Source organism: Deltaproteobacteria bacterium (genome assembly GCA_016235345.1).
In the GTDB taxonomy this organism is placed as follows: Bacteria; Desulfobacterota; Desulfobacteria; order Desulfobacterales; family Desulfatibacillaceae; genus JACRLG01.
Genome location: JACRLG010000010.1, coordinates 57,307 through 109,083, shown reverse-complemented (window position 1 = coordinate 109,083; position 51,777 = coordinate 57,307). Strand labels below are relative to the sequence as shown.

The window sequence follows — 51,777 nt, the reverse complement described above, 5'->3', positions numbered from 1 at the left end:
TCTGTGGGGCCGCTCGTGGTTGTACTTGTGGAGCCAGGCGTCCAGATCTTCCTGAAGGGCGTCCACGGATTCATAGAATTTGGTCCGGAACGCCATCCTTAAGAACTCGTCCAGAACCGTGCGGTTGAAGCGTTCCACGAAGCCGTTGGTTCTCGGCGTGGCGACTTTCGTGGTCCGGTGTTCGATGTCGTATAATTCCGTAAAAATTTCATATAGATGGATCATGGGGCGGCCCTTGAACTCTGTGCCGTTGTCGGTAAGGACGGCCTGAATCGGCAGGCCATGTTCCTCGTAAAACGGCAAAACCCGGTCGTAGAGCGCGTCCACGGCGGTTTCGGGGCGCTTGCTGGTGTAGAGCTTGCCGAAAGCGTAGCTGCCGTAGGTTTCCACCACGGCCTGCAGATAGACCCTGCCGACGCCCTTTAAACGGCCTACGTAGAAGGTGTCCTGGCAAAGCAGCTGGCCCGGATAATCGCTTTCCACGTGGCGCTCGGCGAACTCCGGGTTGGCTTTTTCGATGAGCCGGACCTGCTTTTCCGTGAGGACGAATCCGGAGGCGGATTTTTCCTCAAGGCGCAACAGGCGTTTGTACTTGGTTTCGATGCCTTCCTTTATCCAAATATTTCGGACTGTTGAAGCGCAAACAGAAACGCCTTCCAAGGCGAGCTGATCCGCGATGCGCTGCTGGCCCGCCGAGGGCTCGGCAAGAGAAAGCTCGACGATGCGCTTTTTCGTTTCATCCGGCACCTCGTTTGGGTGGGAGGCCGGAATCGGGGGCCTGTCCACGAGTCCGCTCAATCCATACACCTGGAAAGCCCGTTTGTACTCGTAAAACTGGCTTCTGGAGACGTTGTGATGGCGGCACGCCTTTGAAACGTTTCCCAGATTCTCAGCCAGTTGTAGCAGGGTAAGGCGCTTTTGTGCTAACTTGTCAGTTGCGGTCATGGTGTTCTCCTTCTCGGGTTGATGTTTTTCGCAAACTCATTTTACCCGAGAGGAAGACCGCGCGCCATCCCCCGGCTTCATCCTACGGGCCTCCTTCTCGGGTTGATGTTTTTCGCAAACTCATTTTACCCGAGAGGAAGACCGCGCGCCATCCCCCGGCTTCATCCTACGGGCCGGGGATGGCGCTTACTGCGGGGTGCTGACTGTCCGGGAAGATCTTAACTTTTTCACATGAAGCGAAACCTGTACCAAGTGACCCAAAGCTACAAGCGTGGCGTATTCGGAAAACCGAAGAACGGAAAGTTTCGTTTCGTGGATGTCCCCGAATTCCTTATGGGCGAACTGAAAGAATACATCCTTCACATCCGTAAGGAAGGTTTGAAAAGTGGTCACGGAGGGGATGTGGACCTTTTGTTTTTTGAAGGTCAGCAAAGTATGCAGGTGCCTTTCACCCAACGAAGGATTCAGGGTCTGATGAAAAAGGTGTGTAAGAGTGGGGGGCTTCGGGAGCGGTCACCGCACCAGCTTCGGCATTCATACGCAACGACTCTGTTAATGGCGCATCAAAGTGTTGCCTACGTTTCCAAGTTGCTTGGACACAGTTCCATAGACACAACGATCCGTTATTACTGTCATTGGATTCCTGGAGAGGGTAGGGGAGGGTTGGATGATGCGCTTTGCCCGAAGCCCAAAACCGAGGGAAGGTTGGTCGAAGGGCTTTGAGATAGTGATGTTGTTTTTGTGAGTTTTTGATGTGATTTGACCGGTCAAAACGGTGCCGATGCAGAACGAAGCAATGCATATATTTGCATATGGAAAGGGGTGACCCCGGTAACTACCCGAAATCACCCCTAATCCATTCAAATGGTGCCGAAGGCCGGACTTGAACCGGCACGGGCGTAGCCCACTACCCCCTCAAGATAGCGTGTCTACCAGGTTCCACCACTTCGGCGAACTATGTAACGACGGTGTTTCTTATATCAGCCTGTCGAAAAAATCAAGCCAAATAAGCCCCAAAAAAGAGGCTATTCATCATTTTGCCACATCCGGGGCCTTGGGGGCCTCGCTTGCCGGTTGGAGGGCAGGAGCCGCCGGTGAAACGGGAGCAGTGGCAGGCACGCTGACCTTGACCGGCTGGGCGCTTGCGCCGCCGGTTGCAGGGATGGTCACCTTGACAGGCCCTGCGCCACCGCTGGCCGGTATCGTGGCCTTGGCGGTGGTTGTAGCCTCCACCTTGACGCCTTCCGGGAGGGATGCGGGAACCGAGCCGGTGTTGGCTGCCGGTTGAGGAGCCTGGACCGGAACTGCGGGAACCCCTGCTCCGGTTGCCGGGAGCGGAATCTTGGGAATTACACCGCTGCCAGCCGCAGGAGGCATGGCGGGAAGGCCGTTCGCGCCGCCGGTCGGCGGGACGGGGGCTTCCTCTTTCACCGGGGCGCTTTTCATGACCGAGCCCTGATGTTTCTGGCTGGACATGTAGGCAAGGGCGAGGGAGGTGCACATGAAGACTATGGCTGCTATCGTGGTGGCCTTGGTGAGGAGGTTCCCGGCGCCGGAGCTTCCGAAAAGGGTCTGGCTCGATCCTCCTCCGAAGGCCGCGCCGATGTCCGCGCCTTTGCCCGTCTGCAACAGGACGATCATGATCAGGGCGAAGCAGACAATAACATGGATGGCCACAACCAGGATTTGCATGACTCTGTTTTACCGGTCCTTTCGACCCCTGATTGCGGGGGCGGATGGGTAATGTCTCATAAACCCAGATGGATGATCTTTCCGAAACTTTCCGGGTCCAGGCTCGCGCCGCCCACAAGCGCACCGTCAATGTCGGGCATGGCCATGAGTTCGGCGATGTTGCCCGGCTTGACGCTTCCGCCGTAAAGAATTCGAAGGGCGGATGCGGCCTCGTGCCCCGCGATCTCCTCCACAAGGGACCGGATGAAAGCGTGGGCCTCCTGGGCCTGCGCGCTGGTGGCGGTGAGGCCCGTACCTATGGCCCACACCGGCTCGTAAGCCACCACCGGCGTTTTTAAAGAAAGACCTTCTAATCCTGTTCTTACCTGCCTGTCAAGCACTTTAAACGTAAGGCCCTCTTCGCGCTCGGTTTTTGTCTCCCCCACACAGATCACCGGAACAAGGCCGTGGATGAGGGCCGCCTTGGCCTTCCGATTGACGGTTTCGTCCGTTTCTCCGAAAAATTGCCTGCGCTCGGAATGGCCGATGATGACGTGGCTGCACCCGGCGGCCTTCAGCATGGGGCCGGACACCTCGCCGGTGAAGGCTCCCTCCGACTCCCAGTGCATGTTCTGGGCCGAGAGATGGACCCCGGACCCCTCAAGCGCCCTGGCCACTTCCGCCAGGCAGACGAAGGAGGGGGCGATCATAACCTCGGCTCCATCGGTTTCCGAGACGGTTTTCGCCACTGCCCCTGCTGCCCGGCCTGCCTCCTCCGGGGTCTTGTACATTTTCCAGTTGCCGGCGATGAGCGGTTTTCTGGTGTTCATGGCGTCCTTTCAACTATTTACAGCAACCGGCGAAAACGGCCCCAAGAGCCTGCCAACCCGTTTAAAAAGAGGCTATAGTGTTTGTCATAAATCCGCGCCGATTGACCTCTTGTCCGAAGCCCCCCCGGCAACGAGAAAGCCTGCGCCACCCACATATTGGCGGCCATCGAATCGGAACGGAACTATGAAAACCACTATAAAAGCCTAAACGCCAAGCCTGATCAAAAACGATGAAATGCAAGGAAGACGAGCCGGGCGGGAAGGAATAGTACTTGTCGTACATGACGACCCGCCCGGCGAAGTCTGACACAGCAGTTCGCGTTTTTGGACAGGCGCTTACAGTTTTCCACCCACCAGGGAGCACATATCCACCAGCCTCATGGAATAGCCCCATTCGTTGTCGTACCAGGAGCAGACCTTCACCATGTCGCCTATTACGTAGGTAAGCTCGGCGTCAACTATGGAAGACAGGTTCGTTCCGGTGAAATCGGTTGAAACCAGGGGCAGCTCGGAAAAACCAAGAATGCCTTTCATGGGGCCTTCGGCGGCGGCCTTGAGGGCGGCGTTGATCGACTCAACGGTCACCGGGGTTTTTTCCACGTTGACCACCAGATCGACTATGGAAACGTCCGGGGTGGGAACCCGTATGGACAGACCGTTGAGCTTGCCCTTCAGGGACGGAAGGACTAGGGCTATGGCCTTGGCCGCGCCGGTGGTGGTGGGAACCATGGAAAGGGCGGCGGCGCGGGCCCGGCGAAGGTCCTTGTGCGGGAAATCAAGGAGTTTCTGGTCACCCGTGTAGGAATGAACCGTTGTCATGAGGCCCTGCTTGATTCCGAAATTTTCCATCAGGACTTTGGCCACGGGCGCAAGGCAGTTGGTGGTGCAGGAAGCGTTGGAAATTATGTGATGTTTGGCCGGGTCGTAATCGTTTTGGTTGACGCCCAAGACCATGGTTATGTCCGGTTCCTTGGCGGGAGCGGAGATGACAACCTTTTTGGCCCCGGCGGCCAGATGCTTTGCAGCCCCGTCGCGGTTGGTGAAAAGGCCGGTGCATTCAGCCACCACGTCTATTTCGAGTTCCTTCCAGGGAAGGGCTGCGGGGTCTTTTTCGGCAAAAATGCGGATGTCCTCGCCGCCAACAGTTATGCTTGTATCGCTTGCATCCACCGTGGGCTTGAACTTGCCGTGGACCGAGTCGTAGGTTAACAGGTGGGCCATTGTCTTGGCGTTTGTGAGGTCGTTTATGGCCACTATTTGGATGTCCGGGTGGTCGAAGGCCGCCCGGAAAGCCAGCCGGCCGATTCTGCCGAATCCGTTTATTGCAAGTTTGATGGCCATGAAAAAACCTCCCTGTGGAATTTGTTTTTAAGGTGGAATGGGGGAAAGCGCCATGCTTGCATGAGGCTTCCCGACGGGTCTATATAACCTCATCCGGCCCGGCCTGCAAGATCAATCATCAAATTTTGAAGGAGAAATTTCCCCTGTTGTTGACTCGCGGGCTATAGAATCCTGGCCATTACCAGGGCGGCCTCGCCCGTGTCGGAATAGTAGCGGGGCCTTTTTCCCGTAAGCTCGAAACTGTGGGCCTCGTAAAACGAAACCGCAGCCCGGTTGGTTTCACGAACCTCCAGAAAGGCCGTGACAGCGCAGCGATTTTTTGCGAGCGCCAGGCCCTTTTCCAGAAGCAGGCTTCCCAGCCCCCCGCGCCTGTGGCCCGCAGCAACGGCAATCCTCATGACTTCGGCCTCGTCCGCAGCCGTCCTTAAAACGATTGAGCCATATAGCTCGCTTTCGGATACGCCGCACAAGGCTATCGTTTCGGGCCGGGCCAGGGCGTTTTCCAGCATGTTATAGGTCCAGGGGTCCGAAAAGACGGCTTTTTCCAGGGCCGACATGGCGTCCGCGTCGAACCTGGCCGCGTTGCGCACCACGATGGAGGATGAAGGGCCGGTGGTCATTGGTCCATGTCGCGGTGTGACAGGGAGACCCTTTCCTGAGTCGGCCTCAAGTGCTCGTAAACGGAGCGGGCGACGGCCACTGACCGGTGGCGTCCGCCCGTGCAGCCTATGGCTATGGTGAGATACGCCTTGCCCTCTACCTCGTAACGGGGAATCAGAAAATCCAAAAGGCCCAGAAATTTTTCCATGAAGGCCCTGGTGTCGGCGGACTCCATGACGAATTTCCGCACGGGCTCGTCTTCGCCCGAAAGGGGCGAAAGGGCGGGCACGAAAAACGGATTTGCAAGAAAACGCACGTCCATTACAAGATCGGCGTTTCTGGGCGGCCCGTGCTTGAAACCGAAGGAGAGAACGGAGACCTGCATCCGTGGCTGCGTGGCCAGGTGCGAAACCGAGTCCTTTACGATTTTTTTAAGCTCGTGGCTTGTGGTGGATGATGTGTCGATAACCCTTGTGGCTATGCGCCGGATATCGGCAAGCTGAGTTTTTTCGAGGCATATTCCTTCAAGGACTCCCGGTCCGTTGTCAAGGGGATGCCTTCTGCGGGTTTCCTGGAAACGCTGCAGTAGGGTCTCTTCGGATGCCTCCAGAAAGATTATCTCCAGCGCGTAGCCCTTTTTTTCCAGGTCGGCGAAAACCTCCTTGTAACCGGAGGCGAAACCCTTTTCCCGAAGGTCCATTACAAAGGCGAAGCGGGTGGCCTCGGAGCCGGTCTGGAAGGGAAGCTCAAGGAACTTGGGCAAAAGGGCAACCGGCAGGTTGTCCACGCAAAAAAAACCCGCATCCTCCAGCGCGGCAAGCGCGGTGCTTTTTCCTGAGCCCGAAAGCCCGGTGAGGATCAGTATTTTCACTTCCCGGTGATTTCCGTGTTATTACGGGGAGCAGGGTTTAGTTCCATTTTTCGAACTCCCAAAAACGGTGGAGGAGGAGGATTGTAGTATTTCTCCCCCCGGCCAGATTCCCTTTAAAAACGGAAAAGAACCATGCTCCGCTTAATAACTGGCCCTTGGAAAAACCGCCAGCCGCACACGGCTGACAGGCTCCCGTCGCGGCGGCTGGCGCACTTGCAATAAACAGTCAGCATCAAAAGACAGCAGCCAGCATTTTAGAGGCGAGTCTACAGGCCAAGCTCCTCCCGCCCGATGATTGCAAGCACCTCCTGGGCCGTGTCGGCTTTGAGAAGCTCGTTCTTCACGGTTTTTTCGGAGAAGAGGCGGGACACCTTGGCCAGAAGGTCCATGCGGTTGGACATGTCGCCCGCAGGAGCCAGAAAGACGAAAAAAAAGTGGGTCGGATTTCCGTCCGCCGATTTGCAGTTGACGCCCTTTTTGGATATCCCGAACCCCACGTAAAACTCGGTGAGCCCCTTAATGGCGGCGTGGGGAACCCCCAGGCCGCCGTTCAAGGCCGTGTTGCTGGCGGTTTCCCGCTCCCAGAGGGCGTCCATGATATCATCGGGCTTTTTTCCGCAGTTCATGGCAAGAAGCACGGAAAGCTCCTCCATGACCTCTTTCCTGCTCGCCCCCATGAGGTTGCAGGATATTGCGGAAGGTTTCAGTTTGTCCATGATTTTCATGGCTTGCTCATTCCGTTGTCGTGGCTTGTCAAAGGCTGTTACGCCTCAGGTTGGATCAGGCCCAGGTCGCCGTCCTTCTTGGCGTAAAGCACGTTCACCTGGCCCGTGCGCGAGTTGGTGAAAACGATGAAGTCGCGGTCGGCAAGGTCGAGCTGCAAGGCCGCCTCTTCAACGTCCATCGGCTTGTATTCTATGGATTCAACCATGATTTCGGATTCGGCTTCCCCGGCGGACGCGCCGGACGCTGACTCCTGGCCCTTGCCGGATTTTGCCGGGCGGCCCGCATTCCTGTGCTCGCGGGTCTTCTGCTTGCCCTTCTTGATCTGCTTTTCCAGCTTGTCCAGCACCTTGTCGATGGAAGAATGGATGTCGCCGGTTTCCTCCTTGCCGATTATGGTCAGCCGGTCCCCGGTTATGGAAATTTCAGCCGTGCAGCGATGCTTCTCCACCGTGAGTATGACGCTGGCCTCGGCGGGGTTGTCCAGAAGCTTGTCGAACCGGTCCAGCTTGTCTTTTGCGTAAGCCTTTGTGCCTTCGGAAGGATCGAGATTTTTGAAAGTAAAGGATGTGTGCATTTATGCAGGCTCCTTTCGCAGGTTGCTGTTAAGTGGTTCCGGCCATTTAATGAAGTTGTGAAAAAAGTTTGAGAAGGTGTCCGTCAAAATCCGGTTACAGGTGATGAAGCAAGGCCCCGGCAACGCCGCCGTTGGCCTGCGATGCGCCCGGGGCGTTCCACGGGCTTGTGGAAATTTCTTCTCAGTTTATGGAGCGCCTCTTGCCGCTTGGCAGTATGCCCAGCATTTCCCTGTACTTGGCCACCGTGCGCCTTGCTATCTGTATGTCGTCCTTTTCCAGAAGCTGCATTATCCGGTCGTCGCTCAAGGGTTTTTTGCTGTCCTCATCCTTCACGAGCCGCTGGATTTTTTCCTTGACCGAGGCCGAGGCTACCGTGCCTCCGTCACTTGTTGAGATGGAACTGTTGAAGAAGTATTTAAGCTCGAAGATGCCCTGGGGGGTGTGGACGTACTTGTTGGTGGTGACGCGGCTTATTGTGGACTCGTGCATGGAAATGTCCTCGGCCACGTCCCTTAAGACCATTGGCCGCAGACAAGAAATCCCGTGGTCCAGAAATTCGCTCTGGTGCTTCACTATGCTTTCCACCACCTTGTAGATGGTCCTCTGGCGCTGGTGGATGCTTCGTATGAGCCATGCCGCGCTTTTCAGCTTGTCTTTTACGTAGGTTTTGGCCTCGCCGGTAAGATCGCTGTTCCTGCCAAGGGCCTTTTTGTAGAAGTTGCTGACGTGGAGCTTGGGCAGGCCGTCGTCGTTGACAACTATCTCGTAGCAGTCGCCCACCTTGTAAACAAATATATCGGGAACAATGTAATGGGATTCTTCATCGGAAAAAGCCCTGCCGGGGCGGGGCTCCAGGTCGGTGATTATCTTTACCGCAGCCCCCACCTCCTCCATGGAAATTTTGAGGGCGCTGGCTATGGCCTTGTAATTCTTGTTTGTGAGGTTGGCCATGTGGCCGGAAATGATTTTTTCGACAACCGTGTCCGAAAGCTTCAGATGCCTTAGCTGAATGAGGAGGCATTCGCCCAGGTCCCTGGCGCAGACCCCGGCTGGATCGAAGGATTGCATTACTGCGAGCACCCTTTCGATCAGGGCCTGGGTTAAGCCGAACTGCCTTGCGATTTCCTCGGTGGAGGACTCCAGGTAGCCGTCGCGGTTGACGTTTCCAACTATGGCCTGGGCCGCCTGCCGGGAGTCCGGGTCATCGAAGCGCAGCATGGCCTGCCATAAGAGGTGGTCGCTAAGGGACTCGCGCCTTGCGATGAAATTCTCATAGCGCGGGGCCTCGTGATCCTCGCCCTCCCATGCCGCCTGCCGCCCGAAGGAATCCTCATCCTCGCCGTACTGGCTCCAGTCCGGCTCATCGGCCACGCGGGTGTCCAGGTCGAGCTCGGTCTCGGAAGGGCCTGCAACCTCGACTTCCTCGCCTTCGGCGGAAACCTTGGACTCGGCGGGCTCCGGGGAATCGTACTGGTTCTGCTGGGCTTCCCTGCTGTCTTCGTAAGGCTCGCCTTCCTCCAGGGCCGCGTTTTGGGTGAGCTCCTCCTGGATCACGTCCAAAAGCTCGAGGTGGTTGAGCTGAAGCAGCTTTATGGCCATCTGCAGCTGCGGAGTCATGATGAGCTGCTGGGAAAGGCGAAGCTGCTGGCGGATTTCCATTGCCATGCTTGTACCGGGCCTTGAAGATTTTGGGCTAAAGCCTTCTGGTAAACTCCAATGATATGATCCTTACACCATTTTGGCCCGGAGATCAAAAAAAGATTTGCAAGGAATGTACCGGTTGGTGAATCTGGAGTTTCAAGGAAGCAGAATATGCTGAAATAACATATAAAATCAGGATACCGGAGAAAAATTGCAGGAAAGATGCTTAACAGAATGATGAAAGACTCGAATTTGGCAGGCTGATGAAAAACGATGAGCAGCAAGGCGTGCGAGCGAGCGGCGAGGGAGCATACCCGCCCAAGAAATCGCATGGTTCTTGGGCTAAATCAGGATGGCTGTAATTGATCGAGCCAGGATGCGACGCGCGAACACTGCCCGTCGCGTTTTTCGACAGCCTGTTACGTCAGGCGAAAATCCTCGCCAAGATAGATGCGCATGGCAAGGGGGCTCGTGGCGATGTGCTGGGGCGTGCCGAACTCTATCACCCTGCCTTCGGCAAGGATGGTGGCCTCGTCGCAGACTTTCAGGGTGTCCTGAACGTTGTGGTCGGAAATGAGAACGCCTATGCCGCGCCCGGCAAGGCTTCTTATGATGCCCTGGATTTCGTCCACGGCCAGGGGATCGATGCCCGCGAAGGGCTCGTCCAGAAGCAGGAACTTGGGCTCGGAGGCCAAGGCCCTTGCGATTTCCAGGCGTCGTCGCTCTCCGCCCGAAAGAACGTCGGCCCGTTCATTCGCAAGGTGGGCTATGGTGAGCTCGGAAAGAAGTTCCATGGCCCTATCCACCCTGGCCCTTGCGCTCATCTGCCGCAACTCCAGTATGACCAGGACGTTCTGGAGGGCGGTGAGCTTGCGGAAGACCGAGCTTTCCTGGGGAAGGTAGCCCACCCCCATGCGGGCGCGCACGTGCATAGGCGCTTCGGTAAGATCGTCCGCATCAACCAGCACCCGGCCCTGGTCGGGCCTTATGAGCCCCACCGCCATGTAAAAGGTGGTGGTCTTGCCCGCGCCGTTGGGGCCCAGAAGCCCGGCGACCCTGCCGCTTTCCACGTTCAGGCTCACGGAATTCACTATGGTCTTTCCGTGGTAGCGCTTCATCAGGTTTTCGAGCACAAGGACGGACATTCGCTTATCCCGTTTGAATCTTTAACAGTTTTCCTTCGGACGGGCGGCTTGAGACGCGCCGGGATTATTTGGGGGAGTCCTTTTTCGGGCCGTCGGATTCGGGAAATATCTTCACCGAGACCTGGGCGGCCCTGCCGGATTCAACGCGGGTTGAGCCCTTTTTGCGGTCAACCACGATCTTGACGCCCTTCACCACGTTCTCGCCCTGGGTGAGGGTGGCCTCACGGCCCGAAAGAACCAGGATTTCGGTGGCGGTTTCATAGACCGCTGCGTCGCTTTTGGCCGTGAACTGGTCGGTTGCGATGTTGACCCTGCCTTCGGCCTTCACCCTGTCCAGGCTCTGGGAGCCTGCCGGGCCTTCGGGCTCCTTCTTGCCTCCCTTTTTGAACCACACTATGACCCGGTCGGCCTTGAGCCTGGTTTTTCCCTGCACGGCCAGCACGTTTCCCGAAAATTCCGCCCGGTTTTCCTCGTGGAACATGACAAGGTCGTCGGACGTGACGGTAAGCGGGCCGTGCCCCAGCTCGAAGCCCGTGAGGGGCTTGGGCGCTTCCTGGGAAAAGACCGTGGAGGCCAGGATGAAAAAAAGCATGACCACGGCCATGACTCTGGCCGCGATGCGCGAGCTTGACGCCGGTTTTTCTTTACGCGTTTCCATTCAGGAAAAACTGCCCCTTCACGTGCCCGCTTATGCGGGTGGTTCTGGTGTTGATGTCGTAAGTCATGGAATCGCCGGAAACCGTGACCTGTTTTCCAGAAAGGCTAACCGATTGATTGGCCGCGATGCTGTGTGCCTGACCGGTGTAGGCCATCCTGGGAGTGCGGAAAACGTAGGGGGCGTCCGTTATGACCACCTCGCCTAATAGCTCCATGTCCCGGCTTCCCGTGGAAATCCTGCCTTCCTGCGCCGTGGCGGTCACCGGCCTTGACCGGTTGCCGTAAAAGACCGCGTTCACCTTCCTTATTCTGGCATCTCCGTCGGTGCGGGAATAGCCCACGGATTCGGCGTCCACGGTCCAGGCCAGGACGCCGTTTCTCATGGCGTTGTGGCGGACCCTGGTGACCATTATGTCGTAGCGCCTGGTTTCGGGCGGGCGCAGAGCCACGGGCTGGTCGGGTTTGCCGAAATAAAGCCAGCCTCCGAAGCCTATGCCCATCAGGAGCATTCCCCCGAAGGCCGCCAGAAAGATGCGGGCCACCGGGCTTCTTCGCCTTTTGGCGGCGCTTTTGGAACCGGCGTTGTTGTTGTCTGTCAAGTCAGCGGCTCCGTTATCAGGCTGTCGAAAAACGCGATCCGGCAGTGTTCTGCGTCAAAGCCAATTCCGTCACGTACGAACATCCAGACTCAGCCCAAGAGCTCTGCGATTTCTTGGGCGGGTACGCTTGACTCATTGGCTTTTCGCACGCCTTGCGGCTCATCGTTTTTCATCAGCCTGCATAATTCGAGTTTTTCAACACACTGTTATTGTGGCAAATTAACAAATGCCGAAACGTTTTTTCAAAATCTGGTCCAAAAGCCCGCGCCCGGCCAGAATGGCCTCGCAGACCTCCCGCACAGCCCCGTGCCCGCCCGGAGCCGCAGTCACGGCGGCTGCTGCCGCGATTGCGGCGGGATGGGCGTCAGATACAGCCACGCCCGCGCCCACCCTCGTCATGACCGGAACATCCGGCAGATCGTCGCCCACGTAGGCGATCTCGGAAACCTTTACCCCAAGCCGGGCGGCTATCTCGTCCAGGCGGTCGGCCTTGTCGGATATGCCGTCCCAGACGTTCTTTATGCCCAGGTTTTCGCACCTGGCCCTAAGGGCGGGGGATGATCTTCCGGTCAGAATGGCGACGGCGATTCCTGCGTCCATCAGAAGCCGCAGGCCCAGGCCGTCCTTCACGGAAAAGACCTTGGTCTCGCCTCCCAGGCTGTCGTAGATGATGGACCCGTCCGTCAGAACCCCGTCCACGTCGAGAACCAGGGCCTTTATTTTGGAAAACATTTTGGGGCTGAGTTTTTTTCCCGCGCTCATGGCTCTACGTCCCTCACTGCCCGCCGAATGGCCGCCAGTTCCTCCAAAACTCCCCGGAATTGGCCCAGGGGCAGGGAGTTGGGTCCGTCGCACAGGGCCTTTTCGGGTTCCGGGTGGACCTCGAAAAACAACGCGTCAACGCCCACCGCCACGGCGGCTCTGGCCAGCACCGGGGCCATGGTGCGGTCGCCCGACGAGCAGGACCCGCCGCCGCCCGGCGACTGCACCGAGTGCGTGGCGTCGAAGACCACGGGAAAGCCAAGGGAGCGCATGGCCGGAATGCTCCTGAAATCCACCACCAGGCTGTTGTAGCCGAAAAAACTGCCCCGCTCGGTGAGAAGAATTTGGCGGTTGCCGGTGGAGGCGATCTTGTCGATAACGTTTTTCATTTCGTAGGGGCTCATGAACTGGCCCTTTTTCACGTTTACCGGCTTTCCCGTGCGCCCTGCGGCCACAAGAAGGTCGGTCTGGCGGCAGAGGAAGGCCGGAATCTGGATCACGTCCAGAACCTTTGCCGCTACCTCCGCCTGGGCCGGGACGTGGATGTCGGAGATCACGGGGACCTTAAGCTTTTCCTTCACAAGGGCGAGCATTTCAAGGCCCTTTTTCATACCAGGCCCCCTGTATGAACTGACGGAGGAGCGGTTGGCCTTGTCGAAGGATGCCTTGAAAACGAAGCCAAACCCAAGCTCTGAGGTGATTTCCGCCAGGGTTTCCGCTATGGAGAGGGTAAGCTGCTCATCCTCCAGTACGCAGGGGCCCGCGATGATCAGAAGTGGTGAGCCGGGGCCCACCCGCAAGCTGTTTATTTTAATTTCTTCCATTGATATTGCACTGTTAAGCCTATCGAGAGGTTGAATGCCGCAAAAAGAGCGCCTAAACCCTGGCACAGCGCGCAGTCACCATGCCATCGATTATTTTATTACCGGGAGTGCAATTTGTTTCCATTTTTCGTTTTCCCGAAAAAGACGTGGGAAGAAGACCCGCGCTTTTCTTCCCTTTGCCGGATTCCTTAAAAAATGGAAAAGAACCATGCTCCGCTTAGGGGCTGTTTCTAAAAAAAATTTGTGGCACCGAGGTTGCGAATTCGCCCCGCCAACAAGGCGCGCGACCGAGGAATACTTAACGTATTTCGCAGGGAGCGCAACAAAGTTGGCGGGGATTAAGGCGCAACCGGATGCAAAAGTTTTTTTGGAAACAGCCCCTAATATCCGGGTTTCGGTCGCCTGGATTTTCAAAGGGGCCGGGTGAACCGGGACATCTTGCCATCGGGCCGTAAAAGGTTTATCCCGCTTCGGGTTTCTTGTCAATCTCACCTTGTTTGGCGGTTGTCCTTGAATCCGGTTTCTTAACCTGATATGCTTACTTCTTGCGAAATGAAAACCCAGGACACAAGGAAGCGCAAGTGAGGAGCGAATCGAATTTCAAGCTCATGGTGATAGGGGCGATGGCGCTGGCACTGGTCGTGGCGGCGGCATGGTTTCTGGGACGCCGCCTGGAAGGCGGCGAGCCTTCGGTCACCATTGAAAGCCCGGTAAAATTCGTGGGGCGCAACTTCGTCATCAAGGGCCGCGCAGTCGAAAAGGGCATGGGACTGAAAAGCCTTAAAGTTTCAATGGTATCCGCAGACGGCAGGTCCAGCGAGCTTCTGTCCGAAACCTGGGCAACGCCCGGCTTCGGCAAAAGGGGGCAGATGGCCGAAAGGAGCTTCGCCGTCGCGGTGACGCCGGTTTCCCTGGGCTTTTCGGAGGGCGCGGCCACCATAACGGTTGTTGCCACCGATCACTCCTACAGGGGCTGGGGCAGCGGCAACAAGGCCGTGGTAACGCTTCCGGTCACCATCGACACCGCTTCCCCCGTGGTTTCCGTTCTCACCAACGCCCATTACGTAAACCAGGGCGGGGTGGGGTTCGTAATCTACAGGGTTTCCGAAAAGGCCAAAGAAAGCGGCGTAAGGGTAGGGGACAATTTTTTCGCAGGCTATCCCGGGCTTTTTGCCCATGACGATAAAATCTACGGATGCTTTTTCGCCCTGGCCTTCAACCAGGGGCCGGACACGACAATGATGCTGGAGGCGATGGACGAGGCCGGTAACAGGTCGGCGGCGGGTTTTCCCTATCGCATACGGCCCAAAAGGTTCCGGTCGGATTCCATGAACATTTCCGAAAAGTTCCTGGCGGGGATTTTTCCCAAGTTTCCCGACGTGAAACCGGGCTCCGGGGTTGAGTCCACGCCCTTGAACCGGTTTCTGGCCATCAACCGGGACCTGAGAAATTCAAATTACCGGGAACTCGCGGCGCTTGGGGCGAAGAGCGCGCCGAAAATACTCTGGGAAGGCGTTTTCGGACGAATGGCCAACGCCGCGCCCATGGCCCAGTTCGCTGACCACAGGGCCTATGTCCTTGACGGGAAGGTGGCCGACGAGCAGGACCACCTTGGGGCCGACCTTGCGTCGCTTTCCATGTCGCCCGTGGCCGCCAGCAATGCTGGAAAGGTGGTGATGGCCAAGGACCTAGGCATCTACGGCCTCACCGTGGCCATAGACCACGGTTTCGGGCTTGTGACCCATTATTCCCATCTTTCGCGTATCGACGTAAAGGTGGGGGATGTTGTAAAAAAGGATCAGATCATCGCGGCTTCGGGCGCGACCGGCCTTGCGGGCGGGGATCATCTTCATTACGGGTTTCTGGTGGGAAACACCTTCGTCAATCCCATCGAATGGTGGGACGCCCACTGGATAAAGGACAACGTCACCTCGAAAATCGCTTCCGTGGCGGCGGCGACAGGCGGTACCGGAGGAAAATAGGATGGCAAGGTACAAGGTCGAAAAGACCTACGAGGAAATCAACGAGAAGATAAGGTCCGGCTCGGTGGTGGTGGTGACCGCCGAGGAGATGATAGGCGTGGTCAAGGAGCACGGAGTCGAAGAGGCGGCCCGCCACGTGGACGTGGTGACCACGGGCACCTTCGCACCCATGTGCTCCTCCGGGGCATTCATCAATTTCGGGCACACCAGCCCCACCACCAAGGCCAGCAAGGTGTGGTTCAACAACGTGCCCGCATACGCCGGCGTCGCAGCAGTGGACTGCTACATCGGGGCCACCGAGCCCTGCGAGGAAGACCCCCTGAACCGGGTGTATCCGGGCGAGTTCAACTACGGCGGCGGCCACGTGATAAGCGATCTGGTGGCGGGCAAGGCGGTGCATCTGAAGGCCACGGCCTACGGCACCCATTGCTATCCGAACCGCGCCATAGACAAGATGGTTACCCTAAACGACCTCCCGAACGCCATCCTGTGCAATCCGCGAAACGGCTACCAGAACTACAACTGCGCGGTGAACCTTGGAAAAAAGATCATCTACACCTACATGGGGGTCTTGAAATCCAAGGCGGCCAATGCCAATTATTCAACGTCAGGCTGCCTTTCGCCTCTTTTCAACGACCCGTATTACAGGACCATAGGGCTTGGGACCAAGATTTTCCTTGGCGGCGGAGAGGGCTGGGTAACGTGGCACGGCACCCAGCACAACCCCTCGGTTCCGCGCACAGAGGGCGGAATTCCCTTAAAGCCCTCAGGGACGCTGTGGGTGATGGGGGACATGAAGCAGATGGAGGCCCGTTGGCTGACCGGCGTGAGCATCCTGGGTTACGGCTGCTCGCTTTCGGTGGGCCTTGGGATTCCCATCCCCATACTGAACGAGGACATGGCGAAGTTCACCTCGGTTTCGGACGAGGAGATTTTTGCGCCCATAATCGACTATGGCGAGGAGTATTCCACCGGCAAGGCCAAGCCGCTTGGACTGGTGAGCTACGCCGAGCTAAAGAGCGGCTCCATAAATTTCAACGGGCAAAGCGTGCCCACCGTGCCCCTTTCAAGCATGGTGAGAGCCCGTGAAATAGCGGACATTCTGAAAAACTGGATACAGTCGGGGCGGTTTACCCTGACCATACCCCAGATGGAACTTCCCCGTTGAAAGCCTGTATAAAAACGCGAACTGCTGTGTCAGGCATCGCCGGAAAATCGGTCACGTACAAAAGAGTACGCTCCCTCATTTCCGGCTCGCCTTCCTTGCATTTCATCGTTTTTATATAGGCTTCGCATCGAGACTTTTCAACAGGCTGTTCTACCCATAAATGCGTCCCCCGGCCAATGGGCTAACGGGACGCCCTGCCTTCGGAGATGATGGATCACGTGGAAAACCCAATCGAATCAATCAGCGAAAAAAGCCCCGCCGCACCGACCGTTGAAGTGGCCAGAACAAAAAGCCGCCTTCGTGAAAACGTCGAGGCCCTTTTAATAGCCATAGTCCTGGCCCTTTTCATAAGGTCCTTCATCGTTCAGCCGTTTAAGATTCCTTCGGGCTCCATGATCCCCACGCTCCTTATCGGGGACCAGATATTCGTAAGCAAGTTTTCCTACGGCATCAGGATGCCCTTTACCAACACGGTCCTCATTCCCACCGGAAAGCCAAAGAGGGGCGACATCGCGGTATTCAGGTTTCCCCAGAACAAGTCCGTGGATTACATCAAACGCGTGGTGGCCGTTGAAAACGACATAGTCCAGATGAGGGACCGGAAAATCTACATCAACGGTGTGGAAGTCCCCGATCCTCACGCCCATTACACCCAGGAGGCCGCCTTTGCCCGGTTCGAGTACGGCAAGACGGATTTTCCGGCCACCAGGGTTCCGCCGGGCAAGTATTTCATGATGGGCGACAACAGGGACAACTCCAACGACAGCCGTTTCTGGGGCTTTGTGGATTTTTCCGAATTCAGGGGCCGGGCGAAGCTGGTTTACTGGTCCTGGGACTGGGAGAAATGGCGTGTTCGCTGGGGGCGGATAGCCAAAATCCTGCGCTGAGAATTTCCCGCTTTCGGAAAAGCGGCTGAAGCAGCGGTTCCCCGGATCAATATTTAGAGGCGCAGGCGGGAATTTTCCATGGCCATCGTCATAAGAAACGCCAGGATCGTTTGCCCACTTTCCGGCCTGGACGGGCCGGGCGACATCGTGGTGGACGGCGGTTGCATAGCCAGGGTGACGCCCCCTAAAAGCGCGGACATAGGCGGCTTCGACACAGTAATCGACGCCAGGGGCATGGTGGCCGCTCCAGGCTTCACGGACATCCACGTTCATTTGCGGGAGCCCGGAGGCGAGCACAAGGAAACCATAGAAACGGGAACTGCGGCTGCGGCCAGGGGCGGGTTCACCACCGTCTGCGCCATGCCCAACACCAGCCCGGTCAACGATTCGGCCCGGACCACGGCCTTTATATGCAAGAGGGCGGCCCTCACCGCCAAGGTGAGGGTTTTACCAATAGCCGCCGTCACCACCGGGCTTCTTGGACTTTTCCTGACCGATTTTGCGGCCCTTAAAAGGGCGGGGGCCGTGGCCCTTTCCGACGACGGACGCCCGGTCAACGATGCGGCCCTCATGCGGAGCGCCATGGAAAAGGCGAAGGAGACGGGCCTTGTGATCGCCTCCCACAGCGAGGAACCCGGCCTTTCCGCCAGCGGCGCGGTGAACGAGGGGCCGGTGAGCGTCATCCTCAGGGTCGGCGGCATTCCCTGGGCCGCCGAGACGGTGGCGGTGGCCCGCGACGTCGCCCTTTGCGAGCTGACCGGGGCGAGGCTCCACGTCTGCCACGTGAGCCGGGAGCAGACGGTGGAGGTGATCCGCCTGGCCAAGTCTCGCGGGGTTCCGGTCACAGCCGAGACGGCCCCTCATTATTTCAGTCTCACCGACAGGGCCGTGCTTGAAAAGGGGGCTTTGGCCAAGATGAATCCGCCCCTTGGAACCGAAAGGGACAGGCAGGCCATTGTAAGGGGCCTTGCCGACGGAACCCTGGACACCATCGCCACCGATCATGCCCCCCACGCCAAGTCGGACAAGGACTGCGGCGTGGATAACGCGGCCTTCGGAATAGTGGGCCTTGAAACTGCGCTTCCCCTTGGCCTTTCCCTGGTGAGGGAAGGTGCGCTGACCCTGACGCAGCTTTTGGCCAAACTTACGGTAAACCCGTCTTTGGCCTTCAATCTGCCTCATGCGGGAATAGCGCCGGGCGCGCCCGCCGATATCGTGCTGTTCGACCCGGATGCCGACTTTATAGTAAACGCCGAAAACTTTGCTTCCAAGGGGCGCAACACGCCTTTTGACGGGCTTTCATTAAAAGGCGTGGTTCGCTTTACCCTGTTTTCCGGGCGCGTCGTTTTCGGAACGCTTCCCGAAGGAAGTTCCAATGGCCGGTGAAAAACAGATACTCGTGGTGGATGACGAGCGCGGTATGCGCGATCTTTTAGAGATCATGCTGACCCGCGAGGGCTACGGGGTGACAGTGGCGGATTCCGGGAAAAAGGCCCTGGCCCTTCTGGCCGCTAAGTCCTTTGACCTTGTGCTGTGCGACATCCGGCTGGGCGACCTTTCGGGCCTGGACGTTCTGCATGTGGCCAGGAAGCTCGATCCGCCGCCGGTGGTGGTGATGATTTCCGCCTACGCCACAACGGAAACAGCCGTGGAGGCCATGAACCATGGCGCCTTCGATTACATACCCAAGCCCTTCGACAACGAGGAACTGAAGGCCACCGTAAAAAACGCCCTTCTGCGCAAGACCATCGAGCAGGACAAGAAGGAACTGGACAGCGAGCTTGCCCGGACCGTCCAGTTTGGGCGCATCGTAGGCTCAAGCCCGGCCATGAACAAGGTTTTCGAGGTCATCAGGCAGGCCGCCCCCACCCGCACCAACATTCTTATCACGGGGGAATCAGGCACCGGGAAGGAGCTCATAGCCAGGGCCATTCACGACCAGAGCCCCCGGAAATTGAAGCCCTTCGTGGTCATCCACTGCGGCGGCATTCCCGAAAGCCTCCTGGAAAGCGAGCTGTTCGGGCATCTAAAGGGCTCCTTCACCGGAGCCAACCAGGACAAGAAGGGGCTTTTCGAGGCCGGAAGCGGGGGTACGATTTTTCTGGACGAGGTGGGGGAACTGAACCTTTCCATCCAGGTTAAACTTTTGCGGGTGATCCAGGAGCGAATGGTGAAGCCCGTGGGGGGCACCCAAGACATTTCGGTGGACATCCGCCTGGTGTCCGCCACCAACAAGATTCTGGAGGACGAGGTGATAGCCGGGCGTTTCCGGGAAGACCTCTTTTACCGCTTGAACGTCATCGAGATAAAGGTGCCGCCCTTAAGGGAGCGCCGGGAGGACCTCAAACTTCTGGCCCAGCATTTTCTCGATAAGTACTCTGCGGAAATGGGCAAGAAGATAACCAAGATGTCCTCTTACGCCATAGATATGCTGAACCGCTACGATTTTCCCGGAAACGTCCGGGAGCTCGAAAACATGATAGAAAGGTCGGTGGCCCTTTCCACCACCAACATAATTCTGCCGGAAAGCCTAGCCCTCTCCACCCACAGGCGAAGCAAGCTGGCGGGCGACATGCGGGGCTGGGAGCGCGGCATAGAGCTTCCGTTCAACGGCATGGACTTGGACGGCTTCATGGCCGAGGTTGAAAAAATCTGCATAGAAAAGGCCCTTTCCCAGGCTGGCGGCGTCAAGCACAAGGCGGCCAAGCTCCTGGGAATAAGCATGGATTCTTTCAGATACCGTTTCGACAAGCACAACCCGGACAGCGGCCCGCATGAAAAATGAAATCCCCCCGCGCGCCTGTTCCATAACAGCCCGTTGAAAAAGGCTGGTAGCAGGGTTTCCAGCCGGGCGTAAGATACTGTTTGTTGAAGGCATGAAAATAGTTTTATCATTCGATTTCACGTAAAAGGAGAACAGGCATGAGCGATCGTCCGGCAATGTACCGGAGTCCCGAAAGCATGGTGGAAGACATCATAGCGCGTGTCGGGAAAAGGGTGATACTGGGCCTTCCTTTGGGGCTTGGAAAGCCCAATCACCTTGTGAACGAATTTTTCCGCCGCGCAAGTAAGGATAAGAGCATCAGCCTGACCATCGCCACCGCCCTTTCCCTGGAAAAGCCCGCCTGGACCAGCGACCTGGAGCGCCGTTTCCTGGAGCCCTTCGTGGAGCGCATGTTCGGCGGCTACCCGGACCTCGAATACCTCAAGGCCATCAGGGCGAACTCGGTGCCGGAAAACATCGACATAATCGAGTTCTATTTCAAGCCCGGAGCCTTCGTGGGAGTGGCCTCGGCCCAGCAGAACTACATCAGCACCAATTACACCCACGCCTCCCGCGACATCCTGGACCGGGGCATCAACGTGGCGGCCCAGCTCATACGCGAGGGATCGGTTGACGGCCAGAAAAAGTACAGCCTTTCCTGCAACCCGGAGGTTTCCCTGGAGCTTGTTCCCCACATGAGGGCCGCCGAGGCCGCCGGACGCCCCACAGCCATCGTAGGGCAGGTGAACTCGACCCTTCCCTTCATGTACGGAGACGCGGTGGTCGATCCGGGCGAATTCGACGCGGTGCTGGATGACCCGGCCTACGACTTCCGCCTTTTCGGCGCGCCCAAGATGGCCGTCACCACCCCGGATTTTCTTATCGGCATGTATGTTTCCTCCCTCATCAAAGACGGAGGAACCTTACAGATAGGAATAGGAAGCCTGGGCGACGCCCTGGTTTACGGGCTTTTGCTGCGCCACAAAAACAACTCCGAATACGAGGGGCTCCTGTCGGACGCCAAGGCCTGGGACAAGTTCGGGGACACCATGAGGAAAATCGGCGGCTCCGGCGTTTTCGACGAGGGCCTCACCGGTTCCACCGAAATGCTGGTGGACGGCTACATCCATCTTTACAAGGCCGGGGTGGTCAAGCGCAAAACCTGGTACAACGTTCATATCCAGAAACTGGTCAACGAAAAGAGGATCAGCGAAGCAGTAACGCCCGCCACCCTTTCCGCCCTTCTGGAAGAAAAGGCAATAAGGCCGCTTCTTTCCGAAGAGGACGTGGCCTTTATGGTGGAATTCGGGATTCTGAAGCAGGGCGTCAGCTTGGAAAACGGCGAGCTGGCCCTTGGCGGAACCCGTGTTCCGGCGGACCTGTCGGTTCCCGCCAACCGGTCTTTGATTGAGAAGGAATTCCTGGGCGACCGCCTGAAAAAGGGCATCGTCATACACGGCGGATTCTTTCTGGGCCCGGAGAGCTTTTACAGGGACTTGAACGAGCTTTCCGAGGACCAGCGCAAGGAAATCTTCATGACCACGGTTTCCAACGTGAACCAGCTTTACGGAAACCAGGAGATCAAGATGCTCCAGCGCCAGCATGGCCGGTTCGCCAACGCCGGGCTCATGGCCACGCTTCTGGGTGCCATCGTGTCCGACGGCCTGGAAAACGGCCAGGTGGTGAGCGGGGTAGGCGGCCAGTACAACTTCGTCTCCCAGGCCCACGCACTTCCGGGCGCGCGCTCCATCATCATGATAAGGGCGCTTCGGTCCAAGGGAAAGGACATCAAGAGCAACATCGTCTTCAATTACGGCCACACCACCATTCCCCGGCACCTGCGCGACATCGTGGTCACCGAATACGGCATAGCCGAGCTTAGGGGCAGGACCGATTCCGAGGTGATAGCGGCCCTTTTGAACATAGCCGATTCCCGTTTTCAGGATGAGCTTCTTGCCGAGGCCAAGGCCGCGCGCAAGATCAGGGCCGATTACGTGATCCCGGACCGCTATCGGAACAACTATCCCGAAGCCAACGAGGAGGTTCTCGCGCCCTACAAGAAGCAGGGCCTTTTCGGCCCGTTCCCCTTCGGCACCGACTTCACCAAGGAGGAGCTGATGATAGGCAAGTCCCTGAAAAGCCTCAAGGAGAAGATGAGCGGCTCCGGAATCCCGGTTCCGAGCCTGGCCGAAGCGAAGAAGATGATATCCGTGCCGGACGGCGCGCTGCCTTACCTCAAAAGGATGCAGCTGGACAAGCCCGCCTCGGCCAGGGAAAAGATGTTGCAGCGCCTGGTGGTGTACGCCCTGGCGGCCCAGGGGGTGATCTGATGGTTTTTCCGCAGCCTTGCGCCTTGCGCGGGTTGCGGAATCATCGACTTTAACGGCCGGTTGAAAAAGGCCGGAGTCAAGCCTGAAAAATATCGATGAGCGCCGGACGGCGTCCTCGTTTTCACCATCAGGCTGGCCACGGCCTCATCCCTTGGGAATAAGGGCCTTATTACGCGGGAGGCTTCAACATGAGCACCTTGAAGGACAAAAACGGAGTAACCGGGCTGGAAAACATAGGAAGAAGGCACCTGCGCAGGATTCACCGCAACCTTCCCACCGCCTTGCTGTACCAGGAGATTCTTGCCAATCGTGAAGGGCAGATCGCCCACCTTGGCCCCATAGTCACCCGGACGGGGCATTTTGCCGAGCTTCCGGACCGCCACCGCTACATTGTGGCCAACGAGGCCGGGCGTAAAAACGTCCTCTGGACCGACGCCACACAGAGCATGACGCCGCAGCAGTTCGGGGTCATGTTTTCCCGCCTGGTTTCCTACATGCAGAACAAGGAGGCCTACGTCCAGACCGTCTGGGTCAGCGCCCATCCGAAGCACAGGGTGGGCTTGCGCATAATCACGGAAACCGGGTGGCACAGCCTTTTTATCCGCAATCTTTACCGGCCCATCCACGAGCCGGGCGAGGGAAGCGACTACTCGCCGGATTTCACCATAGCCCACGCCCCCGGCTTCATTTCCATACCGGATTCGGACGGAACCAGTACAACGTCTTTTCTGGTCCTGAACATGGGCGAGAAGGCCCTGTTCATAGGGGGAACCAGCTACGCGGGCGAGATCAGCCAGGCCATTTTCACGGTTGCCGGCACCATCCTCAATCAAAAAGGGGTGTTTTCCCTGCGCTGCGCCTCCAACGTGGGTAAAAATGGCGACGTGGCGCTTTTTCTGGGCCGCAGGGGAACGGGTAAGACCTCCCTTGCAACCGACCCGGACCGGGCCTTCATGGGCGATCACGGTCACGGATGGGACGACGACGGGGTGTTCGCCTTTGAAAAGGGCTGCTACGCCAAGGTTTCCGGAATATCAGCCGAAGACCAGCCTGAGCTTTACGCCTGCACCCAAAGCTTCGGGACCATCCTGGAAAACGTCACCATCGACCCGGACACCACAAAAATAGACCTCTCCGACCGGTCCCTCACCGAAAACACCCGCGCAGCCTATCCCGCCACGCACCTACCGGGGCACGTGGAAGACGGCATGGCGGGGCACCCCAAAAACGTCTTCATGCTCACCAAGGACGCCTTCGGCGTGCTTCCGCCCCTTGCCCGGCTTTCGCCGGAACAGGCTGTTTACGCTTTCCTGTCGTCCTACACGTCCCTTTTCACCGAGGCCAAGGCAGGCCCCTCCGATCCTCAGCCGCAGTTCTCGGCGTGTTTCGGAACCTGCCCCATAGCGATGGCCCCCCATGAGTATGCGTTAAGCTTCATGGAGAAGATAAAGAGGCACGAGGTGACCTGCTGGCTCATGAACACCGGCTGGATAGGGGAGCCCTACGGCGAAAGCGAGAGGGTGAGCATCGCCCTTTCCAGGGCCCTGGTAAACGCCGTCACAAGCGGGGCCCTGGAAAACGTGGAGTATGAAACCGACCCGGTTTTTGGCTACGAGATACCCGTCTCGTGCCCGGACGTGCCGTCCCAGATGCTCAATCCGCGCAACATGGCCAGGGACTCCGGGGAGTTCGAAGTGAGGGCGAACCGGCTCGCCGAGGAATTCATGAAGGATTTCGACAAGTTCGGCGATGACATGCCGGAAGAGGTGCGCTCGCGCCTCTCAAGGGTGATGAGCCTGGAGAATATGCTGGATGTTGTGGACTTAGACTTTTCAATGTAGGGAAGAGAAGGATTTCCGATCCGGCCTGGGTGCGGTGCGCGTCCAGGCCGGTTTTATTGCTTATTTTGCTGGATGAAGCAGTGCTTTAAGGTTTCAAAATTTGTGCAATCATTCCGGGCCTCACTTTGCCTGGGCCTTCCGAAACAAGGGCCTTGGAATCGAATTGTTTGACCTCCGCCACCACGGCCCGGTAAAGGGTTTCCCCGTCCTCGTTTTGAATGGCTACATCCATTCCCGGCTCCACGTTGCAGTCCCTGCCAAGGGAAAAGTTGACGAAAACCCCTTCCGGCTTTCTTTCCACCAGAAATATGTCGGCCTTGCCATCCTGCCTGTACTGTTCGGTGATTTTTCTCGACAGCAGATAGCCCCCTCCGCCGGTAAGCAACGCGGCGATGAAAAGCAGCCAGGCGGCCATGAAGGGGCGCAGGCCCGAAAGGCGCATGGTAAAGGACGCGTCATGCCTGCGAAGCTCCCTTGTGTCGGAATGAACCCTTATGGTGAAGCGCGACATGGGGTTTGGCGGCTCTTTGCCGGGCCCGCGCACGACAAGGGGATAAGCTCCGGCGGGAGCCTGGGGCGACACCGTGACAAGGCCCTTCCACATGAGCCCGCCGAACCAGAAGCCCTTGTAGACCTTTTCAGGCTTGAAGCGCCAAGTCTGGCCGGATGCGCCATGAACCCTCAGGTCCGAAAGGTTTGCCGCTCCCTTGGGCATGGGGCCGTTTACGGAAAACGATTGGCCCACAACAGTTGAAATGGTGTTGAAAGGCGTCCGCCAGGAGGCGGTGAGGCCGTCCAATATGCACAAAAGGCAGACAGCAAGGAGGGCCCCTGAAATCCTTCCGATCATGCGGCGTTTTCGGATAAGCCTTTGGGTTTCTTCGTTCATTCCTGCGCCGTTTGTCTCTGAAGATAAGCCCCTATGCGCCTTTTTGCGATCCAGAAAATGCCCAGTGTGGGCAACAGAAGGGAAAAGAACGTTTTGCAAAAAAGGCTGGTAAGGTTCGCCGGATCATGGGAGGCAACATACATTCCGAGGAACAGTTCCGCAATGACAAAGAAATCGAGGATTATGACCAGGAGTTTCTGCTCGACGGGCATTCCTTGTTCGATGTTGTCTTCCATTCTGTGACCTCCCGAATGTGCTGCTGTTTGGGGCGTCCGGATCGGACGCGGGCAGTTGGTTCACCGCCTCACGCCCGCCGGAAGTCCGTCCGAAGTTTTTTCAGATACCGCCGGATGCAGCACCGGGGCTGCATCCGGCATCAATGCATGGTTCTCATTCTTCCGCCAAAAGCCTACTTCTTGAAGATGTCGGTTTTGGATACGTTCATCAGGCGCTGGGCCACGCCTTCCTGGTGATAGTAAACCCTTATCTCGTCACCGGCCTCCCAGGTGTAAGGTTCGCGGGCGAAATCCTCGTCAGGCACCTTGAAGGTGGCCAGTACCTTCTGGCGGCCCGAAAAGACCGTGATGGTCTTCTTCACGGGGTCGATCACCGGGAACTTCTTGGCCTTTTTGGCGGCCTTGTCGAAAACCTCCGGGTCATCCTTGGCCACCTCCTTGCGGATGCTGACCGGGGTGAACACGATGGTTTTGAAGGTGTTGGTTAAAACGTCGTAGATGTGGATTTCGTTTTTGTCCACATCGAGCTTCATGCGAAGGCCCACCTTGGGCTCCGGCCCCATTTCGTGCCTGTCCGCCGGAATCTTGTACACGAAGGGGGGAAGTATGGTGTAATCCGGGTGCTGGGCGTCGTTGGCCTTGTCCCGGATCAAGGTGACTTCGCCTTTTTCCTTGTCAAAGGCGATGGCCCGGCCCTGATCGACCTTCCCGTATTCCGAGCATCCCCAGATAAGGCCAAGCGGCACAATGAGCGCCATGAGTATCATCAAGCGTTTGTTCGCCATTTTTTTACTCCTTTTTCGGTGATACGCGCGGAGAATCTGCGCTGTGAAAGGCGGTCCTAAGCGCCTTTGGCCTTTTTCATGGCCAGTTCGTTTTGGACTCCCTGAACCATCTTCACGAAGATGTATACCGACATGCTGCCCACAAGGCCCAGTATGAGGACCGTGGCGCCGGCGTCCAGCGCCTTTTTCAGATGAGGCACCCAGGGCTGTATAAGTTTCATGAAGATGGAAGTGGCGCATCCGATAACCGCAAGCCCGAAGGCGATGCGTATACCGTAACCCTTGATGTACTTGGTGGCGACAGCGCCGACCTGGGCGCCGACTGCGGCTCCGCACAGCATGATGAGGGCGGCCACAAGCTCGGTGCGGCCCTTGAAGGTGTAGGTGCCAGCGCCGTAAAGGCCGGAAATCATGACCTCGAAAAGGTCGGTGCCCACCGCGACGTGGGTGGGGCAGCCGATGAGGTAAATCAGGGCGGGCATACGGATGAGACCGCCGCCGATGCCAAGGATGCCTGCAAGCCAGCCGGTGAAGAAGCTCACTGCGATGGGGAGCCACGCGGTGCAGTAGATACCGGCTACATCCAGGTGGATCATGGGGGGAATCTTGATCTTGTGCAGGGTCTTGTGCCACTCGATGCCTGTTGACAGGGCGTCGACTTCGCCGCCTGCTTCAATGGCGGCCCTGTCCTTGGCCCTTTTCTTGGCGACATCGTGGAACACCATCCAGGCGATGAGGGCCAAAAGCGCCATGTATATCCAGCGCACAACCACTTCCACGTTACCTGCGCGCTCGAGCCACATGACCATGCGGGCGCCGATTTCAAAGCCTCCCACGGTGCCGACGAGCATGATCATGCCGAGCTTGTAGTCAACATTGCCGAATTTGCCGTGCCTCATGGTTGAAATGAGGGATTTGCCCGCCATGTGGGCGATGTCGGTTCCGATGGCGAAGGCCATGGGGAAGCCGAGTATGTTCAGGCCGGGCGTAACCATCCACGCTCCGCCCATGCCGAAAAAACCGCCGATGATTCCGACGCCGACGCCCAGGATTATGAGACCGGGCCAGAAAATTTTCACGCCTGCTATGGGCATGAGGATATACAACCATTCCATGAGATGTTCCTCCTTTGCTCAAAGGCCCGGTATCAATGCTCCGCAAGGTCGCGGTGTGTCAGGTCGATTCCGATCATGTTCATCACGATGTCTGCGATAACGCCGAAAATCACGCCGACCAACGGAATGAGGATGATGGTAAGAATCGTGAACTGAAGGTGGCTTTCATTATAGAGATTGGCCCACCAGGCAAGAATGCCGGAAAGTTTCCTTGTGTCGGCCACTATGACGACCGGCGCGGCTTTCGCGCCTGCGGCCAGGGCCGCTGCGGGCAGACCCATCAGGACAAGGGTCGCAAGAAGGTAATATTTGCCAATGATCGCTTTCATCAATTTTCCTCCTATGCAATAAACGGGTTACCGGACAACGAGCACCGAGCAGGGCGCATGGGCCACAACCTTTGATGCCACGGAGCCGATGAGAAAACGGTCCAGACCCTTCTTGGTGCGCCTGCCAAGGACGATGAGGTCGGCCTTTGCCGTTTCAGCCGCCTTGACGATGACGTCAGCCGGTGAAACGCCGGATTCGACCATCACCTTGACGGAGACGCCCAGGGCTTCCGCAGCCTTGCGGTATTTTTCCCCGGCCTCCCTGGCGCTTGTTATGAGTTTCTGGTTCACTTCTCCGGGATCGAAAACATCCCCGATGTCGCTAAAGTTTTCCGCCACCAACAGGATGCTGAGTTGGGCGTCCTGCTGCCTGGCCATGTCAACCGCCTTTTCCAGAACAGTCTGACCAGAGGTGGTTTGATCGAGAGCCGCCAGAATTTTCATTGCAAAACCTCCTTTTCATTAGGGTGCAACGGGCATGACCACCCGAAACGCGCCAATATGTTTAGCAATCCTCGTGCCAGATAATGGAACTTGACAGAATCATTGGGAATCTGATAATTACGCAAAAAACGTTTGGCGTGAAAATGTCACGCGTTGCGTATCTTGCGGAATAATTGCGCAAAGATTTTCATCTTTACGGGGGCCTTGTTCCATGCGTTTTCCCATCCCATCATCCTGGAACGGTATTTTCGGAAGCGATCTCCCCAACTGGAGCATCCGAAAGAGGCTTTTTTACACGCTGATTCCGCCCATCGTGTTCATATTGGCTGCAACCGGCTACGTCACTTACCGCACCTCCTGCCATTATCTGAACCTGGCCCTGTCGCGCAATTCCGGCCTAATGGCCATGGCCCAGGCCAGGGAGATCGAAAACGCCCTGAACACCGCGAAAGAGGAACTGCTTCTGCTGGCAGCGGTGCCGGTCACTCCTGAGTCCCTGAGGCATTTCATGTCTTCCAGGGTCGCCTTGCGAAAGGGGCTATACAGGGAAATCGCTTTTCGGGGGGAAACGCCAGAACAATCCCTGGTCCTGGTGGCGACAACGGATGGAATCTCCGAAGTGTCAGCCCTTAAAGCCGCCTCCATGCCGTCAGGTCCCCTTTCCAACGGCCCTGCCGGTGGCTCGCGGCCCGGCTCCGTTGAAATTTCGCCCGTTACAGGCGTTATCTATCCCAGCCTGGAAACCGGGCAGATTTCCAGAAGCCTGTCTTTTACGGTAATCCGGCTTTCAACTCCGAGCCTTGCGCCCAACGGGGTGCTGACGCTTTCTGTTGATGTCGCACATCTGAGAAACATCCTCTCCCTCTACAATTCCTCCAAATCTCCGCTGTACGCTTTCCCGAGGACTGCGGAAAAACGGTACAGTTATTTTTTCGATACCTACGGATGGATTCTTTTTCAGTCCGAGGGGGTGGAGGAAACCGAGAGAAAGCTCGATACCGATATCGCCCGGTCCGGGATAACGGGCGACCTTGGAAAGCCCGGGCTTGAAGCCGCATTTCGCCCCGACTCCCGCCTTGAGCGCTTCTGGACAATGGTGGTGGACGTTCAGCAGGGAAAGAACGGGCTTATTCCAGTGGGGGAAACCCTGGACTCCAAAAGATCGGTTTCCCGCCCGCGATTTTTGGGTTATGCGCCGGTAAGGTTCCAGCCGGACGAAAAATCCCCGGCCCAGGTTTTTGGTGGCGTCGCCTTTTGGGATACCAGCCTTCTTACCATGATCGCCTCATTCAGGCAGTTTGACGTGCTTTTCATAATAACCGTAATCACCATTGCCTTCATTTCAGCCTTGATATTCTTCTTGTCCCTGGCCATTACCAGGCCCATCCTGCTTCTGTCGGATGAGGTGGCCAAGATGCAGGCGAAAGGGCGCCTCCACCCCATCGACGTGCCCGCCGTTGACCAGGAGACCACGGCTCTCCGGGATTCCATCAACGCCATGATCCAGTCTCTGCTGGTTCAGGGCAGGCAATTGAGGGAGAAGGAGGAGCACATTGAGGTTGCGAGGCAAAACCAGAGGGTCCGAATGGAGGAACTCGCCGGGCCGGATTTGGGGGAGGGGCGGGGGCTGGGCATCGTGGGGACGAGCCAGGCGGTCGGCAACATGCTTTCCCTTGTAAAAAAGGCCGCGTCGGTTGACGCTGATGTTCTGATTATCGGCGAAACAGGTACAGGAAAAGAGCTTGCAGCCGAGGCCGTCCATAAATTGAGCGACCGGGCAGGAGGCCCGTTCATTTCGATAAATTGCGGGGCATTGGACGAGAATCTGCTTCTGGACGCCCTTTTCGGGCACGTGAAGGGCGCGTTTTCCGAGGCCAGATCGGACCGCAAGGGAGCCTTTCCCGCCGCCTACGGCGGAACCCTGCATCTGGACGAGATAGGAAACGCCTCGCCGAAGGTTCAGCAGTCGCTCTTGCGGGCCCTTGCCGTGCGAAGGATACGGCCCCTGGGCAGCGACGAGGAGGTTCCCTTTGATTGCCGCATCATTGCGGCAACCAACGCAGATCTTCTGGAGCACGTGAAGAACGGCTCCTTCCGGGAGGACCTTTATTACAGGCTGAAAGTCATCAACATTCCGACGCCTCCCCTGCGGGAGCACAGGGAGGACATCCCCCGCCTTGCTGCATATTTTCTGCAGGATGCCGCCAAGGTCCTCAAAAAAGACCATGTGGACCTTTCCCGTGGAGCTCTTGACCGCCTGATGGAGCATTCGTGGCCGGGCAATATCCGCGAGCTGAAGCACTGCATAACAAGGGCCGTGGCAATGGCCGAATCCGACTTGATTTTCCCCGAGGACTTAAAGTTTGACGAGTCGATAATGTTTTCTTACAACGAGCCGGATTCTTCCATAGCGGCAGGAAGGGCAGGCAGGCCGCTTGCGCCGCCAAAGGCTGAAACCGCCTCTGCCGGGCAGGCTGATTCCGAAGAAATCAGCCACCGCCTGAACGCCCGGCAGCAGAAGGCCTGGACCCTCATGCTTTCCAGGGAATCCATAGTAAGGGCCGAATACCAGCAACTGGTCGGGGGCGACATTCCTGATCGCACGGCCCAGCACGACCTTTCGGACATGGTTCAAAAAGGCCTGTTGAAAAAGGTTGGAAAAGGACCCGCAACGCAGTATTATCCTGTTCGTAAAGATATTGCGCAATAATTGCGCAAAGATTGTTGCGTGATATAATTGCGCAACCAGTCGTCAAGCTGGCGGAAATCATCATGCCGAAATTTGAAAGCGAAATTTTAACCAACCTGAAACTCTTGTATTACCGCCTTGCGGGCAGGACGCCGGCGCTCGACACCGACAGCCTTGCGGTTTCGTTCAGGGAAAAATACGCTCATTTCAAGATGTTCCTGGAATCCAATTCCGAGCTTCTGAAAATAATTACCGATATTGAGGAAAAGCTCGCCGGAAAGGAGATTTTCGGGCTGGCCCTTATACGGAGCCTTTCAAGCAGGGCGGTGTTTCACTCGCTCAGGCTCATTTCCTCCTTTGAGGCGCTTTCGGGAAAACCGCTTCCGGCGGCTTCTGCTCTGGCGGCATTTATTCAAAGGGAGATCAGCTCCCTAATTGATACCCAGCGGGCCGGGGTTCCGGCGGAACTTACGCTTTCACACGCCAAAATCACCAAGGAGATGGTGGATCTGGTTGGCGGCAAGAACGCCAACCTGGGCGAGGTGCGCAGCAGGGTGGGGCTTCCGGTGCCCGCCGGTTTCGCCATAACCACCGAGGCGTTTGCGGCGTTTTTCGATTCCGCAGACCTGTGGGATGAAATCTCCAAGGTCAAGCTGGGCATGAACCCCGACGATACCGAAAACATCCAGGCCGCCGGAGAGGCCATCCAGCGCCTGATTCTTACCGCAAAGGTGCCGGACGACGTTGCCGACGCCATTTTGAGGGCCCACGCGGAACTTGCCGCTGAAATCGGTGCTGACCCGGAGAGCCTGAACGTGGCCATGCGCTCCTCGGCCATAGGCGAGGATTCGGCCCTGTCCTACGCGGGGCAGTATCTAACCCTGCTCAACGTGCCCGCCTCGCGCCTCATGGAAACCTACAAGATAATCGTGGCCTCGCTTTACACTCCAAGGGCCATAAGCTACCGCATGTTGAAGGGCGTGGCAGGCGAAAACACCGCCATGAGCGTGGCGGTCCTGTGCATGGTTCCGGCCAGGTCTTCGGGGGTGATGTACACCCGGCACCCATTTGATCCCGCCGATGAAAACGTGGTGATCAATTCCGTCTGGGGGCTTGGGCTTTCGGTTGTGGACGGAACCGCAAACCCTGACGTTTTCACCGTTTCCCGCGACGGCGAAGGGACCATACTGTCCCGCACGATAACGCACAAGGGCGCGGAACTCGTGATGGGGCAGGGCGGTGGAATCTCCGAAAAGGACGTTCCGCCGGAACGCGCCGAATCGCCAAGCCTGACCGATGAGGCCATACGGACCCTTACCCGCTACGGCCTGGCCCTGGAGCGCCACTACGGCTCGCCCCAGGACGTGGAATGGGCCATTGACCGCAGCGGTCGGACGTTCATTCTCCAGGCCCGGCCCCTGGGTTTCAGGCCGGAGGCGGACGAGGCGCGAAAAGCGCCACCGGTGGAGGGGTACGGGCTGCTTGTTTCCGGCGGCTCGCCCGCCGCGCCCGGAGTCGGTTCAGGCCCGGCCTTTCTGGTCAAAAACGACGATGATCTGGCCATGTTTCCCGCAGGCGCGGTCCTGGTGGCCCCCCATTCGTCGCCCCAGTTCATGGTGGTGATGAAAAAGGCGGCGGCCATAGTGACCGATTTCGGAAGTGTGGCCGGGCACATGGCGAGCCTCGCGCGGGAGTTTTCCGTGCCCACCGTGCTTGCCGCAAAAAACGCCACAAGGGTTATCAAGCCTGGTACGATGGTCACCGTGGACGCTTATTCGGGCCGTGTCTACGAGGGCAGGGTGGAGCGCCTGCTGGCCCTTGCCCGCCCCGATGAAGAGCCAATAATGAAGGGGACGCCGGTTCACGAAATTTTGAAAAAGGTCGCGGCCTATATTGTCCCCTTGAACCTCGTCGATCCCAAATCGCCCGATTTCAGGATTCAGAACTGCAAGACCCTTCACGACATGATGCGTTTTCTGCACGAACGCTCATACGTCGAGATGTTCGCACTTGCGGACAGGGCGTCGGGAAAGGGCGGAGCCTGCCGCCTTTCGGCCAACCTGGGCCTTGACCTGTTCATAATAGACGTGGGCGGGGGGCTTGTTAAAAGCGCCTCCGGGCGTTCGGAGGTTCGTATCGAAGACGTCACCTCGCGTCCCCTGCGGGCGCTTTTATCCGGGCTGGCCCTGCCCAAAAGCGGCGGCGCAATGGTGAAGACCATAAACCTGGGCGGATTTTTGTCGGTTTTGTCCGAGCAGATGACGGCCAATCCAAAGGCGGGCGGGGAAAGGTTCGGGGACAGAAGCTACGCGGTGATAAGCGACTCTTATCTCAATTTCAGTTCAAGGGTGGGCTACCACTACGGGGTCCTTGACAGTTTTTGCGGCGGGAGCGTGAACACCAACTACATCACCTTTTCATTCAAGGGCGGTGCGGCGGACGACGTAAGGCGCAACAGGCGGGCCAGGGCCATTGCCCTCATACTTGAGCGGTCGGGCTTCACCGTTGACGTGACCGGCGACAGGGTGGACGCAAGGTTTCAGAAATACGAGGCCGAAGAGATCGAGGAACACCTTGTGATGGCGGGCAGGCTCTTGCAGGTGACCCGCCAGATGGACATGCTGATGGAAAGCGAGGCTGCGGTTACTGCCTTTGCCGAGAGCTTCCTTTCCGGGGCTTACGAGCGCCGCCCGAAGGAATCAAGGAAGTGACCCTACTTTAGGGCTCAGCCCTTCTTGCCTTTTTCCGTTCATAGGCCCAGCCTATCTTGTCCAGCAGAACCTCGGTGGGGCAGGGTTTTAAAAGGTACTCGCAACCGCCCTCCCGAATGGCGCATGCCGCCGCGTCCACAGACGCGTGGCCCGTAAGCATAATCACCTCGACGCCGGGCGCGGTTCTCCTTATGAGGGGAAGCGCCTCGGTACCCTTCATCCCCGGCATTTTTTCATCAAGAATCACAACGTCGAAGGGCGAGCGGGAAAGCTCATCAAGGGCTTTTGCGGCATCTGGCGCGGTTTTCACGTCAAGGCCCCGGACCGTCAAAATGCGGCTCATGGTGGCGAGAAAGCGCTCCTCGTCGTCCACCAGAAGAACCCTTATGCTTTCCGGGGAACTTGCGTACGAGCCTGCAAGGTAATTGTCCACGGCTTTTTTGAAGCTGCGCTCCAGTTCATCAACGCTTCCGGCCTCGTAGCAGACGGTTTCGGGAATTTCGAGAATCCGCCCGTGCAGGATTTTTTTTGCGCCGTCGATTTCGATGGAGCCCTTGTGGCCCTGGTAATTAAAAATGTTTCCCATGACAATCTTTCCCGGATGCGAATTTTTGAGCTTTCCAATGATAATCGAAATACGGTTCCAGTCAAGTTTTTAAGCCTGCCTTACAGCCTTTGCGTTTCAGCCCAGCCACAGCCAGCCCGCAGCAAGGGCAAGGGTCAGGATGGTGACCGGCACCCCCACCACCGCGTGGGAGAGCCAGGTTATGCGGACTCCCATTACGGCGGCCCATTCGGCCACGATGAGGTTGGCTATGCTTCCGGTTAAAATCAGGTTTCCGGCAAGGGTGCTGGAAAGGGCCAGCACGAGCCCCGATTCCGGTGTTTGGCACTGGGGAAGAAGAAGCATCACGGCGGGCACATTGGACACGATGTTGGACAAAACCGCAGTGAGCCCGAAAAGCACGGGCCACCGGTCAAGGTCGAGGCCCGTGATGGAGAGTGCGTGAAAAGCCCATTCGGTGATTCCCGCCTTTGAAAGGCTGTCGTTTACAACGAAAAGCCCGAAAAAGAGCAGAAGAAGAGGCCAGTCGATGAGGCCGAATATGCTGCGGGAGGCAAGCCTTCTGCTTAGGAGCAGCACCCCGGCCCCGGCCAGGGCCGCCGCCTCCCTGGGAATGCCCCCCCAGAGGAACACCGCAATCAATACTGCCAGCACAAAAAAGCCCTTTCCCGTCTGCCACCGGTCGTAGGGGGGCGATTCCGCCGGGGGTGCGTCCATGCTTCTTTCCCACCTTCCCCGGAACATTAAGGCAATAACGAGCCAAACCGCAAAAAGCCCGGCAACCGCAACAGGAAGGGCGTCCGCCAGATAGCCGCCGAAGGACAGGCCCAGAACCTGGCCTATCAGCATGTTCTGGGGGTTTCCTATGAGGGTCGCCGCGCTTCCCACGTTGGCGGCGCAGGCAAGGCCCAGAAGGTGGGGAACAGGGTCCAGCTTCCGTTTTACGCAGCCTTCGATGAGAACCGGCGTCATGGCGAGGCACACGATGTCGTTGGCCAAAAGTGCGGACAAGACAGCCGAGGAGCCTATCACAAGCCCAAGCAGAAGCCCCGGAGGGCCATCCAGGGATGCGATTCTGCGGGAAAGCAGGGTGTAGAAGCCGCCAAGCCGGAACTGGGCCGAAACCACCATGAGCCCGAAAAGAAGGCCGATGGTGGATACGTCCACTGAGGCCCAGGCCGATTCGGCTGTGACCGCTCCACCGGCCAGAAGGGCTATCGCGCCCAGAAGGGCCACCCCGCTGCGGTCTATGGCAAGGCCCGGAACCCCGCCTGCGGCCATTCCAAGGTAAACGAAAAGAAAAACCGCGATTACAAGTAGTTCCACCCGGATCAACTCCATTGAGGTAATTCCAGCCTGCCAGCGCGGATTTCTGTACCCCAATTCGCGTTGAAATGGAACCGCGCTTTATTACTTGTGAGGCAAAAGCCCTTGACTTTACTCTCAGTCAATTCCATAAAACTTGCTAGGAAAAGGAGTGGGCATGACAGGGATTGACCCGGACGATATTCTATCAGGCGACAGGGCGCACGTCTGGCACCCCTACACCAGCGCAACGGAGCCTCTTCCGGTCTACCCGGTGGAATCGGCGCATGGTGTGCGGATCCGCCTTGCGGATGGCCGGGAACTGGTTGACGGGATGAGTTCCTGGTGGGCGGCCATTCACGGTTACAACCACCCGGCCTTAAACGCGGCCATCACCCGCCAGCTTTCCAAAATGAGCCACGTGATGTTCGGGGGCCTCACCCATCGTCCGGCGGTGGAGCTTGCCGAACGCCTTTCGGCCCTTACCGGAGGCCGGCTTCCCCGCGTGTTTTTTTCCGACTCAGGCTCGGTTTCCGTGGAAGTCGCCCTCAAAATGGCCTGGCAGTACTGGCACGCCCTGGGCCGCCCGGAAAAAAAGCGCATCATCACCATTAAAGGCGGCTACCACGGCGACACCTTCGGGGCCATGGGCGTATGCGACCCTGAAACCGGGATGCACGGAATCTTTTCCGGCCTGCTTCAAAAAAACATCTTCGCTCCGGCTCCGCGCCTTGGGTTTCATGATCCGTGGGATGAGGCCGACGTCTCCGAGCTTGCGCATTTGATTTCCGCCCACAAAAACGAATCCGCAGCGGTGATTTTGGAGCCTGTCGTCCAGGGCGCGGGGGGGATGCGCTTTTACTCGCCCCGTTACGTGGCCCGCGTGCGGGAGCTTTGCGACGAGCACGGGCTTTTGTTCATAGCCGATGAAATAGCCACGGGTTTCGGGCGCACTGGAAAAATGCTCGCCTGCCAGCACGCTGGGGTCTGGCCGGACATAATGTGCCTGGGAAAGGCCCTTACGGGCGGCATGATGACCCTTGCCGCAACCCTTTGCACCGAAGCCGTGGCCCTCGCCATATCAGAAGGCCCGCCCCGCGTTTTCATGCACGGGCCGACCTTCATGGCCAACCCCCTGGCCTGTGCCACGGCCCTTGCAAGCCTGGACCTTCTGGAGTCAACTCCCTGGCGGGAGCGGGTTTGCGCCATCGAGGCCATTTTTTCAAAAGAGCTTTCCCCGATGGCTTATCTTCACGGCGTGGCGGACGTCCGGGTGTTGGGGGCCATAGGGGTGGTGGAGACGGAAAGGCCCGTCAATGTGGCATCCATCCAGAGGCGTTTCGTTGAAAAGGGCGTGTGGATAAGGCCCTTCGGGAAGCTGGTTTACCTCATGCCGCCCTACATCGCAGGCGAAAGCGACCTTTACAAGCTCTGCGGCGCGGTTTCCGAGGCCGTTTTCGAGGAGATGGAAGAATGAGGGACGGAATCGAGCCCCGCGACAGGTATTCCTTCATTGACGACGAGCTAAAAAGGCGCGAATCCGCCTGCCAGTTCAGAAGGCTTAAGCCCCTTGTTCCAACGGGCGGGGTTACGGTGGATGCCGATGGAAGGGAAATGGTGAATTTCTCATCCAACGATTACCTGGGCCTTTCCAGGCATCCGCTCCTGGTGGAGCGGGCCGCCGAGTACCTTCATAAATACGGCGTGGGCGCCACCGCAAGCCGCCTTGTGTGCGGCTCTTACGACTGCTTTCACCGGGTGGAGGAAAAACTCGCGGCATTCAAGGGGACGGAGAGGGCGCTTGTTCTGAACTCCGGGTTCCAGGCCAACGTGAGCCTCATCCCGGCCCTGGCTAACAAGAACACCCTCATAATTTCGGACTCGCTCAATCATGCAAGCATCATCCAGGGTGTGCTTTCATCCAGGTGCAGGGTGGTGAAGGCTCCCCACAACGACATTACCGCCATGCGAAAAATTCTGGAGGAAAACCGGGGAGCCGACCATTCGGGAATTCTCATCGTCACGGAATCGGTTTTCAGCATGGACGGCGATATCGCTAACATCAAGGCACTGTCGGCGCTGGCCAGCGAGTTCGACTCCCTTCTAATGGTTGACGAGGCCCATGCAACGGGGGTTTTCGGCCCCAAAGGCGCGGGCCTGTGCCACGGGCTTCCCGTTGACCTCGTCATGGGCACCTTCGGCAAGGCCCTGGGCTCCTTCGGGGCCTACGCGGCCTGCTCCGAGAGAATGTACCATTATCTGGTAAACCGTTGCGGCGGCTTCATCTACTCCACGGCTCTTCCTCCTTCGGTTGTCGGCGCGGTGGACGCGGCCCTGGACCTGGTACCGGAAATGGACGCCGAACGGAAAAACCTTGCCGACAACTCTTTGTTTTTGCGGGAATCCTTGAACGCCATAGGCTTTTCCACCGGGGCCTCCCAAAGCCAGATAGTGCCGGTGATAATCGGCGGCGAGGCCGAGACCTTAAGCCTTTCCACCCATCTTTCGGATAACGGCGTTCTGGCCGTGGCCATCCGCCCGCCCACCGTGGAAAGGGGCAAAAGCCGGATCAGGCTTTCACTTTCTGCCCTTCACAGCCGCGAAATGGTGAAAAACCTCGTTTCGGTCTTCGCCTCATGGAAGCGGCCATGAAATTCCCGAGGGCTTTTTTCGTAACCGGAACAGATACGGGCGTGGGCAAGACCTTCGTTTCGGCGGTGCTGATGACAGGGCTCGCGAACGCCCGCTACTGGAAGCCGGTTCAGAGCGGTACCGTCGATGGCTGCGACACATCATGGATAAGGGCCGCCACAGGCCTTCCGGCGGACCGCTTTTTCCCGGAGACTTACCGCTTAAAGGCCCCGGTCTCGCCACATCTGGCGGCCTCCATGGAGGGCGTCTCCATCAGCCTGGACGACTTCGCCCTTCCCCCGGTTCCCGAAAACGGGCATCTTATCGTGGAGGGCGCGGGCGGCATCATGGTTCCCTTGAACGACCGCGACCTTGTGGCCGATCTCGTGAAAAGGCTCGGCCTTCCTGTGATCGTCGTTTCGCGGAGCGGGCTTGGAACCATAAATCATACGCTTCTGACCCTTTCGGAACTCGGAAGACGGGAAATCGAAATTCTTGGCGTGGTCATGAACGGGCCTGAAAACCCCGAAAACAAAAAGGCCGTCGAATACTACGGACGGGTAAAAGTGCTGGCCCGGATACCGAAAGTTACGGAAGTCGGTTTTTCAACACTTCAAAGGCTTTATCTTGATGGCTTTGACGCCTCCTGAAACCCCGCCGTTTTTCATTTCAAGGATAATCAAATGAACTCCAGGGACATTTTCAACCTTGCCCACGGCATAGCCGCCGGGGAAACGCCTGACTTGAGCGCCCTTGTGGCCCTGGCGGAAACGCCGGAAGGCGACGCCCTGCGCCTGGCCGCCGGGGCCGACATCATAAGGGAGAGGCATTTCGGTAAAAGCGTGCATCTTTGCACCATAGTCAACGCCAAGAGCGGAAACTGCTCCGAGGACTGCGCCTTCTGCTCCCAGTCGGCGATGGCTTCCGCCGACATTTCCCGCTACGGCCTCATGGACAAAGATACGATAAGGCAGGGGGCCGCCTATGCGGGCGGTTCCGGCATCAACCGGTATTCGGTGGTGACCAGCGGCAGGAGGCTTCCCAGGGCCGAGGTGGCAAGGGTGGCCGGGGCTTTTTCGGAAACGGAGGCAGGCGGGCTTGGGCTGTGCGCTTCCCTTGGAATCCTTGACGCAGAGGACTTTGCCCTTCTTAAGGCTGCGGGCATGAGCCGGTATCATCACAACCTGGAAACCGCGAAAAGCCATTTTAACAACATCTGCACCACCCACAGCTTCGAGGAGAGGTTGGAAACCCTCAGGGCCGCCAGGGCGGCGGGGCTTTCCACCTGTTCGGGAGGGATTTTCGGGCTTGGCGAATCGGACGCCCAGGTTCTTGAAATGGCTCTTACCTTGAGGGAGCTTGACGTTGACGCGGTGCCGGTTAATTTTTTGATCCCCATAAAGGGAACCAGAATGGAAGGGGCGGGGCGTATTACGCCTCTGCGGTGCATCAAGATAATCGCTCTTTTGCGCTATGTTCTGCCTCAAAAGGATATTCTGGTGTGCGGCGGCAGGGAGGCCAACATGAAGGAACTGGCCCCCCTGGTTTTTTTTGCGGGAGCAAGCGGAATAATGACCGGAAACTACCTCACCCAGGCCGGGCGGGCCGTGGAGGATGACCTTTCGCTCATCGCCCGGTTGGGTTTTTCGGTGAGGGAATCCTGAGCCGGTTTTTCATCTGGCAGTTTTCGGCCTGACCGTTTTTTTGGCCCGTGGTGGCTTGGGGGCCTTGGGCGGCAGGGACATCACGTGGGCGTGGGCGCGGCTGATCCAAAGGTCCAGAAGGGCCGGGTCGCCGTAGATGGTTTCGGGAAGCGCCGCGTAATCCTTCATCAGGCGTCCCTCCATGGGTTCGAAGGGAAGGGCCTTGTCGCATTCAAGAAAAAGACGGGCAAGATCGACGTCCGAAAGCCTCAGGATCACGGTGTCTTGGTGAGCGCCCGCGAACATGTAGCCGTTGGTGAAAAAAACCGGGCACCCGAACATGGTTTTTTTTAGGGCGCTGTAAGGCCGCACCGCCTCTTCCAGAAGCTCGGCCAGTTCCTGGGAAACCTTTTTCCAGGCCATGTCATCCTCCGGGCAACGGATCCGGCGCTCCCCAAAACGTTTCTTTTATTCTTTTTCCTTTACTGGCACCAGAAGAACGGGGATGCCGGATTTTTTGAGCACGTGATTCACCGCCGAGGTGAGCCGGCCAAGCTCGAAAAAACCGCGCTCATAGTGGCCCATTACGATCAGGTCGCAATTGTTCTTCCCGGCTGCGTCAACTATCACGTCCCCCACGTTGCCTTCGGCAATCACGATCTCGGCTATTCCGAACCTGCATTCCTTGCGGGCCGCTTTCTCGTCGTCGCACATTGCGTGAAGGGCGTCGTGGATCATCCGTCCGTCGCGGGATTTGCCGATAAGGGCGTCCTTGGCCGCCTCCCGGTTCTTCTCCTTGATGGCCGCCACGGTGTCTTCGGTGACGATGTTCCGAAGCCGCGACTCCACGACGCTGCTTGTTCCTTCCAGCACGTGAAGCAGCACGATCTGTGCGCCAAGGCCGTCGGCAAGGGAGACGGTGTATTCAAAAACCCGGCGGGCTTCCGTGGAAAGATTGGTGGCGAACAGGATGGTCCTTACACCGGCGAACATACGTTTCTCCTTGGTTGCGTTTTAGGTGATCATAAATCGAATCAGCAGGCCATAGCCGCCCCTGGTTTGGAGGTTCTGGACCTTACGAAATCGGTGCGGATGGCAGGAACCAGGTCGGGCGACGGCCTGGCGAACAGGAAGCCCTGCCCGAATGGCACGTTGAGGCTTTTCAGCATCTCGTATTCGCCCACGGTTTCGATTCCCTCCACGATGATCTGGCTGCCTATGCTCTGGCTCAGGCTCACCATGGCCTTCACTATCTGCTGCTTCATGTAGCTTTTGTCAACACCGCGCACGAAGGAAATGTCCACCTTCAAGAATCCCGGATTGAGTTCCATGACCCTTTCAAGATCGGAATAGCCCGTGCCCATGTCGTCCCCGGCGTGGACTATGCCCACGTCGGTATAGTGCTGCATGGCGTCGCGGAAAAGCTCGTAGTTGTCTATGGCGAGCTTTTCGCTGATCTCGAACACCACGTTTTCGGGCTTGATTTCAAGGTCCGCCAGGAGTTCCTGAAGATAAAGGCCCCGAAACTCAGGGTCGTGGATGGTCATGGAAAGCGTGTTGATGAAGATTTTGAGGGGCGTTTTGAGGCACTTCACGCACTCAAGGGCCTTTCTGCGGCATACCCGGTCCAGCTCGAAGGAAAGGCCGCATTCCGAGGCCAGGAGGAAAAGCAGGGTGGGGCTGGTGAACTCGGTGTTTTCAGGCCCTCTCGAAAGGGCCTCGTAGCCGATCACTTCAAGGCTGGAAAGGTCCACAATGGGCTGGAACACTGTGCGCACGTCGCGCTCGATTATGAGGCGCTGGAGCCCGTACCTGCTCATGTAGCTGCGCTTGGAGGCCATGAACTCGCCCATCTTCTTGGAATTGCGCACAAGCTGGCGGATGAGCCTCATGTTGGAAACCATGGGGTTTTTGATTTCCAGGGCGTAGCCTATGTTGGGCCTCACGTATTCCTTGAGGTATGGATAAAGAAGGTGGAAAATTTCGCTCTCCAGCCCGACCCTTATGCGTTCCGAAATGGATTCCAGGTGAAGCACCAACTGGGTCTTGTTCTCGCGCGGGGGGGACAGGAAAATCACGAAGGTGTCGGTGTCGTAAAGGTCCACCACGAAAATGTCACGGCCCCGGAACTCTTTTTCCTTGATGTTTGAAAGAATTTGGGCGATTCGCAAAAGAAGATGGTTGTAGGAGTTGGAGCCGTAAAGATATTCTATCCTGGACAACTGCTCTATCTGAACCGTGATGCAGGCCATGTACTGGAGGTCGTCCAGGATTTTCTCAACCGCCTCGTATTCCTTGATGACGGTGGGGAGCTTTAGTACCTTGTCGTAGTAAAAGCCCTCGTGGATGGAAACGGAGACATGATCTTTGCCCGGTTTGTCATAAGTCATGGCAGTCACCATTAAAATGGATGAGGTCGAAAAAAAGCCCTGAAAGACTGCATAAAGACGGATCGCACGGTCCCGGACAAAGGCTCACGATCATGCCGGTGTCCGCCAAGCCGGGGCTTTTTGCAGCAACAGCCTGTAGGCGCTTTTTTTTGATGCAAGGAGAGGAAGGGTCCCCCCGGAACCTTCTTCGATGAGTTGGCACAGAGCCTGGCAAGTTTTTCAAAACCAATGGATGATGATGTTGCAAGAACCATCAACCACAACATACGGTGCTTCAATCGGGCCAACAAGGAACTTTTTTCAGGTTCGCCGCTGAAACTCAGCATACCATACCCCAATGAAAAAAAATGTGCAATACTTCACACGCACATTATGCCCGTTTTCAAAGAAGCGGACATCCGTGAAGGAACCAGGGTACGCAGCCTATCGATCTTAAAAAGGACCATGCAGGAATGAAGAGACCCTTCACCAAAAAGATTGTCATGGTCACCGGCGCGGGAGCAGGCATAGGGCGGGCCCTTTGCCTCGATCTCGCCTCGCGCGGAGCCTTTGTGGTGGCCACGGGACGAAGCCCGGAAAACGTTGAGGAAACCGCCCTTCTCATACGCAGGTCAGGGGGAAGCTCAATGTCGAGCGTTCTCGACGTGAGCGATGAAAAGGCCGTGGATCAGGCGATAACGGACGTGGCGCGCCGCTTCGGACGGCTCGATTACATGGTGAACAACGCCGGGATAAGCATTGCCGGAGAGAGCCTCGACCTTACCGCCTCACAGTTTAAGGAGGTTTTTTCCGTCAATTTTTTCGGCGTGCTGTACGGCACCCTTTCCGCCTACAGGCTCATGGCGGCCCAGGGCCACGGCCACATCGTGAACGTCTCCTCCCTTGCCGGACTTCTGCCCTTTCCGGTCAAGGCGCCCTACGCTGCATCTAAACACGCGGTGGTGGGGCTTTCCACCACCATAAGGGCCGAGGGGGCCAGGCTGGGCGTAAAGGTTAGCGTGGCCTGCCCCGGCCTCGTGGACACCGAAATCTGGCAGAAAACCCCCATCATGAAGGCCGAAATCGACGACATCCTCTCCATGATCCCTGTTCCCATGCTGGGAGTTGAAAAGGCTGCGCGCATCATTTTGGACGGCGTTGCGGCCAACCGGAGCATAATCACCTTTCCGTTCAACGCCCGCTTCCTGTGGTGGCTCTACAGGGTCCATCCGGGCCTCCTGGACCTCATGGGATGGAAAATGATGAAGGATTTCAGAAAACTGAAAAAGGACGCCCCATAAAGGGGCCTGCGCCGGGCCGGAAAAAACCCGCGATTCCGGCGGTTATCCGGCATTTGAAGGCGTTTTGAGAATTCATCAAAAGGAGCATGGTACCGAAAAATGACATCCCCAGACCGGAAAAGGGCCGTCCTGGAAGACCTTATACTTTACTGGATGCGCGGTTCGCACGATTCGGACATACGCTGCGTGATTGACTTCGATGGCCGCCTGGACTTCGAGCGCCTCTTAAAGGCCGCCCGGCTGTGCCTTGCCGCCGAGCCGGTTCTGGGCTCGCGATTCGTTCCCAGGAGTTTCGGAGCGGAGTGGGAGAGGATTGGTGCACCCGCCGACGGGGAAATAGCCGCTCTTTTTGAAACCTCAGAATACGACGCCGATTTCGGGCGCTTCATGGTGGACTGCCCGGCCACCGACCTTTTTTCCGGCCCGCAGGTAAGGCTCGCGGTTCTGCGCTCGGTCACGGATACCCTGGTGGTGCGCATAAACCACGTGGCCGGAGACGGCGGGGGCCTGAAGGACTACGTGGCGCTTCTGTCCTCCACCTACCGGAAACTTAAAGACAACCCGCGCTACGTCCCGGATGTGAACCGTGCGAGCCGCAGCCTTTCACAGATTTTTTCGAAGTTCGGGCAAGGCGACGCTTTAAAAATAGTAAGGCGGGGGTTTCGGGACGCGGCTGAATTCATGCGGCCCGCCAGGTTTCTGGCCAATCACATCGAAACCGGCGGTCAGAGCCTTCCGACCCTCATAGTCAGGAGAATCGCTGCGGAGCGCTTCAAAAGGGTGAGGGACTACGGCAAGACCCACGGGGCCACTGTGAATGACGTGATGGTGGCCGCGCATCTGCGGGCCTTTTTCAAAACGCTCAATCCCGGAGGCTGGCCAAGGCTCGTGATCACTGCGGATTTGAGGCGATATCTCCCACACGAGCAGGCCCAGGCCATCTGCAATCTTTCCGGGTTTTTCTACCTCGACCTGGGCCGCGAAATCGGCGCGTCCTTTGACGGCACCCTTTTTGCCGCGCGTGACCGCATAAACGATTTGAAGGCGGATTATCTCGCCCTGGGGAATTTTCCCATCACGACCCTGGCCTTCAAGGCCCTTCCCCTTAGCGCGTCATTGGGATTTCACGACTTTTTGGGGGGCCTCCAGAAAAAGCAGGCCAAGACCACTGGGAGGGTCGCGCCCCTTTTCACCAACACCGGGGCTTTCGGGGATTTCCGGGCGGACTTCGCCGACGCCGCCGCAACCAACGCCTACATAACCACCACGGTGGCCTATCCCCCTGTGGTGTCGGTCTGCCTTTCGGGATTCAAGGGAGGCCTCACCCTCACTTCCGGCTTCTGCGAGGGCTTCATAGGCCGCCCCCTGGTGGAAAACTTCCTGGACACCCTCCTGGCCGAGCTTCCAGCGTGAAATTTATCGGAACAGGGCGGATGTAAAACTTTTGTCACACCGCGTTTATGGCCTTTACCGGGTCCAGGCGGGCGGCGAGCCAGGCCGGGTAGAGGGAGGCCAGGACCGATATGAGGGACATGGAGACCACCGGGAAGAGGGTGGTCTTGAGGGTGATCTTGGCCCGCCAGTGGGTGTCCACGGCGATGCCCGAAAGGGAGTAGCCGTCGGAAAAGGCAGATGTGTCGATGCCCTTAACGGTAAGATACCAAGACAGTGTCAGGCCGATGACCATGCCCACCGAGGCCGCGATGGAGGCCAGAACCAGGGCCTCGGCGGCAACGTCGCCCACTATGCGGAGCCGGGTTGCCCCAAGGGCCTTTAGGATGCCGAATTCGCGGGTGCGCTCGAAGGTGGCCATGAGCATGGTGTTCATCACCCCAAGGCCGCCCGCCAGGATGAACACCAGCCCGAAGATCACCATTGCGGCGTCGAAAATGGCGGTTATGTCCGAAAGGGCCGGAACCAGAACCCGCCAGGAGGCGGTCTCCATGCCCGGAGCGGCCGTGATGGCCAGTTGCACAGTTTCCTCCAGGGTCTTGCCGCCGCGCGAGTTGACGGCTATCTCGTGCGCGCCTTCGGGCAAAACGAAGAGTTCTGCGAAATCTGAGCGGTGAATTATGGCCGCGTCCCGGTCTATGGAATCCCCTGCGGATTTCAGAATTCCCGTCACGGTGTAGAGGTCGTTGCCCATTGATCCGTCGGCGGCCTGCACCACCACCACTATTTCGCTTCCCACCCTTGCTTTCAGGCTCTTGGCCAGCTTTTTCCCCAGCACCACCCCACGCATCGGCGTTTGATCGAGGTATTTCCCGGTTTCCAGAAACCTGCAAAGATCGAAGGCGGAAATTTCATCCTTTGGGTTCACGCCCCAGAACATGGCCCCTGAGCTTTTGGAGCCGCAGGCGGCAAGGCCGTAGCCGTAGGTGCGGGCCGCCGCGTGGACCCCCCTGGCCTTTATCCTGTCCATGATGGTTTCGGGCCTGTCTATGAGCTGGTGCAGCTCGCGCCTGAACCTGTAGTCCGGCGCGTGAACCTGTACCTCGCCCATGACGAGGTTGGTGGCGTTCTGCACCGCGTGGACTATCATCCCCTGCATGAGGCTGTAGCTGGCGATGAGGATGGCCGTGGTGAACATGACCGCCGCAAGTGTTATCATGGTTCGGCGGCTGTTGCGCCAGAGGTTGCGCCAGGCGTGACGGAAGACGGGCATATGGTTCCTTAGACAGACAGTTTCAAGGGGCAACGAACAAAGCCTGGAAAAAAACGATGAAATGCTAAGGTTGGCGAGCCCAAAAGGAGGGAGCGTACTCTTTTGTACGTGACCGACTTTTTGGTGATGCCTGACACAGCAGTTCGCGTTTTTAGACAGGCGCTTATTTCTCCAAGGTTCGCAGGGAGAACAGATCATCCGCAAGTTTCACGTCGTAACGGATGTCGTCGTAGCGCACCACGGTCATTTCCTTGGGCTTGTCCTGGGGGGTTATTGTGAGAACCTTGGGGATCATCCGGTCGCCGGTCTTGCCCAGTTCGGAAAAGGCCATGGTGCGGGCGAGCTTGCCGTCCTCGTCGTAATAAAGGCTTCGCAGGGGAATGTAGTCGCTGATCCTGGCGTAAACCACAACCTTGCCCCAGACCACAGCCGCGTCCGGCTTGGGGATGCAGGTGATCTCGGCTACGGGGGCTCCGCCCTCGGTGCTGCGGCCCGTGATTTTAAAGGTGAAGTCGTCCGTAAAGCGGCTTTCCTTCACCAGATCGTCGTTGGTGAAATGCGAGCCCATCCAGGATGCGCTCATCATGGAGGACGGCAGTTTTATGGTGCGCTTGACCTTGGGGAGGTAGTTGTACATGTCGTTTCCCACACGCAAGGTTGCGGTGCCCTTTTCCTTGGCGGGGGCCGTTATGCGCATCAGGGAGTTTTCCTTGCCCTTGGCCCAGAACTCGATGGAAAGGCTTCTTTTCCACTGGGCCGTCACTATTGTCATGGTCATCCTGCCCTGGGAGGATTTTCCCCGGTAAAGGTCGTCCACGTAATCCAGTATTTCCTGGGCGGAAAGCTCTTTGGCGGGGGCCTTTGGAATGACTATGAAAATCGTGAGCGCCATGGCCAGCGAAAAAAAGGCCAATACAGCAAGATGACGTGTGCGCATGTTCTCTCCCGTGCGGTTTTTCACTCTATTTCGACGCTTACCGGGCAATGGTCCGAACCCATGACGTCGCTTAAAATGGAAGCGGACTTTACCCTCGACCTGCTTTTTCCATCCACGCAGAAATAGTCGATTCTCCATCCTATGTTCTTTTCGCGGGCCTTGAACCGGTAGCTCCACCAGGTGTATTGGCCCGGCCTGTCGTCGAACAAGCGGAAGGTGTCCACCCATCCGCTGCTTATGAATCTGTCCATCCAGGCCCTCTCCCTGGGCGAATAGCCGGGGTTGCCCTCGTTCTGCCTGGGGTTGGCGAGATCAATGGGCTTGTGGGCCACGTTGAAATCACCCGTTACGACCACGGTCTTTTTTGCCGCAAGCTCCGAAACATGGGCGAGAAGCCTTTCGTTGAAGGCGATCTTGTAATCGATCCGGGTTAGCTTGTCCTGCGCATTGGGAAAGTAGCAGTTCACGAAAAAAAAATCGTCATATTCAAGGGTCAGCACTCGGCCCTCGTTGTCGAAATCGGGCTCTTGAAGGCCGGTTGTGACGCTTATGGGATTTTCTTTGACGTAAACAGCCACCCCGGAGTAACCCCGGCGCACGGCGCTTGCGAAAAAGGAAGTATAGCCGGTTATGTTTTTCAGCTCGTCCGTTAGCTGGTCAGGCTGGGCCTTGGTTTCCTGGAGCGCGTAGATGTCGGCCCCCGATCCGGCGATCATGGCGGCCAGTCCCTTTTTCTCCACGGCCCTTATGCCGTTCACGTTCCATGAGATGAACTTTTTCAAAAAAAATTCCTTCGGGCTGAGGATGGTAGTTTGTTGTTTCAATTTATACGGAAAAGCTGTAAAAGAGCAACATCAAAGCCCGGTTGGTACGCAAGTCGGAAAGATCGCGCCTGATGCCGCGAGTGAGTCAATTTTATGCTTGCAATTAGAGGCAAGTGCGAATACAGCTTAGGTTTATGGTACGGTACGAATCCGCAGCCCAATACTGCGGCCCTGGCCAATAACGACACAAGGAGGTGGGCACATAGAGAAGCGGGTCAACATCAACAAGATGATCAAGGCGAGGGAAGTCCGCCTTATCGACGCCGAGGGAGGGCAATTGGGAGTTCTGCCCATCCATCAGGCCCAGGCCATTGCGGACGCAGCAGGGCTCGATCTGGTGGAGGTGTCGCCCACGGCCAAGCCTCCGGTCTGCAAGATCATGGACTACGGGAAGTACAAGTACCAGCAGACCAAGAAGCTCCAGGAGGCCAAGAAGAAGGCGGCCACTTTCACCGTCAAGGAGATCAAGGTCCGGCCCAAGACCGGCGACCACGACCTGGAAACCAAGATCACGCACATCAAGCGGTTCCTCACCGAGGACCGCGACAAGGTCAAGGTTACCGTCATGTTCCGGGGCCGCGAGATCGCCTTCTCCGAAAGGGGAATGCAGATGCTCCTGAAGGTCCAGAAGGCCATCGAGGAAATGGCCGTCATCGAGCAGGCCCCGCGATTCGAGGGCCGCACCCTGGTGATGATCCTGGCTCCCAAGTGATCCGCGTAAAGCCACCTTTGCCGTAGGCAGGGGGTAGGACTAAACGAGTGGCGTGAAAAAACGAAACGGCTCTTGCCGGTTTTTTCGTCGCCCGCAAGGCTATGTCTTGCGGGTTTCAGTGTCTGTATGCCATTGAAGGCATGAGATTATCGGTTAAAAAGCCTTTTTACATATGCCCCAAGCCGGAAGAGGGATATTCACAAGGTCCGTTTTCCGGCTAAATCAAAACCATGCATGGGCGGGTATCAATTGCGCCTGGGAGAAAAGAAATGCCGAAATTAAAGTCCAACCGGTCCGCAGCCAAGCGTTTCAAGAAGACCGGCACGGGAAAAGTCCTCTATTCCAAGGCCTTCGGAGGACACATCCTGGTCACCAAGACCCGTAAGAGGAAGCGCAGCCTTCGTAAGCTGAACGTGATCGACAAAACCAACATGAAGGCAATACGCCGCCTTCTGCCCTATATGTAACAGGCCGTCGAAAAACGCGAACTGCTTTGTCGCGCGTCAAAGCCAATTCCGCCACGTACATTTAGTACGCTTGCTCATTGGTTTTTGGTTCCGTGTTCATCGTTTTTCGTCAGCCTTCACTTGCAGCCTTTTCGTAAAGTTGCCAAAGGAGTGTTCAATGCGCATCAAACGTGGTTTCAAGGCGCTTCATCGCCGCAAGAAGGTACTCAAGCTGGCCAAGGGCTTCCATCTTGGCCGTGGACGCCTCATCCGCACGGCTTCCGACGCCGTTGACAAGGCCCTTTCCTACGCGTACCGCGACCGCCGCCTGAAGAAGCGCGATTTCCGTACGCTGTGGATAGCCCGCATCAACGCGGCGGTCCGCATGAACGGCCTTTCCTACAGCCGCTTCATCAATGGGCTCAAAAACGCCGACGTGGAACTGGACCGCAAGGTTCTGGCCGAGCTCGCCATAAGCGATCCCGCAGGATTCGCCAAAATCGCGGCCCTGGCCACTCCCTCGGCCTGACAAATTCGGGTCCTGGCCGGAATCCGGTTCCGGCATGTCGAAAAACCCTTTGGCCCCCTTCATCTGAACATGGCGCTCCGGCGCCGGCAAATGAAGGGGGCCGGGATTTTTTTACCGGTTCAAATTTGACGATCCCGTAAAAGGTCCCGCAAGGTCTTCAAATCGCCTTGATGCCTGTTATGGAACATTCCGGGCAGCTCCGCCGGGGTTCGCCGGGTTTTTTCAAGACCGTCAAATTTAAGCCTTAAAAGCCTTCCTTTCGGACACGCACGTGAAATCCAGAATAGAAGAAATCGAAAAAGCCGCCCGCGCGGCGCTTGCGGAGGCTTCGGGCGTAAAGGCCCTAAAGGAGCTTTCGGTGGAGTACCTTGGCCGGAAGGGCAAGGTTACCGCCCTTCTGCGCGGCTTGGGATCGCTTCCGCCCGAAGAGCGGCGCGACGCCGGACAGATGGTGAACGCCCTTTCGGATTCACTCACGAAGGAATTCGACGAGGCTGAAAAGCGCCTTCTTACGCTTGAGCAGGAAAACCCCGAAGACGCCCTCGACGTTACCCTGCCCGGCGCGGCCTTTCCGGTCGGGCGTATGCACCCATTGACCCAGGTCCTGGATGAAATCTGCGACGCCTTTATCCGCATGGGTTTCGGCGTGGCCAAGGGGCCGGAGGTGGAGCTTGACTGGTACAATTTCGAGGCTCTCAATTTCCCGCCCGACCACCCGGCACGGGACATGCAGGACACCTTCTTCATCTCCGAAAAGGTGGTCCTTCGCACCCATACCTCGCCCCTGCAGGTGCGCACCATGGAAAAGACCGCCCCGCCCGTGCGGGTAATCGCGCCGGGCAAGGTCTACAGGTGCGACTCCGACAACACCCACACCCCCATGTTCCACCAGGTGGAGGGGCTCGTGGTGGACAAGGGCATAGGGTTCTCCGATCTCAAGGGCTGCCTTTCGGCCTTCATCAAGCAGATGTTCGGCCCAAAGGTTCCCCTTCGCTTCCGGCCCAGCTTTTTCCCCTTCACCGAGCCTTCGGCTGAGGTGGACATGGGCTGCGTCATGTGCGGCGGCAAGGGATGCAGGGTGTGCAAGGACACCGGCTGGCTGGAGATTCTGGGAAGCGGCATGGTCCACCCGGCTGTCTTCGAGAACGTGGGCTACGACACAAGCGTTTACACGGGATTTGCCTTCGGAATGGGCGTCGAGCGCATGGCCATGCTGAAATACGGCATTGACGACCTGCGCCGGTTTTTCGAAAACGACGTGAGGTTTCTGGCCCAATTCTGATGCCTGGTTTTATTGCACGGCTCTTTTGTGTGGAATCAAATTCATAATTCGATCAGGGTTTTAAATGAAAGCAAGTCTAAGCTGGCTCTCACAATACGTCGATCTCACACTTTCCGCTTCGGAACTGGCCCACGGCCTCACCATGGCGGGGTTGGAAGTGGAAAAGGTGGAGGACCGCTTTGCTTCTCTTTCCACGGTGCTTGCCGCCCGCGTTATTGAGGCCGCCCCTCATCCCACGGCCCCCGGAATTTCCGTGTGCAAGGTGTCCGTCGGCGAGACAGAAGTTACTGTCGTCTGCGGCGCTTCCAACGTTAGGGCCGGCATGATCTCCGCCCTTGCCCTTCCCGGAACCGTTCTTGCCGACGGAACAGAGGTGGAGGCCGGAAACGTTCACGGAATTGCGTCCCAGGCCATGCTCTGCTCCGCCGCCGAACTCGGCGTTGGGGCTGACGCGTCCGGCGTCATGGAGCTTCCGGCGGACACGGCCGTCGGAACGCCCCTCAACAAAGTGCTTGGCCTTTCCGACTGGGTTTTCGAGATCAACGTCACCCCCAACCGGCCCGACTGCCTGTCCATGATAGGAATCGCCCGTGAGGCCGCCGTCCTGTGCAAGACCGCTCTCAAGAGGCCGAAAGCCGAGCTGATGCCGGAATCCATAAAGGTTTCCGAGCGAACCTCGGTCACGATTCTTTCGCCGGAACTCTGCCCAAGGTACGTGGCCCGTCTCCTCTACAACGTCAAAATCGGCCCCTCGCCCTTCTGGCTTGCAGACCGCCTTCGCTCGGTGGGCCTTCGTCCCATCAACAATATCGTTGACGTCACCAACTTCGTGATGATGGAAACCGGCCAGCCCCTTCACGCCTTCGACTTCTACACCCTTGCCGAACACCGCATAGTGGTTCGCACCGGGTCTGACGGGGAGGACTTCACCACCCTGGACGGAAAAACGGTGAAGCTTACGGGCGAAAACCTCATGATCTGCGACGGCGAAAAGCCGGTGGCCCTCGCGGGCGTGATGGGCGGGCTTTATTCGGAAATTTCGGCTGACACCAAAAACGTGCTCATCGAGTCCGCCCACTTCAACCCCATGAGCATAAGAAAGACCGCCAAGCGCCTTGGCTACCACACCGACGCCTCGCACCGCTTCGAGCGCGGCACCGACCCGGACGTGGCTCCCTTCGCCTGCGCAAGGGCGGCTGTCTTGATGCTGG

At 57.7% G+C, this 51,777-nt stretch carries 50 protein-coding genes and 1 tRNA gene (1 of these 51 only partly in view); 22 read left to right on the top strand and 29 right to left on the bottom strand.

All coding sequences use genetic code 11. From position 1 onward, the window contains the following. Positions 1-945, bottom strand: a 945-nt coding sequence (locus tag HZB23_05320; GenBank protein MBI5844076.1) for an IS481 family transposase, incomplete at its 3' end; no start/stop codon positions are given. Positions 946-1,176: 231 nt separating this feature from the next. On the opposite strand from HZB23_05320, the gene HZB23_05315 reads away from it, so the two are divergent. Then, entirely contained in the window at positions 1,177-1,668 is a 492-nt protein-coding gene (locus HZB23_05315; GenBank protein MBI5844075.1) for a tyrosine-type recombinase/integrase, read from the top strand. Positions 1,669-1,810: 142 nt separating this feature from the next. On the opposite strand, the gene HZB23_05310 is transcribed toward HZB23_05315, so the two are convergent. The 14 genes from HZB23_05310 to kdsA form a co-directional block, all read right to left on the bottom strand. Further along, positions 1,811-1,897: transfer RNA gene (locus HZB23_05310), tRNA-Leu, on the bottom strand. Between the two features lie 80 nt (positions 1,898-1,977). Next, positions 1,978-2,637: a preprotein translocase subunit SecG gene (gene secG / locus HZB23_05305; protein MBI5844074.1), complete on the bottom strand. Its 660-nt coding sequence runs from the start codon at positions 2,635-2,637 to the stop codon at positions 1,978-1,980. 56 nt (positions 2,638-2,693) lie between these two features. Next, positions 2,694-3,446: a triose-phosphate isomerase gene (locus tag HZB23_05300; protein ID MBI5844073.1), complete on the bottom strand. Its 753-nt coding sequence runs from the start codon at positions 3,444-3,446 to the stop codon at positions 2,694-2,696. A gap of 336 nt (positions 3,447-3,782) precedes the next feature. After that, positions 3,783-4,787, bottom strand: a complete 1,005-nt coding sequence (gene gap, locus HZB23_05295; protein MBI5844072.1) for a type I glyceraldehyde-3-phosphate dehydrogenase — start codon at positions 4,785-4,787, stop codon at positions 3,783-3,785. Positions 4,788-4,948: 161 nt separating this feature from the next. Beyond that, on the bottom strand, positions 4,949-5,407 hold the full coding sequence (gene rimI, locus HZB23_05290) for a ribosomal protein S18-alanine N-acetyltransferase (GenBank protein ID MBI5844071.1): 459 nt from the start codon (positions 5,405-5,407) through the stop codon (positions 4,949-4,951). Beyond that, entirely contained in the window at positions 5,404-6,258 is an 855-nt protein-coding gene (gene rapZ / locus HZB23_05285; GenBank protein ID MBI5844070.1) for an RNase adapter RapZ, read from the bottom strand. Before rapZ ends, rimI begins: the two co-directional genes overlap by 4 nt. Positions 6,259-6,524: 266 nt before the next feature. Continuing rightward, positions 6,525-6,983, bottom strand: coding sequence for a PTS sugar transporter subunit IIA (locus HZB23_05280; protein ID MBI5844069.1), 459 nt, complete (start codon positions 6,981-6,983; stop codon positions 6,525-6,527). A 38-nt stretch (positions 6,984-7,021) separates the two neighbouring features. Further along, complete coding sequence (gene raiA / locus HZB23_05275) at positions 7,022-7,558, bottom strand: ribosome-associated translation inhibitor RaiA (GenBank protein ID MBI5844068.1); 537 nt, start codon at positions 7,556-7,558, stop codon at positions 7,022-7,024. Between the two features lie 181 nt (positions 7,559-7,739). Beyond that, positions 7,740-9,224 carry an RNA polymerase factor sigma-54 gene (gene rpoN, locus HZB23_05270; GenBank protein ID MBI5844067.1) on the bottom strand — a complete coding sequence of 495 codons (1,485 nt, stop codon included), beginning with the start codon at positions 9,222-9,224 and terminating at the stop codon, positions 7,740-7,742. Between the two features lie 395 nt (positions 9,225-9,619). Further along, positions 9,620-10,345, bottom strand: a complete 726-nt coding sequence (gene lptB / locus HZB23_05265) for an LPS export ABC transporter ATP-binding protein (GenBank protein ID MBI5844066.1) — start codon at positions 10,343-10,345, stop codon at positions 9,620-9,622. A gap of 64 nt (positions 10,346-10,409) precedes the next feature. Next, positions 10,410-11,003: an LptA/OstA family protein gene (locus HZB23_05260; GenBank protein MBI5844065.1), complete on the bottom strand. Its 594-nt coding sequence runs from the start codon at positions 11,001-11,003 to the stop codon at positions 10,410-10,412. Further along, on the bottom strand, positions 10,990-11,601 hold the full coding sequence (gene lptC, locus HZB23_05255; GenBank protein MBI5844064.1) for an LPS export ABC transporter periplasmic protein LptC: 612 nt from the start codon (positions 11,599-11,601) through the stop codon (positions 10,990-10,992). The genes HZB23_05260 and lptC overlap by 14 nt, the downstream gene beginning before the upstream one ends. A 219-nt stretch (positions 11,602-11,820) precedes the next feature. Beyond that, a complete protein-coding gene (locus HZB23_05250) occupies positions 11,821-12,363 on the bottom strand; it encodes an HAD-IIIA family hydrolase (GenBank protein MBI5844063.1) in 543 nt (180 codons plus the stop codon). Continuing rightward, complete coding sequence (gene kdsA, locus HZB23_05245) at positions 12,360-13,187, bottom strand: 3-deoxy-8-phosphooctulonate synthase (GenBank protein MBI5844062.1); 828 nt, start codon at positions 13,185-13,187, stop codon at positions 12,360-12,362. Before kdsA ends, HZB23_05250 begins: the two co-directional genes overlap by 4 nt. A 34-nt stretch (positions 13,188-13,221) precedes the next feature. Here kdsA and HZB23_05240 point away from each other — a divergent pair, with 34 nt between their 5' ends. The 8 genes from HZB23_05240 to HZB23_05205 all read left to right on the top strand — a co-directional run bounded on the left by HZB23_05240 (position 13,222) and on the right by HZB23_05205 (position 24,159). Beyond that, a complete protein-coding gene (locus HZB23_05240) occupies positions 13,222-13,614 on the top strand; it encodes a hypothetical protein (protein ID MBI5844061.1) in 393 nt (130 codons plus the stop codon). A gap of 154 nt (positions 13,615-13,768) precedes the next feature. Beyond that, a complete protein-coding gene (locus HZB23_05235) occupies positions 13,769-15,169 on the top strand; it encodes a M23 family metallopeptidase (protein MBI5844060.1) in 1,401 nt (466 codons plus the stop codon). A 1-nt stretch (position 15,170) separates the two neighbouring features. Then, positions 15,171-16,337, top strand: coding sequence for a homocysteine biosynthesis protein (locus tag HZB23_05230; protein ID MBI5844059.1), 1,167 nt, complete (start codon positions 15,171-15,173; stop codon positions 16,335-16,337). Positions 16,338-16,546: 209 nt separating this feature from the next. Then, positions 16,547-17,224: a signal peptidase I gene (lepB, locus tag HZB23_05225; protein MBI5844058.1), complete on the top strand. Its 678-nt coding sequence runs from the start codon at positions 16,547-16,549 to the stop codon at positions 17,222-17,224. A gap of 78 nt (positions 17,225-17,302) precedes the next feature. After that, positions 17,303-18,610 (top strand): dihydroorotase, encoded by a 1,308-nt coding sequence (locus tag HZB23_05220; protein MBI5844057.1) that lies wholly within the window; start codon positions 17,303-17,305, stop codon positions 18,608-18,610. Continuing rightward, positions 18,600-20,009, top strand: a complete 1,410-nt coding sequence (locus HZB23_05215) for a sigma-54-dependent Fis family transcriptional regulator (GenBank protein MBI5844056.1) — start codon at positions 18,600-18,602, stop codon at positions 20,007-20,009. Before HZB23_05220 ends, HZB23_05215 begins: the two co-directional genes overlap by 11 nt. A gap of 137 nt (positions 20,010-20,146) precedes the next feature. Continuing rightward, positions 20,147-22,318, top strand: a complete 2,172-nt coding sequence (locus HZB23_05210) for a hypothetical protein (GenBank protein MBI5844055.1) — start codon at positions 20,147-20,149, stop codon at positions 22,316-22,318. Positions 22,319-22,506: 188 nt separating this feature from the next. Beyond that, positions 22,507-24,159, top strand: coding sequence for a phosphoenolpyruvate carboxykinase (ATP) (locus HZB23_05205; GenBank protein MBI5844054.1), 1,653 nt, complete (start codon positions 22,507-22,509; stop codon positions 24,157-24,159). A gap of 85 nt (positions 24,160-24,244) precedes the next feature. On the opposite strand, the gene HZB23_05200 is transcribed toward HZB23_05205, so the two are convergent. The 6 genes from HZB23_05200 to HZB23_05175 all read right to left on the bottom strand — a co-directional run bounded on the left by HZB23_05200 (position 24,245) and on the right by HZB23_05175 (position 27,957). Beyond that, positions 24,245-25,048: a hypothetical protein gene (locus HZB23_05200; protein MBI5844053.1), complete on the bottom strand. Its 804-nt coding sequence runs from the start codon at positions 25,046-25,048 to the stop codon at positions 24,245-24,247. After that, positions 25,045-25,284 (bottom strand): hypothetical protein, encoded by a 240-nt coding sequence (locus HZB23_05195; GenBank protein MBI5844052.1) that lies wholly within the window; start codon positions 25,282-25,284, stop codon positions 25,045-25,047. The genes HZB23_05200 and HZB23_05195 overlap by 4 nt, the downstream gene beginning before the upstream one ends. Positions 25,285-25,457: 173 nt before the next feature. Next, positions 25,458-26,069, bottom strand: a complete 612-nt coding sequence (locus HZB23_05190) for a DUF4881 domain-containing protein (GenBank protein MBI5844051.1) — start codon at positions 26,067-26,069, stop codon at positions 25,458-25,460. 56 nt (positions 26,070-26,125) lie between these two features. Next, a complete protein-coding gene (locus tag HZB23_05185) occupies positions 26,126-27,184 on the bottom strand; it encodes a sulfite exporter TauE/SafE family protein (GenBank protein MBI5844050.1) in 1,059 nt (352 codons plus the stop codon). 32 nt (positions 27,185-27,216) lie between these two features. After that, positions 27,217-27,513: a hypothetical protein gene (locus HZB23_05180; GenBank protein MBI5844049.1), complete on the bottom strand. Its 297-nt coding sequence runs from the start codon at positions 27,511-27,513 to the stop codon at positions 27,217-27,219. 27 nt (positions 27,514-27,540) lie between these two features. Further along, positions 27,541-27,957: a universal stress protein gene (locus tag HZB23_05175; protein ID MBI5844048.1), complete on the bottom strand. Its 417-nt coding sequence runs from the start codon at positions 27,955-27,957 to the stop codon at positions 27,541-27,543. A 211-nt stretch (positions 27,958-28,168) separates the two neighbouring features. Here HZB23_05175 and HZB23_05170 point away from each other — a divergent pair, with 211 nt between their 5' ends. Together HZB23_05170 and HZB23_05165 are read left to right on the top strand one after the other, a co-directional pair. Further along, positions 28,169-30,667 (top strand): sigma 54-interacting transcriptional regulator, encoded by a 2,499-nt coding sequence (locus HZB23_05170; GenBank protein ID MBI5844047.1) that lies wholly within the window; start codon positions 28,169-28,171, stop codon positions 30,665-30,667. Between the two features lie 62 nt (positions 30,668-30,729). After that, entirely contained in the window at positions 30,730-33,357 is a 2,628-nt protein-coding gene (locus HZB23_05165) for a hypothetical protein (GenBank protein ID MBI5844046.1), read from the top strand. Positions 33,358-33,364: 7 nt separating this feature from the next. Here the strand turns inward: HZB23_05165 and HZB23_05160 are convergent, their stop codons facing one another. Together HZB23_05160 and HZB23_05155 are read right to left on the bottom strand one after the other, a co-directional pair. Further along, complete coding sequence (locus HZB23_05160) at positions 33,365-33,943, bottom strand: response regulator (GenBank protein ID MBI5844045.1); 579 nt, start codon at positions 33,941-33,943, stop codon at positions 33,365-33,367. 96 nt (positions 33,944-34,039) lie between these two features. Next, on the bottom strand, positions 34,040-35,248 hold the full coding sequence (locus tag HZB23_05155) for an anion transporter (protein MBI5844044.1): 1,209 nt from the start codon (positions 35,246-35,248) through the stop codon (positions 34,040-34,042). Positions 35,249-35,414: 166 nt separating this feature from the next. Between HZB23_05155 and bioA the strand changes: the two genes are divergently transcribed. Genes bioA through bioB form a run of 4 tightly spaced genes read left to right on the top strand, consistent with a single transcriptional unit; the run spans position 35,415 to position 39,522 of the window. Next, positions 35,415-36,704, top strand: a complete 1,290-nt coding sequence (gene bioA, locus HZB23_05150) for an adenosylmethionine--8-amino-7-oxononanoate transaminase (protein MBI5844043.1) — start codon at positions 35,415-35,417, stop codon at positions 36,702-36,704. Then, positions 36,701-37,879, top strand: a complete 1,179-nt coding sequence (gene bioF / locus HZB23_05145; GenBank protein MBI5844042.1) for an 8-amino-7-oxononanoate synthase — start codon at positions 36,701-36,703, stop codon at positions 37,877-37,879. Before bioA ends, bioF begins: the two co-directional genes overlap by 4 nt. After that, entirely contained in the window at positions 37,876-38,508 is a 633-nt protein-coding gene (gene bioD / locus HZB23_05140; protein MBI5844041.1) for a dethiobiotin synthase, read from the top strand. The genes bioF and bioD overlap by 4 nt, the downstream gene beginning before the upstream one ends. Before the next feature lie 33 nt (positions 38,509-38,541). Further along, positions 38,542-39,522: a biotin synthase BioB gene (gene bioB, locus HZB23_05135; GenBank protein ID MBI5844040.1), complete on the top strand. Its 981-nt coding sequence runs from the start codon at positions 38,542-38,544 to the stop codon at positions 39,520-39,522. Between the two features lie 9 nt (positions 39,523-39,531). Here the strand turns inward: bioB and HZB23_05130 are convergent, their stop codons facing one another. The 3 genes from HZB23_05130 to HZB23_05120 are packed head-to-tail and all read right to left on the bottom strand — an operon-like array spanning position 39,532 to position 41,891. Beyond that, positions 39,532-39,924, bottom strand: a complete 393-nt coding sequence (locus HZB23_05130; protein MBI5844039.1) for a TfoX/Sxy family protein — start codon at positions 39,922-39,924, stop codon at positions 39,532-39,534. A gap of 45 nt (positions 39,925-39,969) precedes the next feature. Then, a complete protein-coding gene (locus tag HZB23_05125; GenBank protein MBI5844038.1) occupies positions 39,970-40,494 on the bottom strand; it encodes a universal stress protein in 525 nt (174 codons plus the stop codon). A 41-nt stretch (positions 40,495-40,535) separates the two neighbouring features. After that, on the bottom strand, positions 40,536-41,891 hold the full coding sequence (locus HZB23_05120) for an EAL domain-containing protein (GenBank protein MBI5844037.1): 1,356 nt from the start codon (positions 41,889-41,891) through the stop codon (positions 40,536-40,538). A gap of 452 nt (positions 41,892-42,343) precedes the next feature. Between HZB23_05120 and HZB23_05115 the strand changes: the two genes are divergently transcribed. Together HZB23_05115 and HZB23_05110 are read left to right on the top strand one after the other, a co-directional pair. Then, complete coding sequence (locus tag HZB23_05115) at positions 42,344-43,171, top strand: SDR family oxidoreductase (GenBank protein MBI5844036.1); 828 nt, start codon at positions 42,344-42,346, stop codon at positions 43,169-43,171. 99 nt (positions 43,172-43,270) lie between these two features. Further along, on the top strand, positions 43,271-44,584 hold the full coding sequence (locus tag HZB23_05110; GenBank protein ID MBI5844035.1) for a hypothetical protein: 1,314 nt from the start codon (positions 43,271-43,273) through the stop codon (positions 44,582-44,584). 34 nt (positions 44,585-44,618) lie between these two features. Here HZB23_05110 and HZB23_05105 read toward each other — a convergent pair whose 3' ends face one another. The 3 genes from HZB23_05105 to xth form a co-directional block, all read right to left on the bottom strand. Then, positions 44,619-45,836: an ABC transporter permease gene (locus HZB23_05105; protein MBI5844034.1), complete on the bottom strand. Its 1,218-nt coding sequence runs from the start codon at positions 45,834-45,836 to the stop codon at positions 44,619-44,621. Between the two features lie 163 nt (positions 45,837-45,999). Continuing rightward, positions 46,000-46,773, bottom strand: coding sequence for an outer membrane lipoprotein-sorting protein (locus HZB23_05100; protein MBI5844033.1), 774 nt, complete (start codon positions 46,771-46,773; stop codon positions 46,000-46,002). Between the two features lie 20 nt (positions 46,774-46,793). Further along, positions 46,794-47,555: an exodeoxyribonuclease III gene (xth, locus tag HZB23_05095; GenBank protein ID MBI5844032.1), complete on the bottom strand. Its 762-nt coding sequence runs from the start codon at positions 47,553-47,555 to the stop codon at positions 46,794-46,796. Positions 47,556-47,826: 271 nt separating this feature from the next. Between xth and HZB23_05090 the strand changes: the two genes are divergently transcribed. From HZB23_05090 to HZB23_05070, 5 genes are all read left to right on the top strand, one after another. Next, positions 47,827-48,309, top strand: coding sequence for a translation initiation factor IF-3 (locus HZB23_05090; protein MBI5844031.1), 483 nt, complete (start codon positions 47,827-47,829; stop codon positions 48,307-48,309). A 269-nt stretch (positions 48,310-48,578) separates the two neighbouring features. Beyond that, positions 48,579-48,776, top strand: coding sequence for a 50S ribosomal protein L35 (gene rpmI, locus HZB23_05085; protein MBI5844030.1), 198 nt, complete (start codon positions 48,579-48,581; stop codon positions 48,774-48,776). A 157-nt stretch (positions 48,777-48,933) separates the two neighbouring features. After that, positions 48,934-49,284 carry a 50S ribosomal protein L20 gene (gene rplT, locus HZB23_05080; protein MBI5844029.1) on the top strand — a complete coding sequence of 117 codons (351 nt, stop codon included), beginning with the start codon at positions 48,934-48,936 and terminating at the stop codon, positions 49,282-49,284. Between the two features lie 271 nt (positions 49,285-49,555). Next, positions 49,556-50,566: a phenylalanine--tRNA ligase subunit alpha gene (gene pheS, locus HZB23_05075; protein MBI5844028.1), complete on the top strand. Its 1,011-nt coding sequence runs from the start codon at positions 49,556-49,558 to the stop codon at positions 50,564-50,566. A gap of 64 nt (positions 50,567-50,630) precedes the next feature. Then, a protein-coding gene (locus HZB23_05070) for a phenylalanine--tRNA ligase subunit beta (protein ID MBI5844027.1) crosses the window boundary here: on the top strand, positions 50,631-51,777 show its start. It continues 1,259 nt past the right edge of the window; 1,147 of the gene's 2,406 nt are visible here — the first part of the coding sequence; its start codon is at positions 50,631-50,633; the stop codon falls past the right edge of the window.

Bases quoted from the DNA above. Each gene is read 5' to 3' on its own strand.
- HZB23_05315 (MBI5844075.1), top strand. From the start codon at position 1,177: ATGAAGCGAAACCTGTACCAAGTGACCCAAAGCTACAAGCGTGGCGTA.
- secG (MBI5844074.1), bottom strand. From the start codon at position 2,637: ATGCAAATCCTGGTTGTGGCCATCCATGTTATTGTCTGCTTCGCCCTG.
- HZB23_05300 (MBI5844073.1), bottom strand. From the start codon at position 3,446: ATGAACACCAGAAAACCGCTCATCGCCGGCAACTGGAAAATGTACAAG.
- gap (MBI5844072.1), bottom strand. From the start codon at position 4,787: ATGGCCATCAAACTTGCAATAAACGGATTCGGCAGAATCGGCCGGCTG.
- rimI (MBI5844071.1), bottom strand. From the start codon at position 5,407: ATGACCACCGGCCCTTCATCCTCCATCGTGGTGCGCAACGCGGCCAGG.
- HZB23_05280 (MBI5844069.1), bottom strand. From the start codon at position 6,983: ATGAAAATCATGGACAAACTGAAACCTTCCGCAATATCCTGCAACCTC.
- raiA (MBI5844068.1), bottom strand. From the start codon at position 7,558: ATGCACACATCCTTTACTTTCAAAAATCTCGATCCTTCCGAAGGCACA.
- rpoN (MBI5844067.1), bottom strand. From the start codon at position 9,224: ATGGCAATGGAAATCCGCCAGCAGCTTCGCCTTTCCCAGCAGCTCATC.
- lptB (MBI5844066.1), bottom strand. From the start codon at position 10,345: ATGTCCGTCCTTGTGCTCGAAAACCTGATGAAGCGCTACCACGGAAAG.
- HZB23_05260 (MBI5844065.1), bottom strand. From the start codon at position 11,003: ATGGAAACGCGTAAAGAAAAACCGGCGTCAAGCTCGCGCATCGCGGCC.
- HZB23_05250 (MBI5844063.1), bottom strand. From the start codon at position 12,363: ATGAGCGCGGGAAAAAAACTCAGCCCCAAAATGTTTTCCAAAATAAAG.
- kdsA (MBI5844062.1), bottom strand. From the start codon at position 13,187: ATGGAAGAAATTAAAATAAACAGCTTGCGGGTGGGCCCCGGCTCACCA.
- HZB23_05240 (MBI5844061.1), top strand. From the start codon at position 13,222: ATGCCGCAAAAAGAGCGCCTAAACCCTGGCACAGCGCGCAGTCACCAT.
- HZB23_05230 (MBI5844059.1), top strand. From the start codon at position 15,171: ATGGCAAGGTACAAGGTCGAAAAGACCTACGAGGAAATCAACGAGAAG.
- lepB (MBI5844058.1), top strand. From the start codon at position 16,547: ATGGATCACGTGGAAAACCCAATCGAATCAATCAGCGAAAAAAGCCCC.
- HZB23_05220 (MBI5844057.1), top strand. From the start codon at position 17,303: ATGGCCATCGTCATAAGAAACGCCAGGATCGTTTGCCCACTTTCCGGC.
- HZB23_05215 (MBI5844056.1), top strand. From the start codon at position 18,600: ATGGCCGGTGAAAAACAGATACTCGTGGTGGATGACGAGCGCGGTATG.
- HZB23_05210 (MBI5844055.1), top strand. From the start codon at position 20,147: ATGAGCGATCGTCCGGCAATGTACCGGAGTCCCGAAAGCATGGTGGAA.
- HZB23_05205 (MBI5844054.1), top strand. From the start codon at position 22,507: ATGAGCACCTTGAAGGACAAAAACGGAGTAACCGGGCTGGAAAACATA.
- HZB23_05200 (MBI5844053.1), bottom strand. From the start codon at position 25,048: ATGAACGAAGAAACCCAAAGGCTTATCCGAAAACGCCGCATGATCGGA.
- HZB23_05195 (MBI5844052.1), bottom strand. From the start codon at position 25,284: ATGGAAGACAACATCGAACAAGGAATGCCCGTCGAGCAGAAACTCCTG.
- HZB23_05190 (MBI5844051.1), bottom strand. From the start codon at position 26,069: ATGGCGAACAAACGCTTGATGATACTCATGGCGCTCATTGTGCCGCTT.
- HZB23_05185 (MBI5844050.1), bottom strand. From the start codon at position 27,184: ATGGAATGGTTGTATATCCTCATGCCCATAGCAGGCGTGAAAATTTTC.
- HZB23_05180 (MBI5844049.1), bottom strand. From the start codon at position 27,513: ATGAAAGCGATCATTGGCAAATATTACCTTCTTGCGACCCTTGTCCTG.
- HZB23_05175 (MBI5844048.1), bottom strand. From the start codon at position 27,957: ATGAAAATTCTGGCGGCTCTCGATCAAACCACCTCTGGTCAGACTGTT.
- HZB23_05170 (MBI5844047.1), top strand. From the start codon at position 28,169: ATGCGTTTTCCCATCCCATCATCCTGGAACGGTATTTTCGGAAGCGAT.
- HZB23_05165 (MBI5844046.1), top strand. From the start codon at position 30,730: ATGCCGAAATTTGAAAGCGAAATTTTAACCAACCTGAAACTCTTGTAT.
- HZB23_05160 (MBI5844045.1), bottom strand. From the start codon at position 33,943: ATGGGAAACATTTTTAATTACCAGGGCCACAAGGGCTCCATCGAAATC.
- bioF (MBI5844042.1), top strand. From the start codon at position 36,701: ATGAGGGACGGAATCGAGCCCCGCGACAGGTATTCCTTCATTGACGAC.
- bioD (MBI5844041.1), top strand. From the start codon at position 37,876: ATGAAATTCCCGAGGGCTTTTTTCGTAACCGGAACAGATACGGGCGTG.
- bioB (MBI5844040.1), top strand. From the start codon at position 38,542: ATGAACTCCAGGGACATTTTCAACCTTGCCCACGGCATAGCCGCCGGG.
- HZB23_05130 (MBI5844039.1), bottom strand. From the start codon at position 39,924: ATGGCCTGGAAAAAGGTTTCCCAGGAACTGGCCGAGCTTCTGGAAGAG.
- HZB23_05125 (MBI5844038.1), bottom strand. From the start codon at position 40,494: ATGTTCGCCGGTGTAAGGACCATCCTGTTCGCCACCAATCTTTCCACG.
- HZB23_05120 (MBI5844037.1), bottom strand. From the start codon at position 41,891: ATGACTTATGACAAACCGGGCAAAGATCATGTCTCCGTTTCCATCCAC.
- HZB23_05115 (MBI5844036.1), top strand. From the start codon at position 42,344: ATGAAGAGACCCTTCACCAAAAAGATTGTCATGGTCACCGGCGCGGGA.
- HZB23_05110 (MBI5844035.1), top strand. From the start codon at position 43,271: ATGACATCCCCAGACCGGAAAAGGGCCGTCCTGGAAGACCTTATACTT.
- HZB23_05105 (MBI5844034.1), bottom strand. From the start codon at position 45,836: ATGCCCGTCTTCCGTCACGCCTGGCGCAACCTCTGGCGCAACAGCCGC.
- HZB23_05100 (MBI5844033.1), bottom strand. From the start codon at position 46,773: ATGCGCACACGTCATCTTGCTGTATTGGCCTTTTTTTCGCTGGCCATG.
- HZB23_05090 (MBI5844031.1), top strand. From the start codon at position 47,827: ATGATCAAGGCGAGGGAAGTCCGCCTTATCGACGCCGAGGGAGGGCAA.
- rpmI (MBI5844030.1), top strand. From the start codon at position 48,579: ATGCCGAAATTAAAGTCCAACCGGTCCGCAGCCAAGCGTTTCAAGAAG.
- rplT (MBI5844029.1), top strand. From the start codon at position 48,934: ATGCGCATCAAACGTGGTTTCAAGGCGCTTCATCGCCGCAAGAAGGTA.